At 73.1% G+C, this 56,982-nt stretch carries 44 protein-coding genes (1 of these 44 cut by a window edge); 18 read left to right on the top strand and 26 right to left on the bottom strand.

All coding sequences use genetic code 11. The features are described 5' to 3' along the window. On the bottom strand, positions 1-1,451 hold the 5' portion of the coding sequence (locus AB0950_RS11600) for an APC family permease (protein ID WP_360145753.1). Its footprint begins 1 nt before the window's first position; only the first 1,451 of its 1,452 coding nucleotides appear in the window; its start codon is at positions 1,449-1,451; only part of the stop codon is in view: it crosses the left edge, with 2 bases visible at positions 1-2. Positions 1,452-1,569: 118 nt separating this feature from the next. Between AB0950_RS11600 and AB0950_RS11595 the strand changes: the two genes are divergently transcribed. Together AB0950_RS11595 and AB0950_RS11590 are read left to right on the top strand one after the other, a co-directional pair. After that, positions 1,570-2,757: an ROK family transcriptional regulator gene (locus AB0950_RS11595; RefSeq protein ID WP_366778391.1), complete on the top strand. Its 1,188-nt coding sequence runs from the start codon at positions 1,570-1,572 to the stop codon at positions 2,755-2,757. 175 nt (positions 2,758-2,932) lie between these two features. Continuing rightward, on the top strand, positions 2,933-5,659 hold the full coding sequence (locus AB0950_RS11590) for an exo-beta-D-glucosaminidase (RefSeq protein ID WP_366778390.1): 2,727 nt from the start codon (positions 2,933-2,935) through the stop codon (positions 5,657-5,659). A gap of 40 nt (positions 5,660-5,699) precedes the next feature. Here AB0950_RS11590 and AB0950_RS11585 read toward each other — a convergent pair whose 3' ends face one another. Next, on the bottom strand, positions 5,700-7,151 hold the full coding sequence (locus AB0950_RS11585) for a hydrolase (RefSeq protein WP_366778389.1): 1,452 nt from the start codon (positions 7,149-7,151) through the stop codon (positions 5,700-5,702). 213 nt (positions 7,152-7,364) lie between these two features. Here AB0950_RS11585 and AB0950_RS11580 point away from each other — a divergent pair, with 213 nt between their 5' ends. Continuing rightward, entirely contained in the window at positions 7,365-7,628 is a 264-nt protein-coding gene (locus AB0950_RS11580) for a GlsB/YeaQ/YmgE family stress response membrane protein (RefSeq protein ID WP_360145765.1), read from the top strand. Between the two features lie 7 nt (positions 7,629-7,635). Here AB0950_RS11580 and AB0950_RS11575 read toward each other — a convergent pair whose 3' ends face one another. From AB0950_RS11575 to AB0950_RS11565, 3 genes are all read right to left on the bottom strand, one after another. Beyond that, positions 7,636-8,412, bottom strand: coding sequence for a GNAT family N-acetyltransferase (locus tag AB0950_RS11575; protein ID WP_360145768.1), 777 nt, complete (start codon positions 8,410-8,412; stop codon positions 7,636-7,638). A 1,033-nt stretch (positions 8,413-9,445) separates the two neighbouring features. Next, positions 9,446-10,300: a GNAT family N-acetyltransferase gene (locus AB0950_RS11570; RefSeq protein WP_360145771.1), complete on the bottom strand. Its 855-nt coding sequence runs from the start codon at positions 10,298-10,300 to the stop codon at positions 9,446-9,448. 165 nt (positions 10,301-10,465) lie between these two features. Beyond that, a complete protein-coding gene (locus AB0950_RS11565; RefSeq protein WP_360145774.1) occupies positions 10,466-11,149 on the bottom strand; it encodes a chaplin in 684 nt (227 codons plus the stop codon). 281 nt (positions 11,150-11,430) lie between these two features. Between AB0950_RS11565 and AB0950_RS11560 the strand changes: the two genes are divergently transcribed. Both AB0950_RS11560 and AB0950_RS11555 read left to right on the top strand, forming a co-directional pair. Further along, positions 11,431-13,035, top strand: coding sequence for an alpha/beta hydrolase (locus AB0950_RS11560; protein ID WP_366778388.1), 1,605 nt, complete (start codon positions 11,431-11,433; stop codon positions 13,033-13,035). A gap of 131 nt (positions 13,036-13,166) precedes the next feature. Then, complete coding sequence (locus AB0950_RS11555; protein ID WP_366778387.1) at positions 13,167-13,697, top strand: DUF4232 domain-containing protein; 531 nt, start codon at positions 13,167-13,169, stop codon at positions 13,695-13,697. Here the strand turns inward: AB0950_RS11555 and asnB are convergent. Together asnB and AB0950_RS11545 are read right to left on the bottom strand one after the other, a co-directional pair. Beyond that, the gene (asnB, locus tag AB0950_RS11550; protein WP_360145783.1) at positions 13,687-15,528 is read right to left on the bottom strand and encodes an asparagine synthase (glutamine-hydrolyzing); all 1,842 of its coding nucleotides are present in this window, start codon (positions 15,526-15,528) and stop codon (positions 13,687-13,689) included. The two genes, AB0950_RS11555 and asnB, sit on opposite strands and share 11 nt — an antisense overlap. 280 nt (positions 15,529-15,808) lie before the next feature. Further along, positions 15,809-16,588, bottom strand: a complete 780-nt coding sequence (locus tag AB0950_RS11545) for an alpha/beta fold hydrolase (RefSeq protein WP_360145786.1) — start codon at positions 16,586-16,588, stop codon at positions 15,809-15,811. Between the two features lie 158 nt (positions 16,589-16,746). Here AB0950_RS11545 and AB0950_RS11540 point away from each other — a divergent pair, with 158 nt between their 5' ends. Both AB0950_RS11540 and AB0950_RS11535 read left to right on the top strand, forming a co-directional pair. Further along, complete coding sequence (locus AB0950_RS11540; RefSeq protein WP_360573712.1) at positions 16,747-17,841, top strand: chemotaxis protein; 1,095 nt, start codon at positions 16,747-16,749, stop codon at positions 17,839-17,841. A gap of 94 nt (positions 17,842-17,935) precedes the next feature. After that, complete coding sequence (locus AB0950_RS11535) at positions 17,936-18,970, top strand: Gfo/Idh/MocA family oxidoreductase (protein WP_366778386.1); 1,035 nt, start codon at positions 17,936-17,938, stop codon at positions 18,968-18,970. Positions 18,971-18,983: 13 nt separating this feature from the next. Here the strand turns inward: AB0950_RS11535 and AB0950_RS11530 are convergent, their stop codons facing one another. Beyond that, complete coding sequence (locus AB0950_RS11530; RefSeq protein ID WP_360145795.1) at positions 18,984-19,400, bottom strand: SsgA family sporulation/cell division regulator; 417 nt, start codon at positions 19,398-19,400, stop codon at positions 18,984-18,986. Positions 19,401-19,747: 347 nt separating this feature from the next. On the opposite strand from AB0950_RS11530, the gene AB0950_RS11525 reads away from it, so the two are divergent. Further along, positions 19,748-21,169 carry a SpoIIE family protein phosphatase gene (locus AB0950_RS11525; RefSeq protein ID WP_366778385.1) on the top strand — a complete coding sequence of 474 codons (1,422 nt, stop codon included), beginning with the start codon at positions 19,748-19,750 and terminating at the stop codon, positions 21,167-21,169. A 75-nt stretch (positions 21,170-21,244) separates the two neighbouring features. Here the strand turns inward: AB0950_RS11525 and AB0950_RS11520 are convergent, their stop codons facing one another. Next, entirely contained in the window at positions 21,245-22,738 is a 1,494-nt protein-coding gene (locus tag AB0950_RS11520) for a hypothetical protein (RefSeq protein ID WP_360145801.1), read from the bottom strand. Positions 22,739-23,071: 333 nt separating this feature from the next. Between AB0950_RS11520 and AB0950_RS11515 the strand changes: the two genes are divergently transcribed. Together AB0950_RS11515 and AB0950_RS11510 are read left to right on the top strand one after the other, a co-directional pair. Next, entirely contained in the window at positions 23,072-24,217 is a 1,146-nt protein-coding gene (locus AB0950_RS11515; RefSeq protein WP_360145804.1) for an aminoglycoside phosphotransferase family protein, read from the top strand. A gap of 261 nt (positions 24,218-24,478) precedes the next feature. Further along, positions 24,479-26,449, top strand: a complete 1,971-nt coding sequence (locus AB0950_RS11510; RefSeq protein WP_366778384.1) for a peptidoglycan recognition family protein — start codon at positions 24,479-24,481, stop codon at positions 26,447-26,449. 16 nt (positions 26,450-26,465) lie between these two features. Here AB0950_RS11510 and AB0950_RS11505 read toward each other — a convergent pair whose 3' ends face one another. The 5 genes from AB0950_RS11505 to AB0950_RS11485 all read right to left on the bottom strand — a co-directional run bounded on the left by AB0950_RS11505 (position 26,466) and on the right by AB0950_RS11485 (position 32,051). Continuing rightward, positions 26,466-26,963: a hypothetical protein gene (locus tag AB0950_RS11505; RefSeq protein WP_030339601.1), complete on the bottom strand. Its 498-nt coding sequence runs from the start codon at positions 26,961-26,963 to the stop codon at positions 26,466-26,468. 144 nt (positions 26,964-27,107) lie between these two features. After that, positions 27,108-28,523 (bottom strand): 3-hydroxybutyrate oligomer hydrolase family protein, encoded by a 1,416-nt coding sequence (locus tag AB0950_RS11500; RefSeq protein ID WP_366778383.1) that lies wholly within the window; start codon positions 28,521-28,523, stop codon positions 27,108-27,110. A gap of 133 nt (positions 28,524-28,656) precedes the next feature. Continuing rightward, positions 28,657-29,919, bottom strand: a complete 1,263-nt coding sequence (locus AB0950_RS11495; protein ID WP_366778382.1) for a PHB depolymerase family esterase — start codon at positions 29,917-29,919, stop codon at positions 28,657-28,659. 273 nt (positions 29,920-30,192) lie between these two features. After that, positions 30,193-31,095 carry a universal stress protein gene (locus AB0950_RS11490; RefSeq protein WP_366778381.1) on the bottom strand — a complete coding sequence of 301 codons (903 nt, stop codon included), beginning with the start codon at positions 31,093-31,095 and terminating at the stop codon, positions 30,193-30,195. A gap of 713 nt (positions 31,096-31,808) precedes the next feature. Then, positions 31,809-32,051, bottom strand: a complete 243-nt coding sequence (locus AB0950_RS11485) for a DUF397 domain-containing protein (RefSeq protein ID WP_330341686.1) — start codon at positions 32,049-32,051, stop codon at positions 31,809-31,811. A gap of 534 nt (positions 32,052-32,585) precedes the next feature. On the opposite strand from AB0950_RS11485, the gene AB0950_RS11480 reads away from it, so the two are divergent. Further along, positions 32,586-34,181 (top strand): sulfatase, encoded by a 1,596-nt coding sequence (locus AB0950_RS11480; RefSeq protein WP_366778380.1) that lies wholly within the window; start codon positions 32,586-32,588, stop codon positions 34,179-34,181. 11 nt (positions 34,182-34,192) lie between these two features. Here the strand turns inward: AB0950_RS11480 and AB0950_RS11475 are convergent, their stop codons facing one another. Together AB0950_RS11475 and AB0950_RS11470 are read right to left on the bottom strand one after the other, a co-directional pair. After that, the gene (locus AB0950_RS11475; RefSeq protein WP_366778379.1) at positions 34,193-34,897 is read right to left on the bottom strand and encodes an alpha/beta hydrolase; all 705 of its coding nucleotides are present in this window, start codon (positions 34,895-34,897) and stop codon (positions 34,193-34,195) included. A 10-nt stretch (positions 34,898-34,907) separates the two neighbouring features. After that, positions 34,908-35,801, bottom strand: coding sequence for an alpha/beta hydrolase (locus AB0950_RS11470; protein ID WP_366778378.1), 894 nt, complete (start codon positions 35,799-35,801; stop codon positions 34,908-34,910). A 213-nt stretch (positions 35,802-36,014) separates the two neighbouring features. Here AB0950_RS11470 and paaK point away from each other — a divergent pair, with 213 nt between their 5' ends. The 3 genes from paaK to AB0950_RS11455 all read left to right on the top strand — a co-directional run bounded on the left by paaK (position 36,015) and on the right by AB0950_RS11455 (position 38,883). Next, the gene (gene paaK / locus AB0950_RS11465; RefSeq protein ID WP_360145828.1) at positions 36,015-37,319 is read left to right on the top strand and encodes a phenylacetate--CoA ligase PaaK; all 1,305 of its coding nucleotides are present in this window, start codon (positions 36,015-36,017) and stop codon (positions 37,317-37,319) included. A 169-nt stretch (positions 37,320-37,488) separates the two neighbouring features. After that, positions 37,489-37,821 carry a metalloregulator ArsR/SmtB family transcription factor gene (locus AB0950_RS11460; protein WP_330341681.1) on the top strand — a complete coding sequence of 111 codons (333 nt, stop codon included), beginning with the start codon at positions 37,489-37,491 and terminating at the stop codon, positions 37,819-37,821. Between the two features lie 171 nt (positions 37,822-37,992). After that, the gene (locus tag AB0950_RS11455) at positions 37,993-38,883 is read left to right on the top strand and encodes a TIGR03620 family F420-dependent LLM class oxidoreductase (RefSeq protein ID WP_366778377.1); all 891 of its coding nucleotides are present in this window, start codon (positions 37,993-37,995) and stop codon (positions 38,881-38,883) included. Here AB0950_RS11455 and AB0950_RS11450 read toward each other — a convergent pair. After that, complete coding sequence (locus AB0950_RS11450) at positions 38,880-40,376, bottom strand: acyl-CoA synthetase (protein ID WP_360145835.1); 1,497 nt, start codon at positions 40,374-40,376, stop codon at positions 38,880-38,882. The two genes, AB0950_RS11455 and AB0950_RS11450, sit on opposite strands and share 4 nt — an antisense overlap. A 199-nt stretch (positions 40,377-40,575) precedes the next feature. On the opposite strand from AB0950_RS11450, the gene AB0950_RS11445 reads away from it, so the two are divergent. The 3 genes from AB0950_RS11445 (at position 40,576) to AB0950_RS11435 (ending at position 46,073) form a co-directional block, all read left to right on the top strand. Further along, on the top strand, positions 40,576-42,009 hold the full coding sequence (locus tag AB0950_RS11445; protein WP_360145838.1) for a cytochrome P450: 1,434 nt from the start codon (positions 40,576-40,578) through the stop codon (positions 42,007-42,009). Further along, a complete protein-coding gene (locus AB0950_RS11440) occupies positions 41,984-43,000 on the top strand; it encodes a (-)-alpha-amorphene synthase (protein WP_366778376.1) in 1,017 nt (338 codons plus the stop codon). Before AB0950_RS11445 ends, AB0950_RS11440 begins: the two co-directional genes overlap by 26 nt. Positions 43,001-43,163: 163 nt before the next feature. Next, positions 43,164-46,073: an AAA family ATPase gene (locus AB0950_RS11435; protein WP_366778441.1), complete on the top strand. Its 2,910-nt coding sequence runs from the start codon at positions 43,164-43,166 to the stop codon at positions 46,071-46,073. A 1-nt stretch (position 46,074) separates the two neighbouring features. Here the strand turns inward: AB0950_RS11435 and AB0950_RS11430 are convergent, their stop codons facing one another. The 4 genes from AB0950_RS11430 to AB0950_RS11415 all read right to left on the bottom strand — a co-directional run bounded on the left by AB0950_RS11430 (position 46,075) and on the right by AB0950_RS11415 (position 51,736). After that, entirely contained in the window at positions 46,075-47,640 is a 1,566-nt protein-coding gene (locus tag AB0950_RS11430; RefSeq protein WP_366778375.1) for an NAD(P)/FAD-dependent oxidoreductase, read from the bottom strand. Positions 47,641-48,128: 488 nt separating this feature from the next. Further along, positions 48,129-50,279: a serine/threonine-protein kinase gene (locus AB0950_RS11425; RefSeq protein ID WP_366778374.1), complete on the bottom strand. Its 2,151-nt coding sequence runs from the start codon at positions 50,277-50,279 to the stop codon at positions 48,129-48,131. Between the two features lie 118 nt (positions 50,280-50,397). Beyond that, on the bottom strand, positions 50,398-51,240 hold the full coding sequence (locus AB0950_RS11420; RefSeq protein ID WP_360145853.1) for an oxygenase MpaB family protein: 843 nt from the start codon (positions 51,238-51,240) through the stop codon (positions 50,398-50,400). Between the two features lie 124 nt (positions 51,241-51,364). Further along, positions 51,365-51,736 (bottom strand): ferredoxin, encoded by a 372-nt coding sequence (locus tag AB0950_RS11415; protein ID WP_360145856.1) that lies wholly within the window; start codon positions 51,734-51,736, stop codon positions 51,365-51,367. Between the two features lie 165 nt (positions 51,737-51,901). Here AB0950_RS11415 and AB0950_RS11410 point away from each other — a divergent pair, with 165 nt between their 5' ends. Further along, positions 51,902-52,270: a DUF6479 family protein gene (locus AB0950_RS11410; protein ID WP_360145859.1), complete on the top strand. Its 369-nt coding sequence runs from the start codon at positions 51,902-51,904 to the stop codon at positions 52,268-52,270. 8 nt (positions 52,271-52,278) lie between these two features. Here the strand turns inward: AB0950_RS11410 and AB0950_RS11405 are convergent, their stop codons facing one another. The 5 genes from AB0950_RS11405 to AB0950_RS11385 form a co-directional block, all read right to left on the bottom strand. Continuing rightward, on the bottom strand, positions 52,279-52,734 hold the full coding sequence (locus AB0950_RS11405; protein ID WP_360573680.1) for an RpiB/LacA/LacB family sugar-phosphate isomerase: 456 nt from the start codon (positions 52,732-52,734) through the stop codon (positions 52,279-52,281). A gap of 129 nt (positions 52,735-52,863) precedes the next feature. After that, on the bottom strand, positions 52,864-54,396 hold the full coding sequence (locus tag AB0950_RS11400) for an ANTAR domain-containing protein (RefSeq protein WP_360145865.1): 1,533 nt from the start codon (positions 54,394-54,396) through the stop codon (positions 52,864-52,866). A gap of 139 nt (positions 54,397-54,535) precedes the next feature. Next, the gene (locus AB0950_RS11395) at positions 54,536-54,988 is read right to left on the bottom strand and encodes an STAS domain-containing protein (RefSeq protein ID WP_360573675.1); all 453 of its coding nucleotides are present in this window, start codon (positions 54,986-54,988) and stop codon (positions 54,536-54,538) included. 133 nt (positions 54,989-55,121) lie between these two features. Then, entirely contained in the window at positions 55,122-56,030 is a 909-nt protein-coding gene (locus AB0950_RS11390; RefSeq protein WP_360145871.1) for a glycosyltransferase, read from the bottom strand. Next, positions 56,027-56,974, bottom strand: a complete 948-nt coding sequence (locus AB0950_RS11385; protein WP_366778440.1) for a glycosyltransferase — start codon at positions 56,972-56,974, stop codon at positions 56,027-56,029. Before AB0950_RS11385 ends, AB0950_RS11390 begins: the two co-directional genes overlap by 4 nt. Between the last annotated feature and the right edge of the window lie 8 nt (positions 56,975-56,982).

Raw genomic sequence — 56,982 nt, 5'->3', positions numbered from 1 at the left:
CAGCCCGCGGGCGCCACGTCCGGGTCCGCGCCCGCCAGGTACTCCTCGCTGATCTCCTTCGCCCCGAACGGCCACACCTTCTCCAGCCGCGCCCACACGACGTAGGCCACGCAGCCGAGGGCCAGCCAGGCCAGGGACCACTCGATGGGGTGGCGGCCCGGGGAGTTCTTGTCGGCGTAGCCGTAGATCACGCACCAGCCCGCGAACGCGACGGCGCCGGGCAGCGGGTAGAGCCACATCCGGTACGGGCGGCGCAGTCCCGGCTGGCGTCTGCGCAGCACGGTCAGGGCGACGATCTGGGCGAGTGCCTGCACGATCACCATGACCGTGGTGAGCAGCTGGATCAGGGTCGCGAGGTCGGTGTGCCGGCCGATCAGGAAGCCGACCGCGGTGATCACCCCCATGGTCGCGAGACCCAGCATCGGGAAGCGGTGCCGGGGGTGGAGCTTCTCGTACGGCCGGAAGAACACGCGGTCGCGGGCCGCGTCGTACGGCACCCGGGAGCCGCCGAGCAGGCCGGTGAAGACGGAGGCGAAGGCCGTGACCAGGATCAGCACGGTCACCGTGTCGGCGGCGCCCTTGCCCCAGGTGTCCTCCAGCACCGCCGAGGCGACCGAGGTGGAGGCGATGTCGTGCGGGTCGGTCATCCGGTGCCAGTCGACGACGCCGAGGGTGCCGATCTGCAGCAGCAGGTAGATCGCCATGATGCCGACGATGGACAGCAGGATCGAACGCGGGAGGGTACGGCCGGGGTCCTTGATCTCGGCGCCCATGTACGCGGTGGTGTTGTAGCCGAGGTAGTCGTAGATGCCGATGGTCAGGCCCGCGGCGAAGCCGAGCCAGAAGTGGTCGCTCGTCAGGTCGAAGGCGCCCGGCGGGTAGGTGAAGGCCCGGTGCGGGCTGAAGTCGGTGGCTGCTGCGACGATCACCATCAGCACCGAGGCGATCATCACGGTCCACATCACGGCGGTGATCCGGGCGATGTGCTCGATGCCGCGCCAGAGCAGGACCACCACCAGGGCGATGATGCCGAGGCCGATCAGGTCGCCCGCGGTCCGCCCGAGGTGCGGGGCGAGATAGCCCAGGTACTGCACGAAGCCGACGACGCCCGTGGACATGATCAGCGGGATGAAGAGCATCGCCGTCCACACGAACAGGAACGGCATCAGCCGGCCGGTGCGGTACTGGAACGCCTGCCGCAGATAGACGTAACTGCCGCCGGAGCCCGGCATGGAGGCGCCCAGCTCCGCCCAGACCAGTCCGTCGGCGAGGGCGAGGACGGCTCCCGCGACGAAGCCGATGACCGCCTGGGGGCCGCCGAACGCGGCGACCATGAGCGGGATCGTCACGAACGGGCCGATGCCGCACATCTGGCTCATGTTGATGGCCGTGGCCTGGAACAGGCCGACACGGCGGACGAAACCACCCGTGGGTGGCGGGCTACCGGACATGGGGGCTCCTGACGCCACGAGCGCCCTCGACGGCGCCCGGCGGGCTGACTGGGCGATAAAGTTAAGGAGCCTTACTAGATGCGTCAAGTACGCGCCGGGAATACCTGAGAATGGTCCGATGGCCGCCTGGGACGTCGAAGAGCAGCAAGCACAGCCCTGGAGCCGCCGGCGGCTGCGCAGCACCAACGAGCGGCTGCTGCTGGACCGGCTGCGCGCCCTCGGCGCCGCCTCGCGCGCCCAACTGGCCCGGGAGACCGGCCTGTCGAAGCCGACGGTCTCCAGCGCGCTGGCCTCCCTGGAGACGGCCGGTCTGGTGCACGAGGTCGGCACCCACGCCCCGGAGCGCGGACGCACCGCCGTGCTGTACGCCCCCGACCCGGCCGCGGGGCACGCGCTCGGCGTGGACATCGGCCGGGGCTGGCTGCGGGTGGCGGTCGCCGACCTCGACGGCGCGCTCGTCGCCCGCACCGACGTACGCAACCGGGCCCGTTCCTCGGCCGCGCTGGCCGACCTGGTGGTGGACACCGCCCGTGAGGTGATCGCGGGTTCGGGCGTGGACCCGGCCGAGGTGGTGCACGGGGTGGTCGGCACGCCCGGGGTCTACGACGAGAAGCAGCGCCGCGTGCGGTACGCGATGCACCTGCCGGGCTGGGGGCGCGCGGGGCTCGTCGACCGGATGCGCGAGGAGCTGGGCGTGCCGCTGGAGGTGCACAACGACGCCAATCTGGCCGCGCTCGGCGAGTACACGTACGGCGTCGGCGCGGGCAGCCGGCTGTTCGCGTACATCCTGATCGGCACCGGGCTCGGCATGGGCGTGGTCAGCGAGGGGCGGCTGTTCACGGGGGCCCACGGTCTGGCCGGCGAGATCGGCTTCCTGCCCTGGCCGGGCCGGCAGAAGCCGGAGCGGCTGGAGGACGCGGTGTCCGGGGTGGCCGTGGTGGAGGCCGCCCGGGAGTTCGGGATGAGCGGTCAGCTCACGGCGAAGGCGGTCTTCGACGCGGCCCGGCAGGGCAATCCGGCGGCCCGGCGGGCGGTGGAGCTGGAAGGCGAGCGCATCGCGCACACCGTGGCGGCGGCCGCCGCGGTGCTCGACCCGGACCTGGTGGTGCTCGGCGGCGGTGTCGGCCACAGCGTCGACCTGCTGCTGCGCCCGGTCCAGGACCGGGTGCGCGCCCTCACCCCGCTGCGCCCGCGGATCGCGCCGAGCCGGCTGGGCGAGGACGCGGTGCTGCTCGGCGCGGTCGCCACGGCGCTGGACACGGCCCGGGATCTGGTGTTCGAGCGCAGGACCGCCGCCGGAGCCTGACCGTCCGGAAGGCGCCCGCGTGCCACGCTCCTCGGCAGCAGGCCCCGAACGGAGGCCTGCGCGACGGGCCTTCAGGCGACACCGCCCCCCGCGGTCATTGACACGCCTCGCACGGGCCCCTAGCTTGAGGCAAGTTAGTAAAGTTTCCTAACTTTACATCGCCGGGAGCCCTGCCATGTCTCCTCGCCCCGCCCCCGCCCGCCGGTACGCCGTCACGGCGCTGGCCCTCGGCCTGCTCGGCTCACTGGCCGGCGGCGCGTGGGCCGGTGCCCGGCCACCGTCACCGCCGCTCGGGCCGGCGACGGCTCGCACCACGCGCGTCGCCTCCGCGGCCGGCACCGAGACCCCGCTCGCCGGGTACGCCGTCCAGTCCTCGGCGAAGGTGACCGACTCCCCGGAAGCCGTCTCCTCCCCCGGCTATCCGGCGAAGGGCTGGTATCCGGCCGGCCCCCGCTCCACCGTCCTGGCCGCGCTGCTCGCCGACGGCGTGTACGCCGACCCCTTCTTCTCCACCAACCAGCAGAAGATCCCGCGGGCCGACTTCCAGGTCCCCTGGTGGTACCGGTCCGACTTCTCCGTCGAGGACACCGTGCGGCGGACCTACCTCGACCTCAGCGGGGTGATCTCGGCGGCCGACGTCTATGTCAACGGCCACCGGGCGGCGACGGCCGCGGACGTCACCGGCGCCTACACCCGCCATGAGCTGGACGTCACCTCGCTGGTCAGGCCCGGCACCAACACGGTCGCCCTCCGCGTCCGGCCCAACGATCCGAACGCGGACCTCACCATGGGCTGGATCGACTGGCTCCAGCCGCCGCCCGACCGGAACATGGGCATCGTCCGGGACGTGCTGGTGCGCCGGGGCGGCCCGGTGGCGCTGCGCGACGCCCACGTGATCACCAAGCTGGCCGTGCCGTCGCTCGCGTCCGCCGACCTGACGGTGAAGGCGCAGGCCCGCAACGACACCGGCACCCCGGTCACCGCCGAGGTCACCGGCCGCATCGGCGCCACGGCCTTCACCCGGCGGGTCCCGCTGGCCGCCCATGAGACGAAGACCGTCGCCTTCTCCCCCGCCGACACCCCGGGCCTGCACCTCACCTCACCGAAGGTGTGGTGGCCGGCCGGGATGGGCGGCCAGCCGCTCTACACCCTGGACCTCACCGCATCCGTCGCCGGTACGACGTCGGACACCGCGCACGCGAGCTTCGGCATCCGTGACGTCCGGGCGCCGCTGGACGCGGACGGCGCGCGCCAGTACCGGATCAACGGCCGCAAGCTGCTGATCAAGGGCGGCGGCTGGTCACCGGACGAGTTCCTGCGCTGGGACCGCGGCTATGCCGAGGACCGGCTGAAGTACGCCGTCGACCTGGGGCTGAACACGATCCGCCTGGAAGGTCACCTGGAGCCGGACGAGTTCTTCGACCTCGCCGACCGCTACGGCATCCTCACGCTTCCGGGCTGGGAGTGCTGCGACAAGTGGGAGGGCCAGGTCAACGGCAGCGAGACCGGCGACAAGTGGACCGAGGCCGACTATCCGGTGGCGCAGGCGTCCATGGCCGCCGAGGCCGCCCGGCTGCGCGACCACCCGAGCGTGATCTCCTTCCTCATCGGCAGCGACTTCGCCCCCGACGCGAGGATCGAGAAGACCTACCTGGACGCCCTGAAGGCCGCCGACTGGCCCGACCCGGTGGTCTCCGCCGCCTCGGACAACTCCTCGCCCCGGCTCGGCGGTTCGGGCATGAAGATGACCGGGCCCTACGACTGGGTGCCGCCCGGCTACTGGTACGCCAAGCGCGAGGGCGGGGCCACCGGCTTCAACTCCGAGACCAGCGCGGGCCCGAGCATCCCCACTCTCGACACGCTGCACCGCATGATGACCCCGGCGGAACTGGACACCCTCTGGAGGAACCCGGACGACCGGCAGTACCACCGCTCGCCGTCCCCGGTCTTCGGCACGCTGAAGATCTACGACGCCGCCCTCACCGGCCGCTACGGCGCCCCGAAGAGCCTCGCCGACTACGTCCGCAAGGCCCAGCTGGCCCAGTACGAGAACGTCCGCGCCCAGTTCGAGGCGTACGGCCGCAACGCCACGGACACGTCGAAGCCGTCGACCGGGGTGATCCACTGGATGTTCAACAGCGGCTGGACCTCCCTGCACTGGCAGCTGACGGACCGTTATCTCGATCAGGGCGGCGCCTACTTCGGCGCGAAGAAGGCGAACGAGCCGCTGCACATCCAGTACTCGTACGACAACCGCTCGGTCGTCGTCGTCAACCACCATCACACCTCCGCCACCGGACTCACCGCCCGGGCCACGCTGTTCGACCCCGACGGCACCCAGCGGTACGACAGGACCGTGACCGGTCTGACGGTGCCCGGCGACGGCGCGCACGGCACCGCTCTCACCCTGCCGTCGTCGGTGAGCGGCCTGTCCTCGACGTATCTGCTTCGCCTGGTGCTGACGGGCGAGGACGGCAGGGAGGTGAGCCGGAACGTGTACTGGCTCTCCACCCGGCCCGACACGCTCGACTGGAGCGGCACCACCTGGTACTACACGCCGACGACCGGCTACGCCGATCTGACGGGGCTCGCCTCGATGGCGCAGGCGCCGGTGTCGGCGACCGCGGCGACCCGGTCGTCGGACGGCACGTCGACCACGACGGTCACCCTGCGGAACACCGGGAGCGGGAAGACCCCGGCGCTGCTGACGGACGTCCACCTCGTGGACGCGCGGGGCGAGCCGGTGCTGCCGGTGCGCTGGTCGGACAACGAGGTGAGCCTGTGGCCGGGCGAGTCGGTGACCCTGACCGCCACCTTCCGGACGGCCGATCTGCACGGCTCGGCACCGGGTGTGCGGGTCGCCGGCTGGAACACCCCGGAGCGGACGGTGCCGGCGGCCTGAGGAAGCGGGGGCGGGCCTGTGCGGCCCGCCCCCGGCCGGTTCAGCCGACGTTGAGCGCGGTGTCGTCCACGACGAACGACGTCTGGTACTGGGAGCCCTCGGTGCCGGTGAACTTCAGGGTGACGGTCTGCCCGGCGTAGCCGCTCAGGCTGAAGCTGCGCTGGGTGTAGCCGGAGGCGGCGTTGAGGTTCGAGTACGTCGCCAGGGTGCCGAGGACCGTGCCGGAGCTGCTGAGCACCTGGACCTTGAGGGTGTCATAGGCGGTGCTGGTCGAGGTCTCGGCCGTGTCGATGTGCAGCCAGAAGCTGAGCGTCGCCGACGAGCAGCCGGACGGGATGGTCACCGCCTGCGACAGGGTGTCCGTGGTGGCGGTGCCGTAGCCGTCGAGCCAGGCGTAGTACGAGCCCGAACGGGCCTTCTCGCCGGTCGCGTTGGTGATGACTCCGCTGCTGGCGGCCCAGGTGCTGCTGCCCGACTCGAAGCCCGGGTTGCCGAGCAGCTGGCCGGCGGTGCAGGTGCCGGTGCCACCACCACCGCCGCCGCTGGTGCCGCCCGCGCCGGAGAGCCACGCGGTGGCGTTCAGGGCGAGGGCGGCGTTGGTCGCGCCGGAGTCGTTCCAGCCGTCGTACAGGGTGTTGCCGGACTGGCCGGTGCCGTCGTCGATCGGGGAGCTGTCGCCCCAGAAGGCGACCCGTCCGCTGCCGAAGGTGCTGGTGAGGAAGAAGGCGCCGGTGTTGCCGGAGTAACCGGAGCGGTAGACCAGGCCCTTGACGTTCGCGTTGTCCGACGGCTTGAGGGTGGCGGTCGTGCCGTCGGCGATCAGGCTCTTGGTGACCGTGCCGAAGGAGCCGTGCAGTACCGGGTCGGTGCTGTCGTTGACCGCGGCCGGGTAGCCGGAGGAGATGTCGAGGGAGTCGATGGAGAAGCCGAACGGGTCGGTGGAGTCGACGCTGTTGTTCGTCATCAGGTCGTTGAGGATCTTGACCGCGTCGGAGCCGTCGTTGTTGCGGTCGGCTCCGGTGTGGTCGGAGATCATGAACAGACCGCCGCCGTTCTTCACGAAGTTCATGATCGCCGTCTTCTCGGCGCTCGTGAACAGCGTGTTCGGCTCGGGCAGGACCAGTGTGTCGAAGTTCGACAGGTCGGTCGAGGAGGAGCCGCCGTAGCTGAGGGCGGCGCCCGACGGCAGCGTCTTCAGGCTGTAGCCGCCGGTCTTCTGCAGCGCCACGCCCCAGGAGGACAGGGCGCCGGTCCAGTCGGTCTCGGCGGACGGGGAAGAGTTCTGGCCCAGGGGGTCGGGCTGACTGGTGGAGATGATCCAGTCGGCGTTCCCGGCCGTCTCGGCGTGGGCGTTGTCGAACAGGATGCGGTGCGTCGTCGCCGCGTGCGCGGCGGTGCCGCTGCCGACCTGGACGGCGGCTCCGGTCAGGAGCAGCCCGAAACCGGCCAGGGCGGTGGTGAGTCTGCGGCGGGATCTGAGGGATCCGAGCATCCGGCGAACCTCCGTGAGGGGGTGGGGAGAGGCGGTGCGGGCGCCAACTCTGCGCGCGTAGAGCCCGCTTGAGGGTTCTACACGCGTCGATTGATTGAAAGGTACATGGCATGAAGGGCCGGTGAACAGAAAGTCCCGGCAATAACCGGAGCCGACTGCCTCCGCTTACAGCGGGAAGACGATGAACGGGAGGCAACACCACAAGGGGTGGACATGCATATCTCGGGCATCATCAGCGCCATCATCATCGGGCTCATCATCGGCATCCTCGGCCGCCTGGTCGTTCCCGGCCGGCAGCACATCGGCATCCTGTGGACCATCGTCGTCGGCATCGTGGCCGCGCTGCTCGGCTCGGCCATCGCCGCCGGGTTCGGGGTCGCGGACACCAAGGGGCCCGACTGGATCGAGTGGTTCATCCAGATCGCGCTGGCCGCGGTCGGGATCGCGGCACTGGACCGCTCCCGCGTACACCGCTGACGCCCGGTCAGCCGCCGTACAGGTACGGCGTCGTGGTGCTCAGCGCGTGGAAGCCGAGGCGCTCCAGGATGGGGCGGCTCATCGGTGAGGCGTCGACCTGGAGGTAGCGGTAGCCGAGGGCGGCGGCGACGCGGGCGCGGTGGGCCACCAGGGCGCGGTAGACGCCTCGGCCCCGCCAGTGCTCGACGGTGCCGCCGCCCCACAGCCCGGCGAACCGGGTGCCGGGCGTCAGTTCCATGCGGGCGGCGCTGACGGGTTCGTCCCCGGCGAGCGCGACCACGGCGACGACGGTACCGGGGTCGTCGGCCAAGCGGGCGAGCAGTTGGTGCCGCAGCCGGGTGCCGTCGGTGCCGAAGGCCTTCTCGTGGACGTCCACGACGAGGTCGACGCCGGCCGGGTCCGCGACCTGCACGATCCGGATACCGGCGGGCGGTTCGGCGTCCAGGGCGAGCCGGCCGGTCTCGCCGATCATCAGGGTCTCCTCGGGCTCGGCACGGAATCCGGCGGCGCGGAGCCGGGCGCCGAGGTCGTGCGGCCGGTCGTGGCCGTAGACCTTCCACTCGAAGTCGCGGCCGAGGCCGGTGAAGTACGCGATCTGGTCCCGGATCGCCCGGTCCGCGCCCACCGCGTCCAGAGCGGACCAGAGCACGCCGTTCCACCCCTGCGGGTCCGCGACGTGACGCACCACCGCACCGGCCCGCTCGATCCGGGCGCCGGGGCCGTCGGGAGCCGCGTTCTCCCGCATGTCCCGGTCGTAGAGGGCGAGCACCGCCGAATGATCCATGCACAGCACTCGACCACGCCGGAGCGGCCAGGGCAATGGAATAACCCCGCACCGCCCGACGGACACACGGCGCCGAGCCGGTCGCGGTTGCGGGGGAGGCAGTCGAGGCGACCCTGGATGCGGTCGCTGCGCCAGGGTGGCCGTACGCAGCGTCACGACCCCGGCGAGCGGGCGAGCGGAGCCCGCCGGAGCCGGGTGCGCGGCGGCCTGCACCCACGGCGCTCGTACGGGTCAGCCGAACAGAGCGGACGTACGCGGGGGCACACACCCGGCAGGCCGGCGGAGTCCGCCCGACACGGGGGCGCGGCCGCCTGCACGCGCGACCCTCGTGCGGGTCAGCCGAGCGAACAGGGCGGCCGTCCGCGGGTCAGGCACAGGGCGGAGTTCCCCGGAGCCAGGTGCCGGCCGCCTGCACGCGCGGCGCTCGTACGGGTCAGCCGAACAGAGCGGACGTACGCGGGGGCACACACCCGGCAGGCCGGCGGAGTCCGCCGGACACGGGGCGCGGCCGCCTGCACGCGCGACCCTCGTGCGGGTCAACCGAGCGAACAGGGCAGCCGCCCACCGGTCAGGCACAGGGCGGAGCCCGCCGGAGCCGGGCGCGCGGCCGCCTGTACGCGCAGCGTTCCTGCGGGTCAGCCGAGCGAGCAAGGCGGCCGTCCGCCGGTCAGGCACAGGGCGGAGTTCCCCGGAGCCAGGTGCCGGCCGCCTGCACGCGCAGCGCTCGTACGGGTCAGCCGAACAGAGCGGACGTACGCGGGGGCACACACCCGGCAGGCCGGCGGAGTCCGCCGGACACGGGGCGCGGCCGCCTGCACGCGCGAGCCTCGTGCGGGTCAACCGAGCGAACAGGGCAGCCGTCCGCGGGTCAGGCACAGGGCGGAGTCCGCCGGAGCCAGGTGCGCGGCCGCCCGCACGCGCAGCGCTCGTGCGGTCAGCCGAGCGAACAGGGCGGCCGCCCACCGGTCAGGCACAGGGCGGAGTTCCCCGGAGCCAGGTACGCGGCCGCCTGCACGCGCAACGTTCGTGCGGGTCAGCCGAGTTCGAGTGTGGTGACGCCGAACACGCGGTGCTGCGCGTGCTCGCGGACGGGGCCCGTGTACATGCGGGCCGTCTCGAAGGAGGCCTGGAATCCTGCCTCTTCGGCGAGCGCGACGCCGGCCGTGTTCGGCTCGGGCACGTCGACGCAGAGCTCGCGTCCGGCGGCCTCGGCCGTGAGGGCGGTGAAGAGGGCGCGGGCGTCGTCCGCGGTGTCGGCGAAGAGGGGGCCGATGCGCAGGGTGTCGTGGCCGGGGCGGAGCACGCCGTATCCGGTGAGTCGCGCGCCGTCGTGGCGGACGAACGCCCGGTGTCCGGGGGCGGCGAGCCATTCGGCGAGGAAGCGCGGGCGGTCGGCCGGGTAGCAGGCGCTGTCGTAGGCGGTGATCGCGGCGAGGTCGTCCGCCGCGGCCGGGCGGACGCCCGCCGGCGTCTCGCCCACCGGGGCGGTGCCGGTGAACCGGATGGTGCGATAGGCGAGTTCGAATCCGGACTGCCGGTAGTTGTCCTGCTGCGCGACGACACCGTCCAGGCCGACGGTGCGGTTGCCGGCGTGGGCGAGGGCGGTCTTCCAGGTGGTGAGGCCGTGGCCGTGGCCGCGCAGGTCGGGACGGACGAGGTAGCAGCCCAGAAAGGCGTACTGCGAGCCGTAGTTGACCACGGAGACGGCCGACACGGGCTCCCCGTCGATGCGGCCGAGGAAGAACCCGTCGGGATCCTGCGCGAAGAACGCGGGCCCGTCGGACAGCCCGGGATTCCAGCCCTCCGCCGCCGCCCACCCGGCGATCACCGGCCAGTCGTCGAGGGTGGCCTGCGTGACGACGAGGTCGTAGGGGGCCGCAGAGGTCATCGATGCGCTCCATTTCCGTCGGGACGGGACTGCCGTTCCGCATCCTTCCGGATCAACACAAGGCCGCGCCACGGGGAGATCAGCCGTTGCGCGCGGCACGCACCAGTCACCCACGTCCCACCGGGCCGGCGTCCGGTGGGACGTGGGAGGGGGTGGGGTCGTACGTCAGCCGGTGCGGCCGGGGCGGAAGCGGCGGTAGAGGGCCGTGCCCGCGAGGAGAAGGGCGGCGCTGCCCGCGACGGCCGGCACGGTGGCGTCCGCACCGGTGTGGGCGAGGGTGGACGTCGTCGGCGGCGCGACGGGGCTGGGCGCTTGCGGAAGGTGCCGGGACGGAGCCGGAGGCTTCGGGGCCGGGCTGTGTGGGTGGCGAGGGGTGCCGGGATGCTCGTCGCCGGGGCCGTTGACCGACTGGTTGCCCTGGACCGGGTTGCCCACCCCCACCACGTTGACGCTGTTGCCGCTGACGTTCACCGGCAGGTCGACGGGAAGCTGCAGGCCGTTGCCGGAGAGCACGCCGGGCGAGTCCTGCGCGCCGCCGTGGGCCGAGGCGCCGCCGGACGCGGACGATCCCCCCTTCCCGGAGGCCTTTGCGGAGCCGTGGTTCGCGCAGGCGTTGCCCGCGGCCGGGTTGAGCAGCCCCACCACGTTCACGGTGTTGCCGCACACGTTCACCGGTACGTCCACCGGCAACTGGACACCGTTGCCGGAGATCAGCCCGGGTGAGCCGGCCGCGGAGCCGTCGGCGGTGGCGCCGTCGGCCGCGAAGGCGGCGGACACGGGAAGTGCCACGACCATCGCACCGGACGCGGCGGCGACGGCGATCACACCGTTACGGGTAGCCCGTCTCATAGTTCCCTGCCTTCCAGACTTGTCGCGGGCACTCACCCGCACCCCGTAAAACGCGGGTGAACCATCCGAGTTATGGCTGATCGCTCTTTCACCCCGTCGGGCGATAGTGGTATCGAACCTGATGTAAAGGGCTCAATGATCATTAAATGGGTCGGGGGGGAAGGGCAGAATACGGCGCCGGCAGCCGGCCCGCTCGCCGGGAGGCGGGCCGTCCGGGGCCCGCTTATGGTGATCCGAGGGCGCCGTGCCCGGTCCGCGACAGGCGTCCCGGGAGGCGATCGATGCTGGCCAAGCTGTCCACACGGCCCGCCGTGCGGCGCTGCGCGGGTACCGGAGTCCTCGCTTTGGCGCTGCTCGGCGCCGGCCTGCCCGCGGCCGGCGCCGACCGGCCGCAGCCCGACCTGGCCCGTTTCTACGGGCAGAAGGTGACCTGGACCGCCTGCAAGGGCCTCGACATGCCGCACGACATGCAGTGCGGGAAGGTCACCGTCCCGCTCGACTACGCCCGCCCCCGGGCGGGGACGCTGGATGTGGCCCTCGCCCGCTACCGGGCGACCGGGAAGAAGCAGGGCTCGGTGCTGCTCAACTTCGGCGGCCCGGGCGGTGCGGGCGTCGCCGGACTCGCCACCGACGGCGAGCAGTTCATGGACCTGACCAACGGCTACGACGTGGTCACCTTCGACCCGCGCGGCGTCGGCCGCTCCTCCCCCGTCAGCTGCGGCGACGGCAGCGACGAGGCCGCGTCCGCGACGGCCGGCGACGCCGACCTCGACCATCCGAAGGCGCTGCTCGCGACGTTGCGCCAGGCCGCCGCGGAGTGCGCCCGTACCTCCGGCCCGGTGCTGCCCCACATCGGCACCGTGAACGCCGCCCGCGACCTGGACGTCATCCGCCAGGCCCTGGGCGACAAGAAGCTCAACTACCTCGGCTTCTCCTACGGTTCGCGGCTCGGCGCGGTGTACGCGGCGCAGTTCCCGCACAAGGTCGGCCGGCTCGCCCTCGACGGCGTGGACACCCTGACCGAGCCGCTGTCCGAGCAGGGGGTGGCCGGCGCCGAGGGGCAGCAGACCGCGCTGGACGATTTCCTGGACTGGTGTACGACGGATGTCGCCTGTCCGTTCGGCCAGGACCGGCGTACGGCCGGGGACGAGGTGGTCCGGCTGGTGGGCGCGCTCGACGCCGACCCCGTGCCGGCTGACTTCGGCGGCTCGTTCTCCGGACAGGACTTGGTGGGCGCCCTCGTGCAGGGCCTGTACAGCAAGCAGCTGTGGCCCTCTCTTGAGCGTGCCCTGGTCTCGCTGGTCCAGGACGGCGACACGCGCGGGATCCTGAACTTCGCCACCGGCGGTTCCGGCCTGCCCCGCAGCGGGCGCCACGGCAACGGCGGCCTGGTCGACCCGCAGGACATCCCCGCCGACAACCTCGAGGCCGCGCTGATGGCGATCGACTGCGCCGACGATCCCGACCGGCCCGGCGCGGCGCAGATCGCCAAGGACCTCAAAAACCTGCGGGCACGCTACGAGCAGGCCTCGCCGGTCTTCGGCCGCTACCGGCTGACCCAGCTGCTCATGTGCTACGGCCGTCCCAAGGGCACCGACTTCATCCGTGACCGGGTGAAGAACGTCGACTCGGCGAAGATGCTGCTGGTGGGCACGCGCGGCGACCCGGCGACGCCGTACCGGTGGACGCAGGAGACGGCCGCACGGCTCGGCCCGTCGGCGGTGGTGCTCGACAACAAGGGCGAGGGCCACACCGGCTACTCCTCCTCCACGTGCGTGCACCGCAAGATCGACGACTTCCTGCTCTACGGCTCCCTGCCGCCCAGCGGCAGCTCCTGCCCGGCGGACGGCGACGACTGGAGCGCCACGACGCACACCGCCGGCTGACGCCGCCGCGGGGCCGTCCGGGTGACGGCCGCGCACCCGGCACAACCTGCCGGGCCGCCCGGCCGTCACACCGGGCAGGCCCACTCCGGCCGCCGCATCCGACTTCTCAGACCACGACAGGGGGAACCACCATGCGCATCCGCGCCGCCCTCGCCGTACCCGCCGCCTCGGCCGCCGCCGCGGTCCTGCTGCTGACCGCGCCGCAGGGCCGGGCCGCCACCACCGATCCCGTCCGGCCCGTCCGCTGCGCCGAGACGGCGCTGACGGTCCGGGCGCGGGCCGTGCCCGGCGTTCCGGCCGTGCTGCGGGTCGGCGTCACCAACCACGGCTCCCGCGCCTGTGCCGTCGACCGCGTGCCCACGGTGACCTTCGGCACCCTCGACGGCGCCGCGCTGCCGACGCCCGAGGGCGGCGCCGGCGACTACCGGCTCGCGGCCGGACGGACCGCCTACGCCGACGTGCGGACCATCGCCGACCCTGCGGACCCCGAGGCCCGCGGGGTGGACACCGTGACCGTGGCCGCCTCGGCCGCCCACCGGGGCCGCTCCTTCACCGCGGCGCGGCTCGGCACCGGGACGCGGGTTCTGGTGTGGGAGCCGGTGACGACGTGGTGGCAGCCCACGCGGGCGGCGGCGGACCGGGCCATCGGCCTCAGCCGGTGATCACCTCGGGCCGGTAGAGCTCCAGCCACCGCGCGAGGTCCAGCGCGCGTTCCAGGCCGCGCCGGGCCGCCTGGGTGCTGACCGGCGCCTCGCGTTCGGCGGCCCGGCGGAGCCGGTCGCGGTCGACGAGGTCGAAGACCGGGTGCGAGGGCCGGGCGAGCAGGTCCTTGGCCTGGTCCTGGAGGGCGCGGGCGTACTGCGGGTCCTGGGTGGACGGGTACGGGCTCTTGACCCGCTCGTACACCGAGCGCGGCAGGACGTCCGCGGCGGCCTCCCGCAGCAGGCTCTTCTCCCGGCCGTCGAAGGACTTCAGCGCCCAGGGGGCGTTGTAGACGTACTCGACCAGCCGGTGGTCGCAGAACGGCACCCGGACCTCCAGGCCGACGGCCATGCTCATCCGGTCCTTGCGGTCGAGCAGGGCGCGCACGAACCGGGTCAGGTGCAGATGGCTCATCTGCCGCATCTTGTACTCGAAGTCGCTCTCGCCGTCGAGCCGTTCGATGCCGGCGACGGCGGTGCGGTAGCCGTCGGCGATGTAGTTCTCCAGGTCCAGGGACTTGGAGAGGTCGGGCCGCAGGACGTCGGCGTCCTCGCCGAAATGGCGCCCCATGGTGGTCAGCCACGGGAAGGTCTCCGCGCGGCGCGCCTCCTCGTCGAAGAACTGCAGATAGCCGCCGAAGACCTCGTCGGCGGACTCGCCGGACAGGGCCACCGTGGACTTCTCCCGGATGGCGCGGAAGAGCAGCAGCAGCGAGGCGTCCATGTCGCCGAAGCCGGCCGGCAGATCGCGGGCGCGGATCACCTGCTCGCGTACGGCGGGGTCGGCGAGGGACTGGGTGTCGAGCACGATGTCCTGGTGGTCGGTGCCGGCGAGTTCGGCGACGTCGTGCACGAAGGGCGTGTCGGGGGTGCCGCGCAGTTCGTCGGCGACGAAGTTGTCGGTCTGGCCGACGAAGTCGACGGCGAAGCTGCGCACCTTCTCACCCTGTTCGGCGAGTTGCCGGGCGGCGAGCGCGGTCATGGCGGAGGAGTCGAGGCCGCCGGAGAGCAGGGTGCAGCGCGGCACGTCGGCGACCAGCTGGCGGCGCACGATGTCGTCGAGGAGCGAGCGCACGGTCGCGATGGTGGTGTCGCGGTCGTCGGTGTGCGCGCGGGTCTGCAGCTGCCAGTAGACGCGGGTGGACAGGCCGGAGCGGTCGACGGTGACGACCGTGCCCGGCTCGACCTCGCGCATGCCGTCCCAGATCGCGTGTCCGGGCGTCTTGACCATGACGAACAGCTCCCGCAGCCCGTCCAGGGTCACCCGGCGGCGGGCCAGCGGGTTGGCGAGGATCGCCTTGGGCTCGGAGCCGAACAGGACGCCGTCGGGGGTGGGGTGGTAGTAGAACGGCTTGATGCCCATGCGGTCGCGGATCATCACGAGCTTGTCGTGGCGGCCGTCCCACACGGCGAACGCGTACATGCCGTTGAGCCGTTCGGCGACGGCGTCCCCCCATGCGAGGTAGCCGTGCAGGACGACCTCGGTGTCGGAGTCGGTGGTGAACCGGTGCCCGCGGCCTTCCAGTTCGCGGCGCAGCTCGGTGAAGTTGTAGGCCTCCCCCGAGTACACCAGGGCGACGGTTCCCTCAGGGGTGTCCACGGACATCGGCTGACGGCCGCCGGGAAGGTCGATGATCGCGAGCCGGCGGTGCCCGAGGGCGGCCGGGCCCTGGGTCCAGGTGCCGCGGTCGTCCGGGCCGCGGCAGGCCATGGTCTCGGTCATCGCATGCAATGTGGTGGCCTCGGCGGTCAGGTCACGGTCGAAGGACACCCATCCGGTGATGCCGCACATGCGCTGCCTCCTGCCTCCGGCTCGCGGCCGGCTCCGGCGCTCACCTGGGCTTCCTCAGGTGAACCAGGGGCCGGCCGACAAACCAGTTGTAACTAGCACCTATATCGCCAGCCTCCGTCAGTTGCCCGAGGCAGTCAACACGGACGCAACACGGACGACACCCGCACCCCCATGGTTTCGGACGGGTTTTGCTTACGCGAAATCTGACACCGCCCATGGCGCCGGGCCGGCTCCGTCACGAACCGGCCACAGGCAAAAACTTCCCCAAGCGCCGAGCGCGTCAGATCTTTTCGGTCACAAACCGGTCCAGCACGGCGGTCAGCTCGGCCGGCTTCTCCAGCGGCAGCTCATGACCCGCGTCCAGGATGCGGACCACCGCGTCCGGGTAGGCCTTCGCCATCCGCAGCATCTGCCGCACCGGCAGCTGCACGTCGTGGTAGCCGTGCACCATCAGTGTGGGCGTACGGATCTCGGCGGCCCGGTCCAGGACGTCGAAGGCGCGCATCGCCGCGTACAGCGTCATCACGACCTCGCGCGGGGTCGATGCCGAGGCGCGGATGTGCGCGCGGATCTCCTCGCGGGGGTGGCCGGGCGCGAAGGCCCGCTGGATGTTGGCGGCCACGAACAGCCGGTACGGCACCAGGGTGGAGGCGGCCATGAGCAGGCCCCGGCCACGGCTGTAGGTCATCCGGCCGATGGAGCCGACCAGCGCCATCCGCTCCACGCGCTCCGGATGGGCCAGCGCGACGGTCTGCGCGATCATCCCGCCCATCGAGTGCCCGACCAGCACGAACCGCTCGACCTGGAGGTGATCGAGGAGGGCCAGGACGTCCCGCGCCAGTTCCGCGATGGTGCGCACCCCGGCCCCGGTGCTCTCCCCGTGCCCGCGCAGGTCCAGCCGGATCACCCGGCGTCTTTCGGAGAAGTGCGCGATCTGGTGGTCCCAGCGGTGCCGGTTCGCGGTCCAGCCGTGCACGAAGACGAGGGGTGCCTCGGGTGCGTCCCGGGGGCCCTCGTCGTCGTACGTCAGGGCCGCTCCGTCGACATCGAGCTGCGGCATGTCAGGCCTCCTGGGGTGCGCCACGATCCGGTTACTGGCCGGTACGGTAGCGGTGCGCGGGGCGCCGCGTCACCGGTGTCCACGCACGCGGTCCGCAGCCGAATCCGGTCCGGATTACCCCGAATGCCGTACATGCGAATCCGACCTATCGTGCTGTCATGGAGCACGCACTGAGTCCCGCGACCCTCGCCGAGCTGCGGCGGCCGCGTCCGTATCCGGCGGTGTCCGTGCTGACCCCGACGCACCGCCGTGAGCCAGAGAGCGGCCAGGACCCCGTCCGGCTGCGCAATGTCGTCACCGAGGCCCGCAGGCGCCTGGAGTCCGATCCCGCCGTCACCCGCGAGCGGCGCAACGAGGTCGTGGCGCAGCTCGACCGGGCGCTGGCGGAGGTGGACCTGACACACGCCGAGGACGGCCTGGCGATCTTCGCCGCGCCCGGCGAACACCAGGTGTGGTCCCTGGCCCGTGCCGTCCCCGAGCGGGTGGTGCTCTCGGACACCTTCCTCACCCGCAACCTGGTCGCCGCCCAGGTCGCCGAACGTCCCTTCTGGGTGCTGTCGGTCTCCGCGGACCTCGTCACGCTCTGGAGCGGTGGCGAGGACCGGGTGCTGCGGGACCGTTCGGGCGGCTTCCCGCTGGAGCGCAGACGGCAGAACTTCGACGCCGAGCGCCAGATGCAGATCGGCGACCTGAAGAGCGCCTTCCGTGACGAGGGCACCCGGCAGTTCCTCCGCGAGGCCGACACGGCCATGAGCGCGGTCCTGCGCGAGCAGCCCCGACCGCTGTACGTCACCGGCGAACAGGCGGCGCTGGCCCTGCTGGACGAGGTCGGCAGCGTCGCCAAGTGCGCCGTGCACGTTCCGCGCGGCGGCCTCGCGCACGCGGGTCCCGAGGCGGTGTGGCAGGCGCTGCGGCCGGTGCTGGAGGCGGAGGCCCGCAAGGGCGCCACGGCCGTGGCGGAGGAGCTGACCTCGGCACGCGGTCACCGGACCTACGCGGCCGGCCTCGACGAGCTGTGGCAGAGCGCCCGGGAGGGCCGGGTGCGGCTGCTGGCCGTGGAGGAGAACTACCGGGCGACCGTCAGCGACCTCGGCGGCCATCTGGTCCCGGCCATGCCCGGCGACCTGGACGCCCGCGAGGACATCGTGGACGAGATCGTCGAGCAGTGCCTGGAGACCGGCGCCGAGGTGCGTTTCGTGCCCGACGGCGCGCTCGGCGACGCGAACGGGATCGCCGGGGTCCTGCGCTACTGAGGTCCCCTGCCCTCCTGCCCTCCGGTCCTCCCCCGGCAGCGCTCCCTGCCCGGCGTACGCTACGGCGTGATCGTCGGCGTAAGGGAGCGCACACATGGGTGACCTGCTGGGAGTGGCCGTACTGGGGGCCGGGCACATGGGGGCCGACCACATACGACGCCTCGACCAAGTGGTCAGCGGAGCAAGGGTCGCCGCGGTGGCCGACCCCGATCTCGAGCGGGCGAAGGAAGCCGTGGCCGGCCGCGACTCGGTGACCGTCCACACCGACCCGGTGGCCGCGCTCGACGCGCCCGGTGTCGAGGCCGTGCTGATCGCCTCCCCCGGCCCCGCCCACGAGGAGGCGCTGCTCGCCGCGTTCGCGCGGGGGCTGCCGGTGCTGTGCGAGAAGCCCATGGTGCCGGACTCCGCCGGAGCGCTGCGGGTGGTGGAGGCCGAGGCGCGGCTCGGCCGCAGGCTGGCGCAGATCGGCTTCATGCGCCGCTACGACGCCGAGTACCGCCGGCTCAAGGCGCTGCTGGACGGCGGCACGCTGGGCCGGCCGCTGATGCTGCACTGCACGCACCGCAACGTCTCCTCCCCCGCCGGCTTCACCAGCGCCATGCTGGTCAACAGCTCGGTCTCGCACGAGATCGACGCGGCCCGCTGGCTGCTCGGCCAGGAGCTGACGGCGGTCACGGTGCTGCGCCCCACGCCGTCCGCGGGTGCTCCCGAGGGCCTGCTCGACCCGCAGTTGGTGCTGTTCGAGACCGCCGGCGGGGCACTGGTCGACGTCGAGGTCTTCGTCAACTGCGGCTTCGGCTACCAGGTGCGCTGCGAGGCCGTGTGCGAGAGGGGCAGCGCGCGGATCGGCGAGGAGCACACCATGGTGGTCACCACGGCGGGCAGCGCCCGTGAGGAGGTCGCGCAGGACTACCTCGTCCGCTTCGCCGACGCCTACGACCGCGAGGTGCAGGCCTGGGTGGACGCCACCCGGCGCGGCGAGGTCACCGGTCCGGGCGTCTGGGACGGCTATGCCGCCTGCGTCGTCGCCGAGGCGGGGGTCCGGGCGCTGGAGAGCGGCGGCCGGGTGGCGGTCGACCTCGCCCCGCGCCCGGACCTGTACGACCCTCGCGGCGGGGCCGGCCGCTGACGCCGGCACGTCCCTACACCCCGCCGAACAGGGCGCTCAGCCCCCGTTCCACCACCCCGCCCAGGTCTTCCTGTCCGGCACCCACCGCTCCATAGGTGCGCAGCAGGAAGCGGCGCAGTGCCGACGAGGGGAACTGCAGCAGGGCCAGGCCGTGGGGCGAGTGGAACTCCAGCACCGTCCGGGTGCCGCCGTAGGGCCAGATCTGGACGTCCCCATGGCCGGCCGGGGCCCGCAGCCCCTGGTCGAGCAGGGAACGCGCGAAGACCCAGGTGACCTCCTCGCCGTCCAGGGCGGCCTCGGCGGGAAAGTCGACGAAGACGGCCAAGGGGTCGTCGGTGGTGTACCGCAGCGTGGCCGACACGGGGATCTCCTGGTCCTCGGCGGTGATGAGCCGGGCCTGGGCGAGCTGTGCGACGGTGATGGCATCCATGCCTTAATGGAGTCCGTACGGGCTCCTCGCATGCCATGAATTCCGGTCAGAGTTCGACGGGTACAAGACGCATCCCGCACAGGGGAACACAAGAGCGACGAACACACGCGTGGGCGTCGGGAAAAAGCCGGCCCGCACCAGGCAACCGGCGTAGTGGGACTAAGACTTGACCTGCCGGGCGCGTACGGCATTCGTGTGCGGGAATCGCTCCGGGAAGACTCTGGCATATGCCAAAAGCACCACCGTATCGTGTGTTGCCGAATCCCTTACGGGGCGTCGCGGGCTGTGCCAGAGTCAGTAACGGTCCCCGTCGTCCCCGGCCGTCTCGTTCCCCAACGGAGTGCGTCATGCCGTCACCGGTCTCCACGGACCGCTCAGCCGCCCAGCCACCCGGACGCGGCTCGGTCGAGGCGTTGATCACGCAGGCGCGGCGGCTCAAGGGCGACGTGGACGCCGTACGGCGGGACACCCGGAGCGACGGCACGGACCCGGAGGAACGCTGGCAGCGCGCCCTGTACGACCTCGCGCTGCACCAACTCGACGACCTGGACGCCCACTTGGCCCAGCTGAGGGACGGACCGGCCGCCGAGAGCACCGCGGCGCCCGCCGCCCGGCCGGTACCCGCCGGCGCCCCGCGCGGCTCGCTGCTCAGCCGGGTCGGCAGCGCGGAGTGGAACCTGCTGACGGACGAGGCGACCTGGTCCGGGGAGCTGTACCAGATCCTCGGCCTGGACCCCGACGCCCCCGCCCTCACCCTGGACGAGCTGCCCTCCCTGGTCCTGGAGGAGGACCGGCCGCGGCTGACCGCGATGGTGACGGACTGCCTGGTCGACGGCAAACCCATCGACGGCGAGTTCCGCATTGTACGGCCCGACGGCTCGGTGCGCGCGGTGCACATGATGGGCGAACCGGTGCTCGGCGCCGACGGCGGCGCGGCCTCGATGTGGGCCGTGCTGCGCGACGTCAGCGAACTGCGCCGCTGCCGGACGACCGTGCACGAGACCCGTGACTCGTTGCAGCGGCACCGCCGGCAGGAGCGGACCGAGCACCGGATCGCGGTCGAGCTTCAGGAAGCCGTGCTGCCGCCATGGCGCGGCTCCCTGCGGCTCCCGCACCAGGGCCCGCGCACCCTCGACCTCGGCGCCCGCCGCCTCGCCGCGGCGACGCACACACCGCTCGGCGGCGACTGGTACGACGCGCTGGAACTGTCCGACGGCGAGACCCTGCTCAGCGTCGGCGACCTCACCGGGCACGGGGTGGCCGTCGCCACCGGCATGGCGATGCTGCTCGGCGCCGTGCGCGGCATGGCGCTGGCCGGCAGCCGGCCCGGTGAACTGCTCGGCATGCTGAACCAGTTACTGGACGCCACCGTGCAGCCCGCCCTCGGCAGCGCCGTCTGCTGCCGCTACCGGCCCGACACCCGCACCCTGGTCTGGGCGCGCGCAGGACACCCCGCCCCGCTGCTGTACCGCGACGGGACGGGGCGCCTGCTCGACGCACCGGACGGTGTCCTGCTCGGCGCCACCTCGGGCGCCGTCTACGGGCAGGCCGAAGAAACCCTCCGGCCGGGCGACGTCCTGCTGCTGCACACCGACGGCCTGGTGCCGGGGCACAGCCCGGACGCGGCCGTGGACCGCCTGCTCGGCCTGGCCCCGCGGTTCGGCGCGGCGCGTACCGCGCAGGACTGCGTGCGGACGGTGGTCGAGGAGTTCGGCGGAGCCGCACGCGAGGACGACGCCTGTGTGCTCGTCGCCAAGGTCACCGCGTGAACCGTATGAACCGCATGAAGTGAGGGCGGAGAGACCGCTGTTGCGATCCCGCGCCCAGGCCCGGTGCCCGTGCGCTCACGCCTGTGCGCTGTCGCCGCCCTTCGCCCTCGGCTTGGGCAGGGCGAGCCGGATCTCCTCCCGCAGTTCGTGGATCTTCGGATAGCCGGCGTACTCCGCGGTCAGCCGGTACATCTGACGGAGCCGGTCCCAGGTGCGCCGGGAGGAGTTCGAGCCCATCGACATCAGGGCCAGCCGTGCGTAGCGGTCGGCCTGTTCGGGGTCGTCGGCGATGAAGCAGGCCGAGGCCATGGACAGATGGTCGAAGATCTTCGACCGCTCCCGCCCGTCGATCCGCAGCGAGAGCGCCTTCTCCGCGTAGTACTGGGCGTGCGTGGCCGCGCTCGGATCGAACTCCGCCAGCGTGCGGTAGGCGAGCGCCTGCATGCCGTACAGATCCTCGTCCTTGAAGGTCTGCATCCAGTCCGGCGGTTCCTCGTCGCCCCGGTCGGCGACGAACAGGTCCTCCGCCTGCCCGAGCGTGCGGCGCATCGCCTGGCCCTTGCCCATCGACGCCTGCGCCCAGGCCTCGATGGTGTGGAACATCGCCTTCGTGCGCGGCTGCAGCCGGTCGCCGGAGCCGGACTGGGCGAGCTTCATCAGGTTCAGCGCGTCGTCGGGCCGGCCCAGGTGCACCATCTGCCGGGCCGCCCGCGACAGGGCCTCACCGGCGCGCGGCCGGTCACCGCCCTCACGCGCGGCATGGGCGGCGATGACGAAGTACTTCTGCGCCGTGGGCTCCAGGCCGACGTCGTGCGACATCCAGCCGGCGAGGACGGCGAGGTTGGCGGCGACGCCCCACAGGCGCCGCTGGAGATGGGGTGGATGGTGGTAGGCGAGCATGCCGCCCACCTCGTTGAGCTGGCCCACGACCGCCTTGCGCTGCAGCCCGCCGCCACGGGCCGCGTCCCAGGCGCGGAACACCTTGACCGAGTTCTCCAGTTCCTCGATCTCCTGCGACCCGATGGGGGCGGCCTCGTAGCGGTCGTACCCAGCGGGGTCGGCGTGCAGGGGATCGTCCTGGACAGGGGCGTCGGCCCTCAGGGCCGGGTCGGTGTGCAACCAGTCGTACATGGCACTGCTGAGCGTGGATCCCGCGGCGAGCGCGGCACCCGCGCCCACCAAGCCGCGTCGGTTGAGCATGAGGTCCATTCCCGTGAATTCGGTGAGGACCGCGGCGGTCCGTTCGGGCGCCCACGGCACGCCGTCGGGATGTTCCTCGATCCCGTCGCCCTGCCGTTTCCCCGCACGCCCGTGCCGTACCAGACCGAGGTCCTCGATGGTCACGACACGGCCGAGACGCTCGGTGAACAGGGCTGCCAGCACCCGCGGTACCGGATCGCGCGGGATCTCTCCCATGTCGATCCAGCGGCGGACCCGGGAGGTGTCGGTCGACAGCTGGGGGTGGCCCATGGCCGCCGCCTGCTTGTTGACCAGCCTCGCGAGTTCACCCTTGGACCAGCCGGCCAGGCCGAACAGGTCCGCCAGACGGGTGTTGGGTTGTCCGCTCACGTAAGCCCCCAGGTTCTCGGCTGAGTTGACACTAGCCCGGTGAAGGTTGCCGGGCGACTATTCGCCAGGGTTCGCCAGGGTCCGCCAGATGGTGTGCCACTGGGCATCGGGTGTCGAGTAGGAACGCGCCATCCCGACCCGGTCGCCGCTCGCACCTCACGGAGCCCGCGGGTGCATTCCCCAGGGTGCACCCGGGCGACCGGGCCGGGCAGGCGGATGCTCGCAGTGCATGCGAACGGAGTACGGGCTCACGCGAGCCCCGGCCTCTGGCATGTGCGCCGAGCAAGCACCACAGGCAGGCACCGCAGGCACACGAAGGGATCTGTATCTCCCATGTACGCAGCATCGTCCTCCGTGTCCGCCCCGCCCCGGCCGCTTCGCACCCGCCCGGCGGGCGGCGGACCGTACCTGGACCCGGCGGCGCGCCCGGGCGGCCCCGTGCCGGCCGCGGGCCGGCTCCGGCGGGTCCCGGGCCAGCCCGGCCCCCAGCCGCTCAGCGGGAGACTGGACCTGTCCGGTCCCCAGGGCGCGCAGCTGCGCACCGCGATCGCCGCGGTGCACCGGATCTGTCCGGAGTTCACTCCGGCGCAGGTGCTGCGGCGCAGCGGACGGTCCGTCCTCCTGGTCGGGACGGCGGGGCGCGGCACGGCCGTGGCCAAGTGTCTGCTGGACCACTCGCCCGCCTGGGCCGAGCGGATCCGTCATGAAATAGCGGCATACCGCTCGTTCGTCCGGCACCGGCCCCCGGTCCGCGTGCCCCGGCTGATCGCGGCGGATCCGGACAACGGCACCCTGGTCATCGAGCGGGCCCCGGGCCGGGTGGCGGCGCTGCAGCGCCATCCCCTGGAGGCGCCGCCCCGCGCGGACATCCGGGCCGCGCTCGGCGCGATCTGCCGGGTGAACGCCTGGCGGCCCCCGGCGGGCACCTTCGACATGCCGCTCGATTACGGCGCCCGGATCTCCCGGTTCCATGAACTGGGCCTGCTCACCGACCGGGACCTGGGCGACCTGCAGAAGCTGCTGCACGGCATCGCCCACGAGGTGGGCCGGCACGGCATGCTCCAGTTCTGCCACGGCGACGCCCTGCTGTCGAACGTCCTGCTGTCACCGGCCGGTCCCGTGCTGGTGGACTGGGAGCACGCGGGCTGGTATCTGCCGGGGTACGACCTGGCGACGCTGTGGCTGGTCCTCGGGGACGCGCCGGTGGCCCGGCGGCAGATCAGCCAGATCGCCCAGTCGGCGGGCCCCGCCTCGCGGGACGCCTTCCTGGTCAACCTGATGCTGCTGCTGACCCGGGAGATCCGGACCTACGAGACGGCGGTGCAGCGTTCGATGCACGAGGTGACCCCGGCGGCACCGGGCACGGCCCACCCGGGTGCTGCGCCGTCCGGCGAGGAACAGCGGCTGCTGCTCAGGCGGCTGCACGACGACTGCCAGATGGCCCGCAGGGCCGTCCGAGCGGCGGTCGGCACTCGCTGACGGGGACGACGGTTCCGCGGTGCGCCCGAGTGGCGGCGCACCGCGGACCTTCGTGCGTCCGGGGCCGGTCATGGCCACTGGTGTATGCCAGTGACGCCGCGCAGGCCCGCGCACCGCCGTCGCGAAACTCGCCGAAAACCCTCCGTGACGTGGGAAATCGCCTGACCCCAGGCATCATTGACGGATCGTCGGCAAGCGGGTACCACTGACCCAGCTCGGCGCCAGACGCCCCGCCACGCCCACCGGTCACAGGAGGCCGCATTGCGAGGTTCCGCCACCGATTCCCCGTCCACGCCCGGCGACAGACATCTGCGGCGCGCCGCCGTCCCGCTGGCCTCGGCGGCCCTGCTGCTGCCGCTGCTCGGCGCGGCCCCCGCCCAGAGCGCCGGCGACTCCTCCGCCGGCCGGCTGCAGCACGCGTTCGCCACGGCGTCCGCCGAGTACCACGTACCGCAGAGCGTCCTGCTCGCCGTCTCCTACCTGCAGTCCCGCTGGGACTGGCACGCCGGCGCGCCGAGCGTCACCGGCGGCTACGGCCCGATGCACCTCACGGACGCCCGCACCGCGATCGCCACCACGGAGCACTACGCCGAGGGCGCCGAGGACGCCCGCGGCGACAGCGAACGCGCCGCGCTGCACCCCGACATCAAGGTGCCGGCCGAGTCCGCGCTCCCGGGCCGCCTGAAGACGCTGCCCAAGGCGGCGGAGCTGACCGGTCTGACGGACCGGCAGCTGCGCACCGACCCGGAGGCGAACGTGGCGGGCGGCGCCGCCCTGCTCGCCGCCGCGCAGAAGCAGCTGGGTGAGCCGCTGAGCTCCGACCCGGCCGCCTGGTACGGCGCGGTGGCCCGCTTCTCCGGCGCCGACGACAAGGCGACCGCCGCGGCGTACGCCGACGACGTGTACGACGTCCTGCGCACCGGCGAGGAGCGCGTCACGGACGACGGCCAACAGGTCGCGCTGGCCGCCGAGCCGGGGCTGGCCGCCGACACCGCCCAGCTGCAGAAGGCCGGGCTGGGCTCGCTGCCCACGGACGGTGTGGAGTGCCCGAGGTCGGTGTCCTGCGAGGCGGTCTGGGCGCCGTACGCGGAGTTCGGGGACGGCGACTACGGCAACCACGACCTCGGCGACCGGCCGGTGTCGCAGGCGATCAAGTACATCGTCATCCATGACACGGAGGGCGCCTGGGACGGGGTGATGAACCTGATCCAGGACCCGACCTATGTGTCGTGGAACTACACGATCCGCTCCACGGACGGTCTGATCGCCCAGCACGTCAAGGCGAAGGACGTGGCCTGGCACGCGGGCAACTGGGATGTCAACGCCCGCTCCGTGGGCATCGAGCACGAAGGTTTCCTCGCCAACCCGGACGCCTGGTACACGGAGGCGATGTATCGTTCCTCCGCCCGGCTGGTGCGGTACCTGGCCGCCGAGTACGACATCCCGCTGGACCGGCAGCACATCCTCGGCCACGACAACGTGCCCGGTCCGACGGCGTCCACGATCCCCGGCATGCACACGGACCCGGGTCCGTACTGGGACTGGCGGCACTACTTCCAGCTGCTGGGCCACCCCTTCCGGCGCACCGCGGGCCCGCAGGGCGGGCTGGTGACGATCCTGCCGGACTACGCCGCGAACCAGCCCGCGTACACGGGCTGCACCACGGCGGGCGAGCCGTGCGCGGCGCACGGCTCCAGCGAGGTGCGGCTGTACTCGGACCACGACGTGAACGCCCCGCTGATCAAGGACGTCGGGCTGAAGAAGGACCCGACCGAGGACGTGAACGACCTGTCCTCCCGGGTCTCCACCGGCCAGCAGTACGCGGTCGCCGACCGCTGGGGCGACTGGACGGCGATCTGGTACCTGGGCCAGAAGGCCTGGTTCCAGGACCCGCGCTCGGCTCCGGCGGCGGTGCCGGCCAAGGGCGTGGTGATCACGCCGAAGGACGGCCTGGCGAGCATCCCGGTGTACGGCAGGGCCTATCCGGAGAAGGAGGCGTACCCGGCGGGCGTGCCCGCGCAGTCGGTCGTCCCGCTGCCGTACACGATCCCGGCCGGGCAGAAGTACGTGGTCGGTGACGAGGTGCCGGGCGAGTACTACTACGCGGTCACCTTCACCACCGACTCGCACCGGGTCGTGGTGGGCAAGGACCTGTACTACGAGATCCAGTACGGCCACCGGGTCGGCTTCGTCCGCGCGGCGGACGTGACCCTGGAGGGCTCGGCCGGCTGACCGCGGCCGGGCGGCCTCAGCCCTGCTGGAAAAGCTCCGCCGGGAGCGGCTTCAGCAGGGCGTACAGGTCGTCGGTGATGGGGCGGTCCCAGGCGGCGATGGTGACGAGGACGCCGTCACTGCGGTCGAACTGGACGCAGGAGATCCGGGACTCGGACAGCTTCAGCCGCCGCACGATGAGGAGGTTGTCGCCCTGAAGGACCGGGGTGTCCTCGACACCCACAACGGTGACCTCCTCGTCGTTCTCCAGCGCGAGCAGCAGCTGGCCCACCTCGAAGGGGATCTCACCCTCGGCGACCTCGCGGGCCGGGGAGCCCTCGGGGAGGTTGCCGATGATCATGGCGGGTCCGCGGCCGCCGAAGAGGTCGTAGCGCAGGAAGACACCCTGGCAGGTGCCGTCGGGGGCGGGCAGCAGGCCCGCGCCGAGGTTGCCCGGCCAGTCGCCCGGGTCCATGGCCAGCACGTCGAAGTCTGGTCCGGCAGGGGTGGCGCTGCGGCGGCGGAGGAACGACATGCGGCCATGGTACGTGGGCTGTGCGGGAAGTGCGGAGCGGCTCCGCCGGAAGGGCCGGGCCCGGACTGCCGGTCGCCTGCGGGCGCCTCGTGACTCGGGCGCCTGCCGCTCGGCTCCTCCCCGCGGCTCGTCGGGCGCTGCCGCTCAGCCCAGAGGACAGCTGCTCAGCAAAGTGGCCGGCGTCGCGTCGGGCGGGCGCGGGACCGTGTGGTCGGCCGGCGGGCGTGCGTCCCCGGTGATCCAGTGCTCCAGGGCCTCGAAGGCCGCGTGGTGGCAGGGCACCATCGGGCGGAGCCTGCCGGGGAAGGCGTCGACGAGGGAGTCGGTGTGCGTGCCGTCCTGGATGCGGTAGTAGCGCAGCAGGGAGCCGCGGCCCGCCGCGTGGACCATGCGGGCGTAGACGTCGGAGTCCTGGCTGATCGGCAGCAGCACGTCGAGGGTGCCCTGGAGGGTGATCAGCGGTTTGCCGATGCGTCCGGTGAGGGCGATCCGCTCGACGGCGCGGTGGACGGCGGCGGGCCGGGACGCGTAGTCGTAGTCGGCGTCGCAGGCGGCTGAGCCGGGGGTGCAGAACGGGGTGCCGGCCTCGGTGGCGCCGTCGTAGCCGGGGTCGAGTTCCTCCCGGTAGATGCGCTGGGTGAGGTCCCAGTAGACCTGGTAGTGGTACGGCCACAGGAACTCCGAGCCGGCCGGGAAGCCGGCCCGGTGCAGGGAGGCCTGGGCCTCGGCGGCTCCGGGACCGCCCGCGGCGTACGTGGGGTAGTTGCGCAGCGCCTGAGGCAGGAAGGTGAGCAGGTTGGGGCCTTCCGCGCGCCAGAGGGTGCCCTCCCAGTCGACTCCGCCGTCGTACAGCTCGGGGTGGTTCTCCAGCTGCCAGCGCACCAGGTAGCCGCCGTTGGACAGGCCGGTGGCGATGGTGCGGGCGGGCGGCCGGCGGTAGCGCTGGGCGACCACGGCACGGGCGGCCCGGGTGAGCTGGGTGAGGCGGGTGTTCCATTCGGCGATGGCGTCGCCGGGCCGCGTGCCGTCGCGGTAGAAGGCGGTGCCGGTGTTGCCCTTGTCGGTGGCGGCGTAGGCGTAGCCGCGGGCGAGCACCCAGTCGGAGACGGCCTTGTCGTTGGCGTACTGCTCGCGGTTGCCGGGCGTGCCGGCGACGACCAGGCCGCCGTTCCAGTGGTCGGGCAGGCGGATGACGAACTGGGAGTCGTGGTTCCAGCCGTGGTTCGTGTTGGTGGTGGAGGTGTCCGGGAAGTAGCCGTCGATCTGGATGCCGGGGACGCCGCTGGGCGTGGGCAGGTCCTTGGGGGTGAGTCCGGCGTAGTCGGCGGGGTCGGTGTGGCCGGTGGCGACGGTGCCGGCGGTGGTCAGCTCGTCCAGGCAGTCGGCCTGTTGGCGGGCGGCACCGGGCACCCGGAGCTGGGCGCGGCCGGCGCAGTGGCCGTCGGGTGCGCCGGTGGACGCCGCCGTGGCCGGGGTGGTCAGCAGCAGGCAGGCCGCGGTGAGCGACAGTGCGTTCAGGGCGGTTCGGCGGGTGGGCCGTCTGTGCGGTGCGGTCGGCATACGGGTTCCTCCGGCTGTGGGTGGACGCGCTGGAGGCTAGGGGCGGAGTGGGTGCGCCGGACATGTGTGGGGCCGCCATGAAGACGGCCCCGGCAGCGTTGTCGGCCGCCATGACTGCACTACTGACCATCCGTCAGGGGCAGCCGTTGTCCGCGATGGTGAAGTAACCCGCTGGCTGCTCCTTGAGTGTGTGGGTGACGAACGTGTTGTACAGGCCCATGTTCTGCTGGGATCCCTTGGCGTAGGTGTAGCCGCCGCTGGTGGTGGCCCTGCCGGCCTGCACCTGGGCGTAGTTGCTCGCCGTCCAGCAGGAGGCGGTGCCGCCACCGCCGGTGCCTCCGCCGCCGCTGCCGCCGCCCGGGTCGGCGGTCTCCAGGCCGAAGAACCGGGCGATCCAGTAGCTGGAGCAGATCGACGCCGGGAAGTAGGGCGCTCCGGTGCTGCCGCACTGCTCGGTGCCGGTGCCCGGGTCCACGGGGGTGCCGTGGCCGATGCCGGGGACCTTGTCGACCTCGACGGCGACGGTGCCGTCGGCGGCGAGGTACTGGTCCTGCTGTGTGGCGTCGGGGCCGATGGACGTGGTGCGGCTCGGGGTCTGGGTCAGGCCGTGCAGGGCGGTCCACTGGTCGCGCAGTTCCATGGCGTTGCGCGGGACGACGGTGGTGTCCTGGTCGCCGTACCAGATGGCCGTACGCGGCCATGGCCCGGTGTACGACGGATAGGCGGCCCGCACCCGCTGCGCCCACGCGTCCGGGCTCAGGTCGACGCCGGGATTCATGCACGTGTAGGGGCTGTTGTCCTGGGTGCAGTCGTAGGGCAGGCCCGCGACGACCGCGCCGGCGGAGAAGACGTCGGGGTAGGTGGCGAGCATGACGGCGGTCATGGCGCCGCCCGCGGACAGACCGGTGACGTAGACGCGCTGGGGGTCGGCGCCGTAGGCGGTCACGGCCTGGCTCACCATCTGCCGGATGGACAGGGCCTCGCCCTGGTCGCGCCGGTTGTCGCTGGTCTGGAACCAGTTGAAGCACTGGCTCGGGTTGTTGGCGGTGGTGGTCTCCGCGAACACCAGCAGGAAGCCGTCACGGTCGGCGAGCCGGGGCAGGCCGGAGTTGTCGGCGTAGACCTGCGCGTTCTGGGTGCAGCCGTGCAGGGCGACGACCACCGGTGGATGCGCGGGCAGGGACGCGGGCCGGTAGACGTACATCGTGAGGGCGCCGGGGTTGGATCCGAAGTCGCTCACCGTGGTGAGCGTCACGGACGCCTGGGCGGTGGGCAGGGGTCCGGCCAGCGCGGTGCCGACGACCACGGCGACGACGGCGAGCAGGCGCAGCAGGGTGCGGTGGAGGCGGGCGCGGAGCTGTGCTCGGGGCGCGGCGCCGAACGGGGGCTGGGGCATGGGCGGCTCCTTCGCAGGACACGTGTCCCGGCCGCTCGTGCGCGGGGCGGCGCGGGGAGCGCCGGGTGTGGCGGAACCGTACGTACGCCCGGCCGGCGTCACCATGGCGCGGGGCACCACAGTCGTGCCCGCGCCGGTCGGCACCGGACGGATTGCGGGGCGCCGCGCGCTCTGCTAGGGCCTGTCCGGCCATGCGCATCGTCGCCCGAAGCCCGGCTGACCGGAGTGGTCAGAGGCCCTGGGCCGGGGGCCGCCGCCAGTGTGCCCAGCCCCTCATCCCTCCGCCGGCAGCGGGGGCACGACCGCGATGGGGCTGGCCGCGTGCAGCAGGACGGCCTGGGTGACCGAGCCCATCATGCGGGCCGGTGCGAGCAGTCGGCGCCGGTGCCGGCCGACGACGACCAGATCGGCGTCCTTGGAGGCGGCGACGAGCCGGCCGGCCGCGTCGCCGGGCAGCGCCTCGGCGTCGGCGCGGACGTCGGGGTGCCGCTCGCGGTGCGGGGCGAGGAAGCCCTCGGTGAGGACGCGGGTCTCGGCCTCGACGGCCGTCTGGTCGATCACCGGCGGCACGAGCTGGCCGGGCGCGGACCAGGTCTGCACCGGCCAGGGGTAGGCGGCGATCACCTGGAGACGGGCGCCGCGCAGGGCGGCCTCGGTGAAGGCGAAGGCGAGGGTGGCATCGTCGGGGCTGTCCGCGTGCAGGCCGACGACCACCCGGGGACCGGGCTCGGCAGGCCCCTCGCCGTGCACCTCGCGGCCGGGCCGGGGCACGATGACGACCGGGCACTCCGCGTCCCGGGCGGCGGCGAGGCCGTTCGAGCCCAGCAGCAGGCTGGCGAAGCCGCCGCGGCCCCGGGAGCCGAGGACCAACAGCTGGGCGTCCGTGCCGAGTTCGGGCAGCACGGCGCCCGGTACGCCCTCCAGCGCCACGTACTCCACCGCGGGCTCTACGCCGCGGTCGGCCAGCCGGGCGCGCACCTCGTCCAGGACCGGGTCGCCCTCCGCCTCGGGCGGCGCGGCGACCAGCACATCGGCCTGGCCCCAGGCGGCGTACTGCCGTACGTGCACCACGCGCAGGGGTGCGGCGCGGCGGCGGGCGGCGTCGAACGCCCACTCCAGCGCGCGCAGGCTGTCCTCCGAGCCGTCGACCGCGGCGATGACCGGCGCAGTGCTCATCGTCCCTCACCTTCCGCCACACGCTTCTCCTTGCCGGGCCAGCCTGACGCAGGCGCCGTCCCCAGCGGGTCCCTGCCGGTCGCGTGTCCGGAAATCCGCACGGAACACACCCGGTTCGGCTGCCGGTGCCGACGCGGGACGGGTTCGGGGCGGGGCGTCTGCGGTGCGGTGCGGGTGCGTGCGAGTGCGTGCGGTGCGAGTGCCTTGCGGCGCGGGTGCGTGCGGGTGCGTGCGGTGCGACTGCCGTGCGGCGCGGATGCGTGCGGTGCGACTGCCGTGCGGTGCTGGCGCGGGACGAGTGCGGGGCGGTGCGAGTGCCGTGCGGTGCGGGTGCGAGTGCCGTGCGGTGCGGGTGCGAGCGGGTGCGTGCGGTGCGACTGCCGTGCGGCGCGGTGCGAGTGCCGTGCGGGTGTGTGCGTGTGGGCGCAGATCGGGAGCAGGGCGCGGATCCGGGCACGGCGCGGATGCGAGCACTGCACGGATCCGAGCACTGCACGGATGCCGGCCGCAGCGGCAAGGCCCAGGACGGCGGGGGTGCCCCGGGTGCCCACGGGCAGGAGCACGGCGCGGATCCGGGCACGGCGCGGGCCCGGGCACGGCGCGGATGCGAGCACGGCGCAGGTCCGGGTGCGGTGCTGCCGGCATCCGCGCGGCTCGCGTCCGGTGCCGGTGCCGGGGGTCGCACCGCCGTGTCGCCGTGCCGACGTGCCGGCTCAGGTGAGGTCGAACTCCCCTTCCCGGGCTCCGGAGACGAAGGCGCCCCATTCCGCGGGCGTGAAGATCAGGGATGGGCTCTCCGGACGGCCGCTGTTGCGCATCGCGATGAAGCCCTCGACGAAGGCGATCTGGACATCGCCCAGTCCTCGGCTGCTGGACTGCCACTCGGCCTTGCTGAGATCCAGCTCCGGCTTGTCCCAGCCCGCGAGCGGGTGCTGCTGGATGGTGCTCTCGGCCACGTCCGTGCTCCTCCCGGTTCGTCGTCCGCGGGCCAGCCTAGCGACCGCTCACGATGCCCGACAGGGCACGTCGGCAGGACTTTCCGGACTCCGGCGGCTCCGCTCCCACGAGCCGCACGGAGAGGTCAACTCCCGTACGAGGCCGGTGGCTCCGGTGACGCACGAACCGGTCGCCGTGGCCGACTCCCGGGGGGCGGGAGGCGGCGGTGGCAGCCGGCCGGCGGTAGCACCCGGACCCACCCGGCCCGCACCACTCCGTAGGGCTACTCTCTGCGCACGATCGACCTCTTTCGACTACTTTGGGTGACTGTCGGTCGGACGAGTGGTGCCGGTCCCGACCTTCCGCACCGGCACCGGCCACGCACGGAAGGACTCCGGGTGTCTCACCACACGCCTAGTCACCTGCCGGGGAACACGGACGACGAGACGGACACCGGGCCGGCGGGACCGGAGGGCGGCGCCGGGCCGGTGGGGGGACCGGCTGCCGGCGTCCGGCCGCCCGGATGGCGGGCGCGCCTGGCGCGGGGTGTGGCCGTGGGGTCGGCCGTCCTCGCCGTCGCCGTGCTGCTCGCCGCGCTGCTGCTGCCGGACCAGCCCGACCGTCTGGGGCCGGCCGCGTTCGTGCGGCTGCCGGCCGAAGGCATCCTGCTCGCCGCCGTGCTGCTGGTGGTGCCGCCGCGGGCGAGGCGGGCCGGGGCGGCGGCCATCGGCGTGCTCATCGGGCTGGTGACGCTCGTCAAGTGCCTGGACATCGGCTTCTATTCGGTGCTGTACCGCCCCTTCGACCTGGTGCTGGACTGGGGTCTGCTGGGCAACGCGGCGGACTATGTGCGGGACACGTCGGGCCGCGCGGGCGAGCTGACCGCCGTCGCCGGCGCCGTGTGTCTCGCGGTCGCCGTCCTCGTCCTCACCGCGGGCGCCGCGCTCCGGCTGAGCACGCTGCTGGTCCGGCACCGGGCGCGGTCCGTCCGGGTCGTGCTGCTGCTGGGCACCGCCTGGATCACCTGCGTCGTGTTCGGCCTGCGGACGGGCGCCGGTCCCGTCGCCTCGACGCTCGACGCGGGGCTCCTCGGGCAACGCGCCACGCAGGTCCGCGTCTCCCTCGCGGACGCCCGCCTCTTCCGGCGCCAGGCCGACCACGACGCCTTCGCCCACACGCCGCCCGGCCGGTTGCTGACCGGTCTGCGCGGCAAGGACGTGCTGTTCACGTTCGTCGAGAGCTACGGCCGTTCGGCGATCGAGGATCCGGAGATGGGCCCGCGGATCCAGAAGGTCCTCGAGGCGAGCGGCGACACCCTCAAGGCGGCCGGGTTCCGGGCCCGCAGCGGCTGGCTGCGCTCACCGGTCACCGGCGGCGGCAGCTGGCTCGCCCACTCCACCTTCCTGTCCGGCCTGTGGATCAGCAACCAGCAGCGGTTCCGCACCCTCACCTCCAGCGACCGGACCACCCTCACGGGCGCCTTCCGCAGCACCGGCGCCTGGCGCACGGCCGGCGTCGTGCCGGGGGTGCTGGTGGCCTGGCCGGAGGGGCGGTTCTTCGGCCTGGACCACGTCTACGACGGCCATCACCTCGACTACCGCGGCCCGGACTTCGGCTGGTCGCAGGTGCCGGACCAGTTCACGCTTCAGACGTTCCAGCGGCGGGAGTTCGGCAAGCCCGGCCGGGGACCTCTCATGGCGGAGATCATCCTCACCTCCAGCCACTATCCCTGGGCGCCCGTGCCCCGCATGGTCGACTGGGGGAAGCTGGGTGACGGCTCGGTCTTCCAGCAGATCAGGAGCGAGGGCAAGACCCAGGACGAGGTCTGGCGGAACCCCGAGAGCGTGCGCGGCGCGTACCGCGACTCCATCGAGTACTCGCTGAACAGCCTCGTCGGATTCCTGCGCCGCTACGGCAACCGGAACACCGTGCTGGTCTTCCTGGGCGACCACCAGCCCGTGCCGACCGTCACCGGGAACAGCCCCCGCAAGGACGTGCCCGTCACCCTCGTGGCCCGCGATCCCAAGGTGCTGGACCGGATCTCCGGCTGGGGCTGGACGGAGGGCCTCAAGCCCGCCCCGAACGCGCCCATCTGGGCGATGGACCGCTTCCGCGACCGGTTCCTGAAGGCGTTCGGTCCGCAGCCGTAGCCCTCGGTCGCTCAGCGGTCGAGGAAGTCCCGCACCACGGCCAGGAACTCCTCCGGACGGGTTTCGTGCACCAGGTGCCCCGCGTCCACCGTCACCAGCGACGCGCCCGGGATCAGACCGGCGAGCTGCGCCACCTGGTCCTGCGGGACGGAACTGGTGGGACCGCCCCCGATGACCAGCGTCGGCATGGTGATCCGGCCCATGTGGTCCCACCACACAGGGTCGGGGGCGTTGCGCTGCTCGTCGGCGGCGAGCACCATCGCCCAGTCGAACGGCAGGTCCCCTTCGGGCCGTTCGGCGGGCGGCCGGGGCGGGTCGAGCGGCACCGGTGCGCAGACGTCCTCCAGCACCAGCCGCCGTACGGCGCCGGGATGACGCTGGGCCAGCAGATAGGCGACGACGCCGCCGAGCGAATGGCCCACGACGTCGGCGCTGTCCACGCCCAGCGCACCCAGCAGCGCGTGGACGTCGTCGCTCATCGCCTCGGCCCGGTAGTCCCCCGGCCAGTTGCTGAGTCCGTGGCCGCGCAGGTCGGGGGCGTGCACCCGGCGCGGGTGCGGGGGTGCCGCGAGCCGTTCGGCGATGTGCGTCCAGTCCGCGCCGTCGGCGCCCCGGCAGTGCAGCAGCACGACGGGTGGGGCCTGCGCCGGGCCCCAGGAGCGGCAGGCGAGCATGATGCCGTTCGCCTCGATGGTGTACGGCGCCCCGGTGTCCATGCCGGGCACGCTAGCGGGGCGGTCGCGTCCCGGCCGCCGACTCTGCCGAGGGCAGAGCCGCGCCCGCCGGTTGCTCGAGGAAGGCGAGGGCGCGCTCGCGGAACCACTCCGCATCGTCCAGCCAGGGGTAGTGGCCGGCGCCGGGCTGGACGGCGACCTCGGCGTTCGGGAACGCCTCGGCCGCTCGGCGGGCGAGCTCCGGGCGGGGGCCGCCGTCGAGTTCCCCGGCGTGGACGAGGACCGGCGCGGTCAGCGCGGCGAGCGCGGTCCGCGTCGTATCCGGGGTGAAGGCGCCCTCGGCGAAGTAGCGCTCCCCCGCCTCCTCGTTGGTCTGCTCGGCATCGGCGTCCGCGTGCGCCCTGGCGGTGTCGTCCCAGCGGCCGTAGAAGAACGGCAGGAAGACGTCGTCGAAGGCGGCCTCGCCCGCCAGCCAGGCCCGGAAGGCGGGGAACGCCTCCGCGAACCACGGCTCGTCCGCGCGCAGCCGGGCCGCGGCCAGCCGTTCCCCGGGGGTCGCCCGCAGTCCGAGCGCGGACGGGTTGGGCGTGATCAGCAGCAGCCGCCGGATCCGCTGCGGGTGGCGGGCCGCGTAGAGCACGGCCAGGACCGCGCCCGCCGAGTGGGCGAGCAGGTCCATCCGCTCCAGCCCCATGTGCGCACGCCACAGCTCCACATCGGCGACCATGCGGTCGCAGCGGTACGTCGCCGGGTCCGCCGGCGTCCCGGAGTCGCCGGTGCCCCGCAGGTCCAGCAGGGCCAGGCGGCGGTGAGCGGCCAGCCCGCCGAGGTCTCCGAGGTAGGCGGAGGCGCGCATGGGCCCGCCGGGCAGGACGGCGAGGGGTTCGCCGTCGCCCCGCAGGTGATAGGCGAGCCGGGTGCCGTCGGGCGTGGTGAAGGTCGGCATGGCGTGATCATGTCGGTCCGCCCCGGAACGGCGCAACGCCTTACCCGTCGTAGCTCCACGCGCCCCTTCTGCGACTTCTCCGACGCGATCTGCGCGGAAAAAAATCTTGGTCGGCCTCTTGCCTGCAGCCGGATGGCCTGCATTACTGACCCCGGACGGAATCGACCGAATGATCGGTCGTCCGGAATGGGAGTGCGGCGAGGAGACGACTCGATGGCGGATGCGACGGACCTGCTGGACGCGGGCGAACGGCTCGGGCACGAGGAGCTGCGCGAGCTTCAGCTGGAGCGGTTGCGCGCCTCGCTGCGGCACGCCTACGACAACGTGCCGTTCTACCGGGAGTCCTTCGACAAGGCCGGCGTCCGCCCCGAGGACTGCGGTTCCCTCGCCGATCTGGCCCGCTTCCCCTTCACGACCAAGGCCGACCTCAGGGAGAACTACCCGTACGGGATGTTCGCCGTGCCGCGCGAGCGGATCCGCCGGCTGCACGCCTCCAGCGGCACCACGGGGCGCCCCACGGTGGTGGGCTACACGGACAACGATCTTTCCATGTGGGCCGACATGGTGGCGCGGTCGATCCGCGCGGCCGGCGGGCGGCCCGGTGACCTCGTGCATGTGGCGTACGGCTATGGGCTGTTCACCGGCGGCCTGGGCGCCCACTACGGCGCCGAACGCCTGGGCTGTACGGTCGTCCCGGCCTCCGGCGGGATGACGGCCCGGCAGGTGCAGCTGATCCAGGATCTCCGGCCGGCCGTCATCATGGTGACCCCCTCCTACATGCTCACCCTCCTCGACGAGTTCGAGCGGCAGGGCGTGGACCCGCGCGGCACCTCGCTGCGCGTGGGCGTCTTCGGGGCCGAGCCCTGGACCGAGCAGATGCGGCGCGAGATCGAGGAGCGGTTCGCGATCGACGCCGTCGACATCTACGGCCTCTCCGAGGTGATCGGGCCGGGTGTGGCGCAGGAGTGCGTGGAGACCAAGGACGGGCTGACGATCTGGGAGGACCACTTCTACCCGGAGGTGGTCGACCCGATCACGGGCGAGGTGCTCCCGGAGGGCGAGCGGGGCGAGCTCGTCTTCACCTCCCTGACCAAGGAGGCCATGCCGATCGTCCGGTACCGCACCCGGGACCTGACCCGGCTGCTGCCCGGCACGGCGCGGGCGTTCCGGCGCATGGAGAAGATCACCGGGCGCAGCGACGACATGGTGATCCTGCGCGGGGTCAACCTGTTCCCGACCCAGATCGAGGAGATCGTGCTGCGCACGCCCGGTGTGGCGCCCCACTTCCAGCTCCGGCTGACCCGGGAGGGCCGCCTTGACCGCCTGACGGTGCGGGCCGAGGCCCGCCCGGACGCGGGCCCGGAGGCGCGGGAGCTGGCGGCCCGGTCCATCGCCGCGGCCGTGAAGGACGGGATCGGGGTCTCCGTCGACGTGGAGATCGTGGAGCCGGAGTCGCTGGAGCGGTCGGTGGGCAAGATCCGCCGGATCGTCGACCTGCGGCCACGGGCCGCCGGGTAGGCGGGGCGGGGGCGCTCGGCTGCGGGCGGGGGTGGTCGACTGCGGCAAGTTGGCGATCTACTGTGGGCAAGAGGGCGGTCGACTGCGGCAAGGCGGCGATCGACTGTGGGCAAGGGGCGGTCGTATCGACGTACCGCGAATCGTCGTAGCCGCCCTATACTCCGCATCCATGACGGACACCGCCCCCACCCCCGACCCGCACCTGGTCAACGCGCTGCGGGCGCTGTCCAATCCGATGCGGCTGCAGATGCTGCGCTGGCTGCGCGAGCCCGAGCGGCACTTCCCGATGGAGACGGCCATCGCCGATCCGGCCGAGGTGGGTGTGTGCGTGAGCCACATCCAGGCCAAGGCGGGCCTGGCCCAGTCGACCGTGTCGGCGTATATGGCCGAGCTCCAGCGGGCGGGCCTGGTCCGGGCCACCCGCGTGGGCAAGTGGACCCACTACAAGCGGGACGAGCAGCGCATCGCCGACCTGGTCAGGGAGCTGGGGCAGACGCTCTAGACGCGACGTAGCCGTTTTCCTCGCACCCCTCCTCGCGACCCCGCACCCGCTCCCCACTCCTCCGCACTCCTCCGCCGCACCCGCTCCCCGCTTGCGCTTCATATCGAGATTCTGCGATATTTCGAATCGAGCAACGGAATCGTTCGATCCATCTCGCGAGGGAGCACCCCCATGGACCTCGGAACGTTCGGGATCTACACCTTCGACTTCGAGCACCAGCCGGCCGCGCTGATCCGGGACTCGGTCCAGGAGCTGGAGGACCTGGGCTGGCGGGCCGTGTGGATCCCGGAGGCGCTCGGGCGGGACGCGTTCACGCACGCCGGGTATCTGCTCGCGTCCACGCGGCGGCTCGTCGTCGTGAACGGCATCGCGCGGATCTGGTCCCGGGAGGCGACCTGGACGCACGGCGCCGCGGTGCTGCTGGCGGACGCCTATCCGGGGCGGCATGTGCTCGGTCTGGGCTTCGGCGGGCAGCCGCGCCCGGGGGTCAAGCCGCTGGCCGCGATGGCCGGGTATCTCGACGAACTGGACGCCATGGCGACCCCGAATCCCCGCCCGGCCCGGCCCGTGCGGCGGCTGCTGGCCGCGTACGGCCCGAAGATGCTGGAGCTGGCCCGCGACCGCGCCGAGGGGGCCCACACCTACCACGTGAACACGGCCCACACCGCGCAGGCCCGGGAGATCCTGGGCGCGGACGCCTTCCTGGCCGTCGAGCAGGCGGTGCTGTTCGAGACCGACCCGGTACGGGCACGCGCCCTCGCCCGCGAGCACCTCGGCGGCTACCTCGAAACCCCGTACAACGTCGCGAAGTTCCGCCGGCTCGGATACACCGACGACGACCTCTCCGGCGGCGGCAGCGACCGGTTCGTGGACGACCTGGTGTTCTGGGGCGACCCGGAGACGGTCGTACACAAGCTGCGCGGGCATGTGGAGGCGGGCGCCGATCATGTCGCGGTGCAGGTGATCGGTGTCGAGCCGGGCGAGTCGGCGCTGCCGCACTGGCGGTTGCTGGCCGACGCCCTGGTGCCCGGAAAGGAGCCGGCCGGCCGGGGCCTCGGCTAGTCGCCGAAGCGGTCCCGCAGTGCGCGCTTGAGGATCTTCCCGCTGGCGTTGCGCGGCAACTCGTCGACGAACAGCACCCGTTTGGGCGCCTTGAACGGGGCGAGCTTCTCCTTCACGTGCGCGATCAGCTGCTCCTGCGTCACCTCGCCGCGCGGGACGACGACCGCCGTGACGGCCTCGATCCACCGCTCGTCGGGCAGGCCGATCACGGCGGCCTCGGCGACCGCCTCGTGCGTGTAGAGGGCGTCCTCGACCTGGCGTGAAGCCACCAGGACACCACCGGAGTTGATGACGTCCTTCACCCGGTCCACGATCGTGAAGTAGCCGTCGGCGTCGCGCACCGCGAGGTCCCCGGAGTGGAACCAGCCGCCCCGGAAGGCCTCCGCTGTCTCCTCGGGCTTGTCCCAGTAGCCCTCGCACAACTGCGGTGAGCGGTAGACGATCTCGCCGGGTGTGCCGTCGGGCACGTCCTCGCCCTTGTCGTCCACCACGCGGGCGTCCACGAACAGCACGGTCCGGCCGCAGGAGTCGAGCCGGCCCTCGTGCTCGTCGGGGCCGAGCACCGTGGCCAGCGGACCGATCTCGCTCTGCCCGAAGCAGTTGTAGAACGCCAGCCGGGGCAACCGCTCGCGCAGCCGCTCCAGCACCGGCACGGGCATGATCGACGCGCCGTAGTACGCCTTGCGCAGCCCGTCGAGGTCGCGGGTGGCGAAGTCGGGCCGGTTGGCCAGACCGATCCACACCGTGGGCGGCGCGAACAGGCTGTCCACCCGCCCCGCCTCGATCAGCTCGAACAGCCGGTCCCCGTCGGGCGCGTCCAGGATGATGCTGGTCGCGCCGACCGCGAGGTAGGGCAGCAGGAACACGTGCATCTGGGCCGAGTGGTACAGCGGCAGCGCGTGCACCGGCCGGTCGCCTGCGCTCAGGTCGAGCGCGGTGATCGCGCTCAGGTACTCGTGCACCAGGGCCCGGTGGGTCATCATGGCGCCCTTGGGCAGAGCGGTCGTACCGGAGGTGTACAGCAACTGCACCAGGTCCTCGGTGCGGGGTTCGGGGCCGTCGTACGGCGGCGCGTCCGCCAGCCGCGTGAGCAGTGAGCCGTCGGCGTCCCGCAGCGGCAGCACCCGTACACCGTCCGGGAGCCGGCCGGCGAGGTCCGGGTCCGCGAGGACGAGGGTGCTGCCGGACTGGCCGACGAGGTACGCCAGGTCGTCACCGGTGAGGTTCTGGTTCACCGGCACATGGACCAGGCCCGCGCGGGCGCAGGCGAGGAAACCGATCAGGTAGGCGTCGGAGTTGTGGCCGTAGGCGCCGACCCGGTCGCCGGGGGTGAGCCGGTGCGCGAGCAGTACCGAGGCCGCCCGTGAGACGGCGGCGTCGAGTTCCTCGTACGTCCAGCGGCGCTCGCCGTACTCCACCGCGAGGCGGGCCGGGGTGCGCCGGGCGCTGCGCCGCAGCACCCCGTCGACCGTGCTGCCGTGTCCCTGGGTCATGGCTCATGATCCTGGAGCCGGCGCGGAGACAGGTCAAGCACGCATGGAATTCAACTTTTTGCTTCCGCGTGCTCCTGTGCGCCCCTGTGCAGAAAGGTTTCCGAAAAGCGCGCGCGGATGAACCTGGGCAGGACAGGTGGCAGCTCAACTCCGAAACCAGTCCACCCATTTCGCGTGTCACGTCGGTCAGGAGGTACCCATGAGCCGTACTGAGCCCGAACAAAAACGAACGTGGACGACAGGTACTGCTCCCGGCATATTCCCGCTCCTCGGTCACGGTATCGCCTTCTACCGCCGGCCGCTGGCGTTTCTGAATTCTTTGCCCGCACACGGAGACCTGGTCGAGATACGGCTGGGCCCGCAGCGCGCCTGGATGGTGTGCCACCCCGAGCTGGCCCACGAGGTGCTCATGGACCCGCACACATTCGACAAGGGCGGCCCGCTCTACGACAGGCTCGGCAAACTGATGGGCGACGGCCTGGTCACCTGCCGCCAGCCGGCGCACCGGGACAAGCGCAGGCTGCTGCAACCCGCCTTCCGGCCCTCCCATGTCACCGCCTACACCGACCTCGTCGCCGAGGAGGCCGAGGCGGTGTGCCGCACCTGGCAACCGGGCCGGACGGTGCCCGTCACCGAGGCGATGACGGCCCTGACGACCCGCGTGATCAGCCGGGTCCTGCTCTCCGACTCGCTGGACGACGCGACGGCCGCTGAGGTGCGGCACTGCCTCACCGACGTCGTCCGCGGCCTGTTCGTCCGCACGGTCGTGCCCATCGACGCCCTCTTCCGCCTCCCCACGCCCGCCAACCGCCGCTACCGGCGCGCGCTGTCCCGCCTGCACGCGATCATCGACGCGGCGATCGCGCAACGGCACGGCGGCGCCGGGCGCGACGACGTGCTGGGCGCCCTGCTCGCGGCCGCGCACGGCACCGGCGCGGCCAAACCGATCAGTGACCAGGAGGTCCACGACCACCTGATCACGCTGCTGCTCACCGGCGCCGAGACCCAGGCGCTGGCCCTGGCCGCCGCGTTCAGCCTGCTCGCCCGCCACCCGGAGGCGGAGCGCCGCCTGCACGCCGAGGTCGACTCCGTCCTCGCCGACGGCCGGCCCCCCGGCGCCGACGACCTGCCGCGCCTCGCCTACACCCGGTGCGTCGTCTCCGAGACCCTGCGCCACTCCTCCCCCGGCTGGCTGTTCACCCGCGTCACCACCAGGGAGACGGAACTGGCCGGGCGCCGGCTGCCCGAGGGGGCCGCCGTCCTGTACAGCCCCTATCTCCTGCACCACGATCCCGCCTCGTTCCCCGACCCCGAACGCTTCGACCCGGACCGCTGGCTGCCGGGCCGGCCCACCGCCGAACAGCGGCGCGCGATGATGCCGTTCTCCGCGGGCAGCCGTAAGTGCCTCGGCGACGAGTTCGCCATGGTGGAGGCCACGGCGGCACTCGCGACCATCGCACGCCGCCGACGGCTGCGTCAGGTGCCGGGGCATGTGGAACGGCCGCCGCGTCCTGGCATCACGATGGGGCCGCGGGCGTTGGTGATGGTCTGCGAGGACCGTGCACAGGCATCAGCCGCCCATCGCGCGTCGGATTCCCGAATGGCAGGTGACCACGTTGTCGGCAACGCATGAGGACATCCCGGTCGGCGTACCGGACCACGCCGCGCTCCTCACTCTCAGGGACCTGATCGACGCCCGACTCCACATGCCTTTCCCGTTCCTGCGCAATCCCCATGAAGCCGAAGCGGGCGCCGGCGTCGACATATGGCTGCGCAAATGCGGGCTGACCGACGAACCGGGTGTGACGGCGATGATCGCCCGCACACGCCCCGCCGAGCTCGCGTCTTGCAACAGCCCCGCGATGGATTCCGGGCTCCTGCAGATCATGGCCAATCAGATCGCCTATCAGTTCGTGTTCGACGACCGCGCCGAGGACCTCGGCCGACGCTCTCCGGACCGGCTCCTGCCGATGCTGTGCGAGAGCATCGGGATCCTGCGGGACGGCCGGCCGCCCAGCACCCCTCTCGGAGCGGCTCTGGCCGATCTCCTCCGGCAGGTCCGTGAGCGGTGCACTCCCGGGCAGGCCGCGCGATGGGCCTGGAAGAGCCGCGAATACGTGCACGGCCTGCTGTACGAAGCGGTGGCGCAGACCCGGCCCGCCCTCCTGCGGGCCGAAGTCTGCACCGCCATACGATCGCTGACCGCGGGCGTCGAACCGTTCTACCCGCTTTCCGAGGCCGCCCAGCCACAGGAGCTGTCCCCGGAGGAACTCCACCACCCCCTCGTGCAGCGGCTTGGCCGCCTGTCGGCCGACGCGGCGGTGTGGATTCCGGACCTGTTCTCCGCGGTGAAGGAACAGCGGGCGGGCGACATGATCAATCTGGCCCTGGCCCGGCAGCGCGAACACCGATGCTCGCTGCAGGCCGCCGTCATCCTGGCCATCCGGCAGATCAACAGCACGATCGAGGAGGTCCAGAAGCTCCGCACGGAGGTCGAACCGGAGCTGAGCCCCGCGGGCGTCGGCTATGTGGACGGCATGATCGGCTGGATCAGCGGGTGTTACCACTGGTCCCGCACCGTGCCGCGCTACGCCGATGTGACGTCGGTGCCCGCTGTGCCGTAGCGGGTCCCGGCACGCTCGGCGACGGCGCGATCCGAGAGGAGCCCATCCACGCTTTCTACCCCTCGGCCGCAGGATTCATCCCATGGTGTCCAATCAGATCTGTTGGATCTCGGCGAGGCGTACGCTCGACTCCCCGGCCGAACGACAGAAGGCGGTACGGCACATGGCGATGGAGCCGCGGCAACCCGTCTCGGAGCAACAGACGTTGATCGAGCGCAGCCGGGAGCTCCAGGCCCTCGACGCAGCCTTCCGCGAGCTGCGACGCACCAGGGACGGCCGGCCACGGGCCAGGCACAGGGGACTGCTCGCCTTCACCGGGCCGGCCGGACTGGGCAAGACGGCACTCATCACGGAAGCCCGGGACCGGGCCGCGGAGCACGGATTCACGGTGCTGTCGGGCAGGGGCGGGGAGACGGAACAGGGGTCGGCGTTCCGCGTGGTGCGCCAGTTGCTGCAGCCCTCCCTGGCCACCATGGACGGGGCGGAGCTCCGCGCCCTCCTGGGAAGTTGGTACGACATCGTCGCCGCCGTGCTCGGCCTCGAGGCGAAGGGGCCCGCACCTGCCCCCGACCCCACCGGGGTCCGCGAAGGCCTCGACTGGGTCATGACACGCCTCACGGTGAACAAGGCGCCCGTCGTCCTGCTTCTGGACGACCTGCACTGGGCGGACCCCGAGTCTCTGAAGTGGCTCGCCTCCTTCGCACCACGAGTCGATGACCTGCCCCTGCTGATCGTGGCCGCCTACCGGCCCGACGAACTGCCGCCGGAGGCGGCAGGACTGCGCGCGCTCGCGGGACACCACGGGGAGCGCCCGCACGACCTGGCGCTGCTCACCGCCGACGGCGTGGCGCGGATCGTCCGGAAGGAACTCGGAGAGACGGCCGAGGACCGGTTCTGCAAGGAATGCTGGTCCGCCACCGGCGGAAGCCCCTTCGAAGCGGTGGAGCTCGCCATCGGCCTCGCCAAGCGGAAACTCAGGGGCACCGAGGACGACCTGCCCGCGATGCGCGAGCTCGCCGCGGCGATCAAGGGACCGGGACTGATCGAGCGTCTGGAACGGCTCGACACTGGGACCGTCCGCTTCGCCCACATCGCGGCCGTACTCGGGTCGCCCTTCTCCCCCCATCTCGCCGCCACCATCGCCGCGCTCGGCGAGGACGCCACGGCCGAGGCGATCCAGAAGCTGCGCGCGGCAAGGATCCTGGCCGACGGCCACGGCCCCGACGGGGAGATCGAGTTCCTTCACCCACTGATCGCCACGACGATCTACCGGTCCATCAGCCCGGCCTTCCGCGCCGGTCTGCACAACGCCGCCGGGGAAACAGTCCTGGCCATGGGATACGGTCCCACCGCAGCCGCCCGGCATCTGCTGGAGGTCCCCTGCGAGGGCAGGCCCGAGGCGGTCGCCTGTTTCCGCGAGGCCGCCCGCGAGTATCTCCGCGCCGGGGCGACCGAGGCCGCCCGGCGTCTGCTGGACCGCGCACTGCGGGAGCCGCCCCTCCCCGAGGACCGTGCCGCCGTCCTTCACGAACTCGCGTGCGCCACGTTCCTGATCGAACCCACGGCGACGGTCAGGCATCTCCGCCAGGCGCTGGCCGAGCCCGACGTCGACCCCGATCTGCGCGCCTCCATAGTCTTCCGGCTCACGCAGGCCCTGGCCCACACCGACCAGCTTGCCGAGGCCGTGAGTGTGGCCACCGAGGAAGCGAGGCAGGCGAGGAATCCGCGCGTCAAACTCCGCATGCAGGCCGACCAGTTCGTCTGGGGCATGTTCCGCGCCGACGACCGCGACTCACGCGCGCGTTCCCGGAGGCTCGCGCGTCTGGCCGAGCAGTTGCCCGGCCGCAGCCTTGAGGAGCGCTACATCCTGGGACTGCGGGCCTGGGACGCCGTCCTGCGCGGCGAACCGCGGCAGACCGCCGTCGCGTATGCCGAGAAGGCGCTGCACGGCGGCATGAGCTGGACCGACGAGAACCGCGGGTTCGAGGTACCCGCTTCGGTGGCACTGGTCTTCATGTACGGCGACCAGCCGCGACGGGCCGAGGAGCTGTTCAGCAAGGGCATCGCGGAGTGCGTGGCCAAGGGGTGGCGCGGCTCCCACCTGGCCCTCGGCCAGACTCTCGCCGGCTACATCCGGTACCGCCGCGGATGCCTGGCCGAAGCCGACGACCTGGTCCGGGAGGGTCTGCGCATCGCCGGCGAGGTGGACGGGGCCGTTCCCGCCCAGTGGTTCGCCGTCGGCATCCTGATCCAGACTCTGCTGGCCCGCGGGCGCGTCACCGAGGCACGCGCCGTCGCAGACGAACACCACTTCGGTGAGACGACTCTCAACGCAGTGGTCTATCCCGACCCCCGCACCGTCTACGCCGAACTGCTCCTTGCCGAGGGCCGGCACGCCGAAGCCGTGCCGTTGCTGGCCTGCGTCGGGGAGTGGCTGGACGGGCGGGGCTGGCGCAACCCGGCGTGGTGTCCGTGGCAGTTGCGGCTCGCGACCGCGCTCGCTCCCACCGCGCCGGAGGAGGCGCTCGGCCATGCCCAGGACGCCGTGAAGCGGGCCCGGGAGTTCGGGTCGGCCTCCGCCGTCGGCCAGGCCCTGCACACCCGCGCCGAGGTGACCGGCGGCCCGGCGGCACTCGACCTGTACGCACAGGCCGTCGACCATCTGGAGCAGTCGCCCGCCGCCTATGAACTGGCCCGCGCCCAGATCGGGCACGGCGCCGCGCTGTCCCGCAACGGACGGTTGCAGGAGGCCGCCGACCGGCTCTACCAGGGGCTTGAGGGCGCCGTCCACTGCGGCGCCGAGGCGCTCGCCGCCCGGGCCAGGGCGGAACTCTCGACCGCGGGACTGCGCCCGCTGCCGCTGCGCTACGCCCAGGCGGACACCCTGTCCGCCCAGGAACGCCGAGCCGCCGAACTGACCGTCCAGGGGCACCCGGTGCCGGTGGTCGCCAAGGAGCTGCACCTGACCGAGCAGGGCGTGCGGCAGTTGCTGTCCAGCGTGTACCGCAAAATAGGCACCGACTCCTCAGGCCTCGCCGGGTTCCTGGAGGGCTGTCCTCAGCCTCGCTCGTGAATCACGAGGTGGCCTCCAGCACCGCCATCGCCGCGTTGTGTCCCGGCACGCCGCTGACCCCTCCCCCGCGTACGGCGCCCGCGCCGCACAGCAGGACGTTCGCGTGCCGGGTCTCCACTCCCCAACGGCCCGTGCCCTCCTGGGCGTAGGGCCAGGACAGGGCGCGGTGGAAGATGTTGCCGCCGGGCAGCCTCAGGTCCCGTTCGAGGTCGAGCGGGGTCTTGGCCTCGATGCAGGGGCGGCCGTCGGCGTCGGTGGCCAGGCAGTCGGCGAGGGGTTCGGCGAGGTGGGCGTCGAGCTGGGCCAGGGTGGACTTCAGCAGCTCCTCGCGTACGGCGTCGTTGTCCCGGTCGAACAGCCGGGCCGGGGTGTGCAGGCCGAACAGGGTGAGCGTCTGGTAGCCGCGCTCGGCGAGGTCGGGGCCGAGGATGGTGGGGTCGGTCAGGGAGTGGCAGTAGATCTCCGAGGGCGGCACGGAGGGGAGTTCGCCGGCGGCGGCCTGGGCGTGGGCGGTGGCGAGCTGCCGGTAGCCCTCGGCGATGTGGAAGGTGCCGGCGAACGCCTCGCGCGGGTCGACGGCCGTGTCGCGCAGCCTCGGCAGCCGGGTGAGGAGCATGTTGACCTTGAGCTGGGCGCCCTCGGCGGGCTCGGGCGCCGGGTCGCCCGTGAGGGCGGCCAGCTCGTGCGGGGAGGCGTTCACCAGGACGTGCCGGGCGGCGGCCACGCCCTCGCCGTCGGCCGTGCGGTAGGTGACCTCGGCGCGGTGGTCGTCGGTGGCGATCCGGACCGCCTCGTGCCCGGTCGCGATGACCGCGCCCGCCGCGCGGGCCGCCGCTGCCAGGGCGTCGGTGAGGGCGCCCATGCCGCCGACGGGCACGTCCCAGGCGCCGGTGCCGCCGCCGATGACGTGGTAGAGGAAGCAGCGGTTCTGGGCGAGGGAGGGGTCGTGGGCGTCGGCGAAGGTGCCGATCAGGGCGTCGGTCAGGACCACGCCGCGCACGAGGTCGTCCGTGAAGTTCTCCTCGACGGCGACGCCGATCGGTTCCTCGAACAGGGTTCGCCAGGCGGTCTCGTCGTCGATGCGGCGGCGCAGTTCGTCACGGGTGGGCAGCGGCTCGGTGAGGGTGGGGAAGACGCGCTCGGCGACGCGCGCGGTCATGCCGTAGAAGCGCTGCCAGGTCCGGTACTCGCGCTCGCCGCCGGTCAGCCGGGCGAAGGCCTCCCGGGTGCGCTGCTCGCCGCCGCCGACGAGGAGTCCGGTGGGCCGGCCGTCGCGCTCCGCCGGAGTGTAGGAGGAGATGGTGCGGGCGCGTACCTGGAAGTCGAGTCCCAGGTCCCGGACGATCTTCTGCGGCAGCAGGCTGACCAGGTACGAGTAGCGCGACAGCCGGGCGTCGACGCCGGCGAAGGGGCGGGTGGAGACGGCGGCGCCGCCGGTGTGGTCCAGCCGTTCCAGCACCAGCACCGAGCGGCCGGCGCGGGCCAGGTAGGCGGCGGCCACCAGGCCGTTGTGTCCGCCGCCGACGATGACGGCGTCGTAGGTGCGGGTGTGCTCGTTGGCAGGCATGGTTCTTCGTAACACGTGGTGATCCACGACGGCCAGAGGCATGCCCCGCCCGTGGACCGGCCGGGCTCGCCCGGGTGACCTGCGCCGGTGGCGTCGGGCGGGCCGCCGAGGGTTCGCGGGCGGGCGGGTCGGGGCCGGGTCGCGGCCGCTCGACCACACGGCCCCGGGCGGGCGACTCGGGTCGCGTGGCGTGGCGTGGCGTTGAGCATACGGCGACGGGAGTGCGGATCTCCTCCTACGGAGACGGGAACAGACGGCTCCCCCACACGCCCGTTGGATCGGACCGCCACGGACAGGCGGCTCCCCTCGCACGGCCTTCGAACAGGCGGCCACGAACAGGAGGGCGGTCGGACGGCTTCGGTCGACTGCCTGAGCCCGGCACCGAAATCGAGCTACGCCTAGACACAGAGCTCCGCCCTCCTGCCGACCAGTACGACCACACGTCCCGAGCAAACCCGCCGCGCAATCCCCAACCGGCAGCCGTGCGCTCAGGCTCCGCCCGGCGCCTCGCGCCGGCGGAGCACCGCGACCCTGCGGTACAGCTCGCCCGCCTCGGTGCTGCGGCCGAGCCGTTCCAGGCAGTGGGCCTCGTCGCCGCGGGCGGTGAGGGTGTCGGGGTGGTCCGGGCCGAGGGTCTGCTCGCGGGTGGCGGCGACCCGCCGGTACTCGGTGAGGGCCTCCGTCCAGCGGCCCAGCCAGCCGAGGGCGACCGCGACCTCGCGGCGGCTGACGAGCGTGTCGGGGTGGGCGGGGCCGAGGATCTGCTCGCGCAGCAGGCAGACGTCCCGGGCCTCGGCGAGGGCGTCCTCCCAGCGCCCGAGCCGGCCGAGGTTGACCCCGAGGCCGTGCCGGGCGCGCAGGGTCTCGGGGTGGGTGGGGCCCTGGACGCGGGCGCGGTCCGTGATCAGCTCGCGGTACACGCGCAGGGCGTCGGCGCTGCGGCCGAGGCGGCCGAGGCTGAGGGCGGTCTCGTAGCGGGCGGCGAGGGTGTCGGGATGGTCGGCGCCCAGGACGCGGGCCCGGGCCTCGGCGACCTCGCGGTAGAGGGCCAGCGCCTCCTCCCAGCGGCCCGACTGGCCCTCCCCGTAGGCGACTTCGCAGCGCGAGACCAGGGTGTCGGGGTGGTCGGGGCCGAGCACCCGGGCGCGGGCGGCGGCCGTCTCCCGCGCCGTGCGGCAGGCGTCGTCCAGGCGGCCGAGCCGGCCGAGGGTGCAGGCGAGGTTGTGCCGGCAGCGCAGGGTGTCGGGGTGGTCGGGTCCCTGGACGCGCGTCCGGGCGGCCAGCACCTCCGCGTACACCTGGTGGGCCTCGAAGTGGCGGCCCACCCGGCCCAGCGCATAGGCGGTCTCCTGGCGGGCGGCGAAGGTGTCCGGGTGGTCGGCGCCGAGCATCCGGGCGGCGGACTGGGCGAGGTCGGTGTAGGCGGCCAGCGCCTCGGTGGCACGGCCGGCGCGGAGGAGCGCGCGGGCGGACGCGTACCGGCCGGCCAGGGTCTCGGGGCTGTCGGGGGCTGTGCGCTCCGCGCCTGGGGCCGGCACGGTCCGCCGTACGGCCGTGGGGCCGGGGCGGCCGGGCTTGTCCAGGTGACGGTGGTCGCCTGTGGGATACGGCATCGCGTCCCGTCGGGGTGCGTTCCAGCGGCCCGACAGTGCCGCCCCGGCGTCCGGGGGCAGGGCGCCGGGGCCCGTGCCGAGCGCCTTGTGACCGGTGGTCATGCCGCAGGTCCAGGACGGCAGGCGGGCCGCGCCTCGCCTCTCCGGGATCTCGACGGGCCTGACGGAGAAGCCTGTTGTACGAACGTCCCGGAGTCGGCGGGCCAACTCCCCGGCGCCGTAGGGCCGTTCCTCGGGCCGTTTGGCGAGGAGGCCGAGGATGGTCTCCTCCAGGTGTCCGGGCAGGTCCGGGCGCAGTTCGCGCGGGGGCCTGGGCGGGGTGTCGCGGTGTCCGATGAGGATCGCCCAGGCGTCCTGAAGATCGAACGGCGGGGCTCCGGTGGCGATTTCGTACAGCACGCAGCCCAGCGAGTACAGGTCGCTGCGCTGGTCCACCCCGTCACCGCCGATCTGTTCGGGGGACATGTAGTGCGGGGTGCCGAGGGCGACGCCGGTGCCGGTCAGCCGGGCGGTGACGCCGATGTCGTGGGCGAGGCGGGCGATGCCGAAGTCGCAGATCTTCACGGTGCCGTCGGTCAGCCGCACGATGTTGGCCGGTTTCAGGTCGCGGTGGACGACGCCCTGCTTGTGCGTGTAGGCGAGGGCGGCGGCGACCTGCCCCGCGATGTCGAGCACGACGTCCACCGGCAGCGGATGCCCCCTGTTGTCCGCCAGCAGCCGGCTCAGGTCACGGCCCTCCAGCAGTTCCATGACCAGGTACGGCATCCCGTCGTACGCGCCGAAGTCGTGGACGACCGTCACCCCCGGGTGCGACAGGGCGGCGGCGACCCGGGCCTCGCGGCGGAACCGCTCCCGCAGGACGGGGGCGAGGGACGGATCGTGGTACGGCCCGAGCGGCTTGAGGCACTTCACCGCGACCCGCCGGCCCAGGGACTCGTCCCGGGCCCGCCACACCTCGCCCATCCCGCCGCGCCCGATCAGGTCGAGCAGCCGGTACCGGCCCTGAACCAGCCTGTTCTCCCCCATAGCGATCCGCCGCCCCCGTCGCCGTCCGCCCCGCCGCCGGGAGGCCGCACGGCACCGCAGCCGGCCGCACCGCGCCGGCCCGGTCCGCGTCACCCCCCTGCTCGCCCAGTATGGCGGCCTATGGCCGGACTTTGTACGGTGCCGGACGCGCCTGGGGTCCCAGCCTCGCCATGGCCCGCAGGATGTGTTTGGGCGGCAGTTGCCAGCGCACACGTGCGGGAACGCACCGCAGCAGGGTGCCCGTGGCCCGCAGCCGGCGGGTGACGACCGCGGGTGCGGGGGCCGGTCTGCCGTACAGCGCGTGGGCGTACGGCGGCAGGGCGGCGTACGCCAGCTGCGCCACGCGCCGCCACAGCACCTCGCGCGCCGGGACCAGGAGGGGGTGCGTCGGAGGGCGGAGCAGGAAGTCGTCCACCGCGCGTGCCTCGGGTCCCGCCGCCAGATGCGGGCGCACAGCGGCGAAGTACGCGGCGACTTCGGCCCGGCTCGCGGGGACGGTCTCCGGGTCCAGGCCCACCAGGCGGGCGCTGACCCGGTGTTCGGCTATGTACCGGTCGGCCTGGGCGTCGGTGAGGGGGAAGCCGGAGCGGCGCAGGACGTGCAGATAGGAGTCGATCTCCGCGCAGTGCACCCACAGCAGCAGCTCGGGTTCGCCGACGCCGTAGCGCTCGCCGGTGTCCGGGTCGGTCGCCTTCAGCAGGCTGTGGATCTTCCGCACCCGGGCGCCGGCCCGCTCGGCGGCCTCGGTCGTGCCGTACGTCGTCGTGCCGACGAAGTTCGCGGTGCGCATCAGCCGGCCCCAGGCGTCGTTGCGGAAGTCGGAGTTCTGCATGACTCCGCGTACCGCGCGCGGGTGCAGGGCCTGGAGGTAGAGCGCGCGGACGCCGGCGACCCACATCATGGGGTCGCCGTGCATCTGCCAGGTCACGGAGTGCGGTGTGAACAGCCCGGGGTCGCCCATGCCCGCAGGCTAGCGCCGCGCCCTGGGCATCCCCAGCCCGGTCCAGGAGATGATCTCGGGCTGGACCGCGCCGTCGCGCCCGTGTGCGGCAGGGCGAGCCGGGTCGTGCGCGCGTCCTGGGAGGTCAGCTGAGGCTGTGCAGGAACTCCGAGCACGCCTCGGCGCAGGCGCGGCAGGACGCCGCGGCCGACTCGGCGCCGGACTGCGAGTCGAAGGCGCGGGCGCACTCCAGGCAGACCGAGCGGCACCACTCCAGCCTGACCCGGATCTCCCCCTCGTCCTTCAGGCTCTCCTCGCCGAGGACATGGCACGTGGCGTCGCACACCTCGGCGCACATGATGCCCAGCCTGCGCACCCGCTCGTTGGACTCGGCGCCGTCCGGGTCGACCAGGCTCGCGCGCACGGCGCAGGCCCGGGCGCACTCCGTGCACGCCTGGGCACAGGCGAAGCGGTCCTCCAGGAACCGGTAGAGCTGCTGCGAAGTCGGCGATGTCACACCCTGCGGGTAGCCGGGGCGAGGGGGCGCAAACCACCGTGCGGGACCGGTTTGGCACCCCGGACCGGGTCCGGTGCCGCTGGTGGGTCGAGCGGTCGCCGCCCGCCCGCCACCAGTCACACACATGTCCGGTTCGTCCTGCTCTGGGTGGGGTATTCCTCTCCTATGACTACCGCATCGATGCAGTTGGCCGCGGCGAGCGGCCTGATGGGCCTCGTCATGTTCCTGGTGGCCGGCGTGGGCACGGCGGCGCTGGTCGCTGCGGGAGCCTGGATGAACTCCCGGGTCAAGTACCGCGAGTCCCCCCGGCCGCGGCCCGAGGAACAGCCCACGCTGCCACCGGAGGGCCCGGTGGGCGAGCTACGGCAGAACAGGGAGTCCCAGGAGGTCCCCCAGATGACCAAGGGCGGCCGTCCGCTCACCCCGTACGAGCTGAGCAACATGGACTCCAGGCCGAGCGAGTCGAAGGACCGTCCGCGCTGGAGCCGGGGTTCCAGCGGCTCGTTCGGCGGCGGCGGACTCGGCGCCCACTGAGTACGCCGCTACGAATCGCTCCTGGCGGCGTCCAGGCGGCCGACGCGGGCCACGTTCCGCCGGTCCTCGGGGTCGTCACTGGGTTCGGCGGCGAACCAGGCGTCCAGGATCTCCTTGAGCAGTGGCTCGGAGGTCAGGCGCAGACTCAGCGCGAGGACGTTGGCGTCGTTCCAGCGGCGGGCGCCGTCCGCGGTGACGGCGTCCGTGCACAGCGCCGCGCGCACGCCGGGCACCTTGTTGGCCGCGATGGACGCGCCCGTGCCGGTCCAGCAGCACACCACCGCCTGGTCGGCGGTGCCGTCCGCCACCTCCCGGGCGGCCGCCTCCGAGCAGGCCGCCCACTGGGCGTCGGCCCCGGGCCGCAGGGCCCCGTGCGGGCGCACGTCGTGGCCCCGCCGTGTCAGCTCGTCGAGGAGAAGGCGGGCCACGGGTTCGTCCATGTCGGCGGAGACGGAGATACGCATACAGGCGAGCGTAATCGGCCCCTACGGCCAGGGCCGACGGTTCTGTTCCCTCTTCCTGCCCGGCAGCACCGCCGGGTGAGCGCGCCCGTCCGTGCGCTCACCCGGCGGTGCCCGGGATGAGACGTGCGCTCACTCAGGGTGGTCGGGGCGCTGCGCGGGCGGCGTGCCTCCGCCTTCGCCACCGCCCTTACGGCCCTTGTCCGTGCCGTGCGGGCGGGCGCCCGCGCCCTGGCCGGCTCCCTGGCGGGCCTTGAGCTCGCCGCTGTCCTGCGGGGTGGCGCCACCCTTGTCACTGCGCCGCTGTTCGGGCTGCTGCGGATTCGACATGCGCCGGACTCCCTCCGGGTGGTGCGTGCTGCGTGCGGGATCCGGGTTCCCAGGCCGGCCCGGGTCACCCATGCCGTGCTCGGCGGGCGGTGCGGTGGCGGCCAGCGCCCGGTGGAGGTGTTCGAGGGCGTCGAGGAGTACGGAGCGGTGGTACCAGCTCAGCCACGCCGCCGTGTCGGCGGCCAGCAGACCGAGGGCCTCCACCTGGGCCGCGGTCGGCCGGTGCCCGGCGTCGGGCCAGTGCAGGGTGATCACGCCGGTGCAGGAGCCGGCCGAGGACAGCACCGGGACGCTCTGCAGGGCGGCGGTGCCCGTGCTGAGCAGGACGCGCCGCGACTCCTCGGAGAGCAGCGCGTCGGCGGCCACGTCGGGCACGCTCACCCGGCGTCCGCGCAGCCGGGCGAGCGCGTCGGCCGTGCCCTCCTCCCAGCCGCGCACGAGGTGGTCGAGAAACGCGTCCGGGCAGCCGTAGTGGGTCTCCGGCACCAGCGCGTTCACGGCCGGGTCGACGAACCGCACGTACCCGGCCGGGGCCCGCCCGATGGCCAGCGCCTCGTGCAGCACGGCGTCGATCATCTGCCGCCGGTATCGGGGGTCGCGGCCGTCCCGGGCGAGGATCCGCAGCTGCGGCACGGGCAGGGAGCGGCGGCCCGGGAACCACACCTCGCCGTGCGGGGGGCGGGCCACGACGACGGCGGAGACGAGGACGCGCAGCGGCACGTTGAACCGCTGCGAGGCCTCGCGCAGCGCCCGGAAGGCGCTGCCGGAGTCCGGCAGGCCGTAGCGGACCATGAGCACGCCCTGCGCCATGCCGATGACCGGGGCGGTGCGCACCCGGGCACGCAGCGCGCGGACCTCCGTGCGCAGGTCCTCGTAACTGGGCCGCAGCGGATCCGCCATCTGCGACCGCCAGGCGGGCAGGTCCTCCACCGGTGAGGCGGCGCGGGCCAGCTCGCGCAGCGCCTCGTCGAGGGTGGCGTAGAGCCGTACGCCGTCCAGGCGGGCCAGGTGCACCGCCTCGCGCACTCCGGGGCGGGCGCGGACGATGATCAGGTCCGGGCGTCCGGTGCGGGCCCGGGTCGTCTCGCTGAGCGTGTGCAGCACGGCGGCGCCGCCGAGCTGCACGTGGGCCATGTCGAGCACGGGCCTGAGTCCCGCGCGGTCGGCCTGCTCGAGGTGGCCGCGCAGCTCCGCCGACCAGGCCTGGGCGCCCGCGGCGTCGAGGCTGCCGGACATGCGCAGCAGCAGCGCTCCCTCGGCGGGCAGTCCCTCGACGACGGACGAATCGATGACGAGCCGTGCCGGGGCGGCGGGCGGGTCGGAAGAGGGCTTCATGGCATCACCCGGGCGGGACGTCGCGACGGACTGGGGCGGCCTCTTCCTGACCACCGGCCACGGTAGGGGCCCGGCGGCCGGCCGCGCCATCCACCGCGCCGGTCGGGGCCGGCCGTGCGCTCGCCGACCTGCCGTGCGCTCACCAATCGGTGCCGCCGGGTGCGGGGCCCGTGCGTCTTCGGGCTTCCAGGGCACTCAGGGCCGACGCCATGGTGGCGTGCACCCGGACGCCGGGCAGCCCCGCGGCGCGCAGCGCCTCGCGCACGTGCGGCCGCGGCTGTACGACGGGCAGGGCGCGGCCGGAGAAGGCGAGGACCCCGGTGGCCCGGTCCACGGACCGCACGGCGGCGGCGCAGGCGAGGTACACCTCGGTCATGTCGAGGACGGCGTGCTCGTCGGCCCGGTCGGCCTGCGCGATGTGCTCGGCGAGGGCCTCGGAGAACTCCACGGCGTTGGAGGCGTCGACCGTGCCCCGCGCCTTCAGGACGCTGACCGCGCCGGTCTCCGGCCGGTGCTCGTGCACGGTCTGCAGGAGCAGCGGGGCGGGGCCGCCGGGGCGGGCCCGGGGACGGGACAGCTGACCTTTTTCCATGGGCGTCGGACTTCCTGGCTGGGGAAGGTGCGGGGAAGGATCAGCCGGCCGCGTCTTGACCGGGAGTTCACTGTGCCTCCGGCCCCACAGGTGATGCAACGATTCGGCTCGGGCGTGTCGCGCCCCGTCCGGTTCAGCCGACGTACCGCCGGGCGGGTGAGGTGCGGCGGGCCCGTTCCAGCGTGGCGAGCCGGTGTTCCAGGTCCGGCGGCACCGGGTCGCGCTGGCGCAGCACCCAGGGCAGACCGGCGGTGGCGTGGGCGAAAGCGCGCACCGAGGCGGCGTCCCGGGGCACGGTCCGCAGCAGGTGCCCGGTGCGGCGCAGGGCCGGCAGCAGGGGGCGGCGCAGCCAGGTGAACCACAGGGTGTTGCGGATGCCGAGGACGCGGCGGGCCGTGCTGTCGCGCAGCCGGGAGGCGTGGTGGTGGACGGTGAGCTCCTCGGCGTAGGCCAGCCACCAGCCCTGGCGGAGCAGGTCGCAGGCGAGCAGTTCCTCCTCGCCGCCGAGCCACAGGCCGGGGTGGAAGCCGCCGCCGGCGCGGAAGGCCTCGGTGCGCAGCACGGTGGCGCCGGCGAGGAAGGAGCCGAGGGCCGGTCCGGGGAGCCAGTCGGGGCCGGTGAGCGGGGACTCGCGCAGTTCGCGGACGACGGGGTCCTCGGTGCCGCCCGGTTCCACGACGATCCGCGCGGTGACGGCGGCGAGCCGGGGCCGGGCGTCGAGCAGGTCGGCGGCGCGCCGCAGGCTGCCGGGCTCCCACCAGGTGTCGTCGTCGCAGAAGGCGACGTAGGGGGTGGTGACGTACCGGACGGCGAGGTTGCGGCCGACGGCGCCGAGGTTGCGGCCGGGGCGCAGCAGGGTCACCTCGGGGAAGTCGCGGGCTACGGCTTCGGCGGTGCCGTCGCGTGAGGCGTTGTCGGTGACGATCACGCGGGGGCGTTCGGGCAGCCGGCGCAGCAGGTGCAGGGTGCGCAGCAGTTCGGCGCGGCGGTTGTGGGTGATCATGACGACGGTCGTACGGCCGTCGGGTCCGCTCCGGGTCATCGCGCGGGGCCTTTCCGGGGGCCGGGGCGGCCGGCCGGCTGCCGGTCGAGCAGGCGGGCGGCGTGTTCGACGTGCGGGGGCAGGGCGCGGCGCCGGGCCAGGGCGGCGGGGAACCGGGCGAGCGCCTCCTTCAGGGCGCGGCGTGCCCCGGGGCGGTCCGCCGCGGCGGCGAGCGCCAGGTCGGCGCCGGCCCGCAGGACGACGGGCCAGGGGCGGCGCAGACAGGTGGTGAGGACGTGGTTGCGCCGGACCAGGAAGGGGCGGCCGGTGCGGCCGTCGGTGCCGGGGTGGTGGTGGGCGCGCAGGGAGGGTTCGTAGGCGACGCCCCAGCCTCCGGCGGCCAGGTCGTAGGCGAGCAGGGTCTCTTCGCCGCCGAAGAAGAGCAGCGGGTGAAAGCCGCCCACGGCGAGGAAGGCCTCCCGGCGCACCACGCTGGCGCAGCCGAGGAAGCCGAGCACCGGGCGGCCGGGCAGGTCGGGCTGGGGCGGCAGGGGCGAGTCGGCGAGGACGGCGTTGAGGGGGTCCTCGTCGGCCTCGTCGCCGACCAGGGTGCGGGCGGCGAGCAGACCGAGCCGGGGGTGGCGGTCGAGGAGATCGGCGGCGCGGGCGAGGCTGCCCGGCTCCCACCAGGAGTCGTCGTCGCTGAAGGCGACGTAGGGCGTGCGGGCGTGCCGGACAGCCAGGTTGCGGCCGAGGGCGCCGGTGTTGGCGGCGGGCCGCAGCAGCCGGTCCAGGGCCGGGTGGCCGAGCACGGCCCTGCCGGTGCTGTCGTCGCGGGAGTTGTCGACGACGATGACCGGCGGCCGCTCGGGCAGCCCGGCCAGCGCGTCGAGCGTGCGCAGCAGGCTGTCCGGCCGGTCGCGGGTGATGACGGCGACACTGACCCGCGGGTCCCGCGCGGCGCCGGCCCCACGGGCGGTGCCGGGCACGGACTCAGTGGACATGCGCCACC

The sequence above is a fragment of the Streptomyces sp. NPDC007189 genome (assembly GCF_040703635.1).
Classification (GTDB): domain Bacteria; phylum Actinomycetota; class Actinomycetes; order Streptomycetales; family Streptomycetaceae; genus Streptomyces.
Note: the sequence above shows the minus strand (reverse complement) of the source record. Positions and strands in the feature narration are given on the sequence as shown.

Bases quoted from the DNA above. Each gene is read 5' to 3' on its own strand.
- AB0950_RS11545 (WP_360145786.1), bottom strand. From the start codon at position 16,588: ATGCCGCAGCTCGATGTCGACGGAGCGGCCCTGACGTACGACGACGAG.
- AB0950_RS11500 (WP_366778383.1), bottom strand. From the start codon at position 28,523: ATGCCGACCGCACCGCACAGACGGCCCACCCGCCGAACCGCCCTGAAC.
- asnB (WP_360145783.1), bottom strand. From the start codon at position 15,528: ATGTGCGGCATCACCGGATGGGTGTCCTTCGACCGTGACCTGACCGCC.
- AB0950_RS11495 (WP_366778382.1), bottom strand. From the start codon at position 29,919: ATGCCCCAGCCCCCGTTCGGCGCCGCGCCCCGAGCACAGCTCCGCGCC.
- AB0950_RS11430 (WP_366778375.1), bottom strand. From the start codon at position 47,640: ATGCCTGCCAACGAGCACACCCGCACCTACGACGCCGTCATCGTCGGC.
- AB0950_RS11470 (WP_366778378.1), bottom strand. From the start codon at position 35,801: ATGCCGACCTTCACCACGCCCGACGGCACCCGGCTCGCCTATCACCTG.
- AB0950_RS11405 (WP_360573680.1), bottom strand. From the start codon at position 52,734: ATGCGTATCTCCGTCTCCGCCGACATGGACGAACCCGTGGCCCGCCTT.
- AB0950_RS11575 (WP_360145768.1), bottom strand. From the start codon at position 8,412: ATGGATCATTCGGCGGTGCTCGCCCTCTACGACCGGGACATGCGGGAG.
- AB0950_RS11420 (WP_360145853.1), bottom strand. From the start codon at position 51,240: ATGGGCGACCCCGGGCTGTTCACACCGCACTCCGTGACCTGGCAGATG.
- AB0950_RS11565 (WP_360145774.1), bottom strand. From the start codon at position 11,149: ATGAGACGGGCTACCCGTAACGGTGTGATCGCCGTCGCCGCCGCGTCC.
- AB0950_RS11515 (WP_360145804.1), top strand. From the start codon at position 23,072: ATGTACGCAGCATCGTCCTCCGTGTCCGCCCCGCCCCGGCCGCTTCGC.
- AB0950_RS11560 (WP_366778388.1), top strand. From the start codon at position 11,431: ATGCTGGCCAAGCTGTCCACACGGCCCGCCGTGCGGCGCTGCGCGGGT.
- AB0950_RS11595 (WP_366778391.1), top strand. From the start codon at position 1,570: ATGGCCGCCTGGGACGTCGAAGAGCAGCAAGCACAGCCCTGGAGCCGC.
- AB0950_RS11400 (WP_360145865.1), bottom strand. From the start codon at position 54,396: ATGAAGCCCTCTTCCGACCCGCCCGCCGCCCCGGCACGGCTCGTCATC.
- AB0950_RS11590 (WP_366778390.1), top strand. From the start codon at position 2,933: ATGTCTCCTCGCCCCGCCCCCGCCCGCCGGTACGCCGTCACGGCGCTG.
- AB0950_RS11455 (WP_366778377.1), top strand. From the start codon at position 37,993: ATGGACCTCGGAACGTTCGGGATCTACACCTTCGACTTCGAGCACCAG.
- AB0950_RS11395 (WP_360573675.1), bottom strand. From the start codon at position 54,988: ATGGAAAAAGGTCAGCTGTCCCGTCCCCGGGCCCGCCCCGGCGGCCCC.
- paaK (WP_360145828.1), top strand. From the start codon at position 36,015: ATGGCGGATGCGACGGACCTGCTGGACGCGGGCGAACGGCTCGGGCAC.
- AB0950_RS11585 (WP_366778389.1), bottom strand. From the start codon at position 7,151: ATGCTCGGATCCCTCAGATCCCGCCGCAGACTCACCACCGCCCTGGCC.
- AB0950_RS11505 (WP_030339601.1), bottom strand. From the start codon at position 26,963: ATGTCGTTCCTCCGCCGCCGCAGCGCCACCCCTGCCGGACCAGACTTC.
- AB0950_RS11490 (WP_366778381.1), bottom strand. From the start codon at position 31,095: ATGAGCACTGCGCCGGTCATCGCCGCGGTCGACGGCTCGGAGGACAGC.
- AB0950_RS11530 (WP_360145795.1), bottom strand. From the start codon at position 19,400: ATGGATGCCATCACCGTCGCACAGCTCGCCCAGGCCCGGCTCATCACC.
- AB0950_RS11385 (WP_366778440.1), bottom strand. From the start codon at position 56,974: ATGTCCACTGAGTCCGTGCCCGGCACCGCCCGTGGGGCCGGCGCCGCG.
- AB0950_RS11475 (WP_366778379.1), bottom strand. From the start codon at position 34,897: ATGGACACCGGGGCGCCGTACACCATCGAGGCGAACGGCATCATGCTC.
- AB0950_RS11445 (WP_360145838.1), top strand. From the start codon at position 40,576: ATGAGCCGTACTGAGCCCGAACAAAAACGAACGTGGACGACAGGTACT.
- AB0950_RS11450 (WP_360145835.1), bottom strand. From the start codon at position 40,376: ATGACCCAGGGACACGGCAGCACGGTCGACGGGGTGCTGCGGCGCAGC.
- AB0950_RS11410 (WP_360145859.1), top strand. From the start codon at position 51,902: ATGACTACCGCATCGATGCAGTTGGCCGCGGCGAGCGGCCTGATGGGC.
- AB0950_RS11460 (WP_330341681.1), top strand. From the start codon at position 37,489: ATGACGGACACCGCCCCCACCCCCGACCCGCACCTGGTCAACGCGCTG.
- AB0950_RS11390 (WP_360145871.1), bottom strand. From the start codon at position 56,030: ATGACCCGGAGCGGACCCGACGGCCGTACGACCGTCGTCATGATCACC.
- AB0950_RS11535 (WP_366778386.1), top strand. From the start codon at position 17,936: ATGGGTGACCTGCTGGGAGTGGCCGTACTGGGGGCCGGGCACATGGGG.
- AB0950_RS11525 (WP_366778385.1), top strand. From the start codon at position 19,748: ATGCCGTCACCGGTCTCCACGGACCGCTCAGCCGCCCAGCCACCCGGA.
- AB0950_RS11555 (WP_366778387.1), top strand. From the start codon at position 13,167: ATGCGCATCCGCGCCGCCCTCGCCGTACCCGCCGCCTCGGCCGCCGCC.
- AB0950_RS11580 (WP_360145765.1), top strand. From the start codon at position 7,365: ATGCATATCTCGGGCATCATCAGCGCCATCATCATCGGGCTCATCATC.
- AB0950_RS11425 (WP_366778374.1), bottom strand. From the start codon at position 50,279: ATGGGGGAGAACAGGCTGGTTCAGGGCCGGTACCGGCTGCTCGACCTG.
- AB0950_RS11435 (WP_366778441.1), top strand. From the start codon at position 43,164: ATGGCGATGGAGCCGCGGCAACCCGTCTCGGAGCAACAGACGTTGATC.
- AB0950_RS11540 (WP_360573712.1), top strand. From the start codon at position 16,747: ATGGAGCACGCACTGAGTCCCGCGACCCTCGCCGAGCTGCGGCGGCCG.
- AB0950_RS11570 (WP_360145771.1), bottom strand. From the start codon at position 10,300: ATGACCTCTGCGGCCCCCTACGACCTCGTCGTCACGCAGGCCACCCTC.